54 protein-coding genes and 3 pseudogenes (1 of these 57 cut by a window edge) are annotated in these 57671 nt (G+C 54.0%); 20 read left to right on the top strand and 37 right to left on the bottom strand.

The window, feature by feature from the left end:
• Positions 1-143 precede the first annotated feature (143 nt).
• Positions 144-471, top strand: a pseudogene (locus tag EM595_RS19285) (hypothetical protein).
• A 168-nt stretch (positions 472-639) separates the two neighbouring features.
• Here the strand turns inward: EM595_RS19285 and EM595_RS19280 are convergent.
• From EM595_RS19280 to EM595_RS19275, 4 genes and pseudogenes are all read right to left on the bottom strand, one after another.
• Complete coding sequence (locus tag EM595_RS19280; RefSeq protein WP_231938741.1) at positions 640-1644, bottom strand: YiiG family protein; 1005 nt, start codon at positions 1642-1644, stop codon at positions 640-642.
• Positions 1645-1742: 98 nt separating this feature from the next.
• Positions 1743-2003, bottom strand: a pseudogene (locus tag EM595_RS21565) (M48 family metallopeptidase); the annotation flags it as partial.
• A gap of 529 nt (positions 2004-2532) precedes the next feature.
• A pseudogene (locus EM595_RS21420) lies at positions 2533-2691 on the bottom strand (oxidoreductase); the annotation flags it as partial.
• Between the two features lie 197 nt (positions 2692-2888).
• Positions 2889-3509 carry a TetR/AcrR family transcriptional regulator gene (locus EM595_RS19275; protein ID WP_067436700.1) on the bottom strand — a complete coding sequence of 207 codons (621 nt, stop codon included), beginning with the start codon at positions 3507-3509 and terminating at the stop codon, positions 2889-2891.
• Positions 3510-3680: 171 nt separating this feature from the next.
• On the opposite strand from EM595_RS19275, the gene EM595_RS19270 reads away from it, so the two are divergent.
• Positions 3681-4880 carry an MFS transporter gene (locus tag EM595_RS19270; protein WP_067436697.1) on the top strand — a complete coding sequence of 400 codons (1200 nt, stop codon included), beginning with the start codon at positions 3681-3683 and terminating at the stop codon, positions 4878-4880.
• 267 nt (positions 4881-5147) lie between these two features.
• Here EM595_RS19270 and EM595_RS19265 read toward each other — a convergent pair whose 3' ends face one another.
• Positions 5148-6035: a LysR family transcriptional regulator gene (locus tag EM595_RS19265; RefSeq protein ID WP_034458343.1), complete on the bottom strand. Its 888-nt coding sequence runs from the start codon at positions 6033-6035 to the stop codon at positions 5148-5150.
• A gap of 131 nt (positions 6036-6166) precedes the next feature.
• Here EM595_RS19265 and EM595_RS19260 point away from each other — a divergent pair, with 131 nt between their 5' ends.
• The 5 genes from EM595_RS19260 to EM595_RS19240 all read left to right on the top strand — a co-directional run bounded on the left by EM595_RS19260 (position 6167) and on the right by EM595_RS19240 (position 10068).
• Positions 6167-7147, top strand: coding sequence for an aldo/keto reductase (locus EM595_RS19260; RefSeq protein ID WP_067436694.1), 981 nt, complete (start codon positions 6167-6169; stop codon positions 7145-7147).
• 72 nt (positions 7148-7219) lie between these two features.
• Positions 7220-7993 carry an SDR family oxidoreductase gene (locus EM595_RS19255; protein ID WP_067436691.1) on the top strand — a complete coding sequence of 258 codons (774 nt, stop codon included), beginning with the start codon at positions 7220-7222 and terminating at the stop codon, positions 7991-7993.
• A 10-nt stretch (positions 7994-8003) separates the two neighbouring features.
• Positions 8004-8315, top strand: coding sequence for a putative quinol monooxygenase (locus EM595_RS19250; RefSeq protein ID WP_034458338.1), 312 nt, complete (start codon positions 8004-8006; stop codon positions 8313-8315).
• Between the two features lie 77 nt (positions 8316-8392).
• Positions 8393-9277 (top strand): aldo/keto reductase, encoded by an 885-nt coding sequence (locus EM595_RS19245; protein WP_067436686.1) that lies wholly within the window; start codon positions 8393-8395, stop codon positions 9275-9277.
• A gap of 149 nt (positions 9278-9426) precedes the next feature.
• A complete protein-coding gene (locus EM595_RS19240) occupies positions 9427-10068 on the top strand; it encodes a carboxymuconolactone decarboxylase family protein (protein ID WP_067436684.1) in 642 nt (213 codons plus the stop codon).
• 514 nt (positions 10069-10582) lie between these two features.
• Here the strand turns inward: EM595_RS19240 and EM595_RS19235 are convergent.
• The 5 genes from EM595_RS19235 to EM595_RS19225 form a co-directional block, all read right to left on the bottom strand.
• Positions 10583-11059: a lytic transglycosylase gene (locus EM595_RS19235; RefSeq protein ID WP_067436681.1), complete on the bottom strand. Its 477-nt coding sequence runs from the start codon at positions 11057-11059 to the stop codon at positions 10583-10585.
• A gap of 279 nt (positions 11060-11338) precedes the next feature.
• Positions 11339-11644: a CDI system immunity component gene (locus tag EM595_RS21255; protein WP_071852573.1), complete on the bottom strand. Its 306-nt coding sequence runs from the start codon at positions 11642-11644 to the stop codon at positions 11339-11341.
• Positions 11645-11651: 7 nt separating this feature from the next.
• Positions 11652-11885 (bottom strand): CdiA C-terminal domain-containing protein, encoded by a 234-nt coding sequence (locus EM595_RS21220; protein WP_231938752.1) that lies wholly within the window; start codon positions 11883-11885, stop codon positions 11652-11654.
• A gap of 82 nt (positions 11886-11967) precedes the next feature.
• Positions 11968-12339 (bottom strand): hypothetical protein, encoded by a 372-nt coding sequence (locus EM595_RS19230; RefSeq protein ID WP_067437041.1) that lies wholly within the window; start codon positions 12337-12339, stop codon positions 11968-11970.
• Between the two features lie 506 nt (positions 12340-12845).
• A complete protein-coding gene (locus EM595_RS19225; RefSeq protein ID WP_067436678.1) occupies positions 12846-13529 on the bottom strand; it encodes an O-methyltransferase in 684 nt (227 codons plus the stop codon).
• Positions 13530-13751: 222 nt separating this feature from the next.
• Here EM595_RS19225 and EM595_RS19220 point away from each other — a divergent pair, with 222 nt between their 5' ends.
• Positions 13752-14348, top strand: coding sequence for a glutathione S-transferase family protein (locus EM595_RS19220; protein ID WP_067436675.1), 597 nt, complete (start codon positions 13752-13754; stop codon positions 14346-14348).
• 329 nt (positions 14349-14677) lie between these two features.
• Here EM595_RS19220 and EM595_RS19215 read toward each other — a convergent pair whose 3' ends face one another.
• Positions 14678-14968, bottom strand: a complete 291-nt coding sequence (locus tag EM595_RS19215; protein WP_067436672.1) for an immunity protein CdiI family protein — start codon at positions 14966-14968, stop codon at positions 14678-14680.
• 271 nt (positions 14969-15239) lie between these two features.
• Between EM595_RS19215 and EM595_RS19210 the strand changes: the two genes are divergently transcribed.
• Positions 15240-15860 carry a LysE family translocator gene (locus tag EM595_RS19210; protein ID WP_067436670.1) on the top strand — a complete coding sequence of 207 codons (621 nt, stop codon included), beginning with the start codon at positions 15240-15242 and terminating at the stop codon, positions 15858-15860.
• Positions 15861-15994: 134 nt separating this feature from the next.
• Here EM595_RS19210 and EM595_RS19205 read toward each other — a convergent pair whose 3' ends face one another.
• Positions 15995-16321: an NIPSNAP family containing protein gene (locus EM595_RS19205; protein WP_067436667.1), complete on the bottom strand. Its 327-nt coding sequence runs from the start codon at positions 16319-16321 to the stop codon at positions 15995-15997.
• A gap of 644 nt (positions 16322-16965) precedes the next feature.
• The gene (locus EM595_RS19200; protein WP_067436665.1) at positions 16966-17229 is read right to left on the bottom strand and encodes a DUF2798 domain-containing protein; all 264 of its coding nucleotides are present in this window, start codon (positions 17227-17229) and stop codon (positions 16966-16968) included.
• 128 nt (positions 17230-17357) lie between these two features.
• On the opposite strand from EM595_RS19200, the gene EM595_RS19195 reads away from it, so the two are divergent.
• Complete coding sequence (locus tag EM595_RS19195) at positions 17358-18260, top strand: LysR family transcriptional regulator (protein WP_067436663.1); 903 nt, start codon at positions 17358-17360, stop codon at positions 18258-18260.
• A 51-nt stretch (positions 18261-18311) separates the two neighbouring features.
• Here EM595_RS19195 and EM595_RS19190 read toward each other — a convergent pair whose 3' ends face one another.
• The gene (locus tag EM595_RS19190) at positions 18312-18926 is read right to left on the bottom strand and encodes a TetR/AcrR family transcriptional regulator (RefSeq protein ID WP_082691705.1); all 615 of its coding nucleotides are present in this window, start codon (positions 18924-18926) and stop codon (positions 18312-18314) included.
• Positions 18927-19027: 101 nt separating this feature from the next.
• Between EM595_RS19190 and EM595_RS19185 the strand changes: the two genes are divergently transcribed.
• Positions 19028-20035 carry a Rossmann-fold NAD(P)-binding domain-containing protein gene (locus tag EM595_RS19185; RefSeq protein WP_067436660.1) on the top strand — a complete coding sequence of 336 codons (1008 nt, stop codon included), beginning with the start codon at positions 19028-19030 and terminating at the stop codon, positions 20033-20035.
• Between the two features lie 222 nt (positions 20036-20257).
• Positions 20258-21010: an NAD-dependent epimerase/dehydratase family protein gene (locus EM595_RS19180; protein WP_067436657.1), complete on the top strand. Its 753-nt coding sequence runs from the start codon at positions 20258-20260 to the stop codon at positions 21008-21010.
• A gap of 279 nt (positions 21011-21289) precedes the next feature.
• Here EM595_RS19180 and EM595_RS19175 read toward each other — a convergent pair whose 3' ends face one another.
• From EM595_RS19175 to EM595_RS21415, 4 genes are all read right to left on the bottom strand, one after another.
• Complete coding sequence (locus tag EM595_RS19175) at positions 21290-21757, bottom strand: NUDIX domain-containing protein (protein ID WP_067437035.1); 468 nt, start codon at positions 21755-21757, stop codon at positions 21290-21292.
• A gap of 342 nt (positions 21758-22099) precedes the next feature.
• Positions 22100-22240 (bottom strand): YnfU family zinc-binding protein, encoded by a 141-nt coding sequence (locus tag EM595_RS21560; protein WP_419190159.1) that lies wholly within the window; start codon positions 22238-22240, stop codon positions 22100-22102.
• Between the two features lie 283 nt (positions 22241-22523).
• Positions 22524-31106 (bottom strand): glycoside hydrolase family 94 protein, encoded by an 8583-nt coding sequence (locus EM595_RS19165; protein ID WP_067436650.1) that lies wholly within the window; start codon positions 31104-31106, stop codon positions 22524-22526.
• 157 nt (positions 31107-31263) lie between these two features.
• Positions 31264-31422 (bottom strand): YnfU family zinc-binding protein, encoded by a 159-nt coding sequence (locus tag EM595_RS21415; protein WP_222938540.1) that lies wholly within the window; start codon positions 31420-31422, stop codon positions 31264-31266.
• A gap of 485 nt (positions 31423-31907) precedes the next feature.
• On the opposite strand from EM595_RS21415, the gene mntP reads away from it, so the two are divergent.
• The 3 genes from mntP to EM595_RS19150 are packed head-to-tail and all read left to right on the top strand — an operon-like array spanning position 31908 to position 33773.
• Entirely contained in the window at positions 31908-32480 is a 573-nt protein-coding gene (gene mntP / locus EM595_RS19160) for a manganese efflux pump MntP (protein WP_067436647.1), read from the top strand.
• 43 nt (positions 32481-32523) lie between these two features.
• Positions 32524-32862, top strand: a complete 339-nt coding sequence (locus EM595_RS19155) for a hypothetical protein (protein WP_067436644.1) — start codon at positions 32524-32526, stop codon at positions 32860-32862.
• A 17-nt stretch (positions 32863-32879) separates the two neighbouring features.
• Positions 32880-33773, top strand: a complete 894-nt coding sequence (locus EM595_RS19150) for a LysR family transcriptional regulator (protein WP_067436641.1) — start codon at positions 32880-32882, stop codon at positions 33771-33773.
• Positions 33774-33826: 53 nt separating this feature from the next.
• Here EM595_RS19150 and EM595_RS19145 read toward each other — a convergent pair whose 3' ends face one another.
• From EM595_RS19145 to EM595_RS19110, 9 genes are all read right to left on the bottom strand, one after another.
• A complete protein-coding gene (locus EM595_RS19145) occupies positions 33827-35035 on the bottom strand; it encodes a sugar transporter (protein WP_067436639.1) in 1209 nt (402 codons plus the stop codon).
• Between the two features lie 170 nt (positions 35036-35205).
• The gene (kdpE, locus tag EM595_RS19140) at positions 35206-35880 is read right to left on the bottom strand and encodes a two-component system response regulator KdpE (protein ID WP_067436636.1); all 675 of its coding nucleotides are present in this window, start codon (positions 35878-35880) and stop codon (positions 35206-35208) included.
• On the bottom strand, positions 35877-38540 hold the full coding sequence (kdpD, locus tag EM595_RS19135) for a two-component system sensor histidine kinase KdpD (RefSeq protein ID WP_067436633.1): 2664 nt from the start codon (positions 38538-38540) through the stop codon (positions 35877-35879). Before kdpD ends, kdpE begins: the two co-directional genes overlap by 4 nt.
• A 9-nt stretch (positions 38541-38549) precedes the next feature.
• Positions 38550-39125, bottom strand: a complete 576-nt coding sequence (kdpC, locus tag EM595_RS19130) for a potassium-transporting ATPase subunit KdpC (protein WP_067436630.1) — start codon at positions 39123-39125, stop codon at positions 38550-38552.
• A gap of 11 nt (positions 39126-39136) precedes the next feature.
• Entirely contained in the window at positions 39137-41194 is a 2058-nt protein-coding gene (gene kdpB, locus EM595_RS19125) for a potassium-transporting ATPase subunit KdpB (RefSeq protein ID WP_067436627.1), read from the bottom strand.
• A complete protein-coding gene (gene kdpA / locus EM595_RS19120; protein WP_067436624.1) occupies positions 41194-42873 on the bottom strand; it encodes a potassium-transporting ATPase subunit KdpA in 1680 nt (559 codons plus the stop codon). The genes kdpB and kdpA overlap by 1 nt, the downstream gene beginning before the upstream one ends.
• Positions 42873-42968, bottom strand: a complete 96-nt coding sequence (kdpF, locus tag EM595_RS21555; protein ID WP_071852572.1) for a K(+)-transporting ATPase subunit F — start codon at positions 42966-42968, stop codon at positions 42873-42875. Before kdpF ends, kdpA begins: the two co-directional genes overlap by 1 nt.
• A gap of 174 nt (positions 42969-43142) precedes the next feature.
• Positions 43143-43598 (bottom strand): GNAT family N-acetyltransferase, encoded by a 456-nt coding sequence (locus EM595_RS19115; protein ID WP_067436621.1) that lies wholly within the window; start codon positions 43596-43598, stop codon positions 43143-43145.
• A gap of 306 nt (positions 43599-43904) precedes the next feature.
• Positions 43905-44141 (bottom strand): DUF2171 domain-containing protein, encoded by a 237-nt coding sequence (locus EM595_RS19110; RefSeq protein WP_067436618.1) that lies wholly within the window; start codon positions 44139-44141, stop codon positions 43905-43907.
• Positions 44142-44441: 300 nt separating this feature from the next.
• Between EM595_RS19110 and EM595_RS19105 the strand changes: the two genes are divergently transcribed.
• On the top strand, positions 44442-45566 hold the full coding sequence (locus EM595_RS19105; RefSeq protein WP_067436615.1) for an FUSC family protein: 1125 nt from the start codon (positions 44442-44444) through the stop codon (positions 45564-45566).
• 45 nt (positions 45567-45611) lie between these two features.
• Here EM595_RS19105 and EM595_RS19100 read toward each other — a convergent pair whose 3' ends face one another.
• Positions 45612-45857: a BssS family protein gene (locus EM595_RS19100; RefSeq protein WP_067436612.1), complete on the bottom strand. Its 246-nt coding sequence runs from the start codon at positions 45855-45857 to the stop codon at positions 45612-45614.
• 362 nt (positions 45858-46219) lie between these two features.
• Here EM595_RS19100 and EM595_RS19095 point away from each other — a divergent pair, with 362 nt between their 5' ends.
• Complete coding sequence (locus EM595_RS19095) at positions 46220-46987, top strand: hypothetical protein (protein ID WP_067436610.1); 768 nt, start codon at positions 46220-46222, stop codon at positions 46985-46987.
• Positions 46988-47287: 300 nt separating this feature from the next.
• Here EM595_RS19095 and EM595_RS21410 read toward each other — a convergent pair whose 3' ends face one another.
• Both EM595_RS21410 and EM595_RS19085 read right to left on the bottom strand, forming a co-directional pair.
• On the bottom strand, positions 47288-48277 hold the full coding sequence (locus EM595_RS21410) for a hypothetical protein (RefSeq protein ID WP_071852571.1): 990 nt from the start codon (positions 48275-48277) through the stop codon (positions 47288-47290).
• A 171-nt stretch (positions 48278-48448) separates the two neighbouring features.
• Positions 48449-48706 carry a hypothetical protein gene (locus EM595_RS19085; RefSeq protein WP_067436607.1) on the bottom strand — a complete coding sequence of 86 codons (258 nt, stop codon included), beginning with the start codon at positions 48704-48706 and terminating at the stop codon, positions 48449-48451.
• Positions 48707-49009: 303 nt separating this feature from the next.
• On the opposite strand from EM595_RS19085, the gene EM595_RS19080 reads away from it, so the two are divergent.
• The 3 genes from EM595_RS19080 (at position 49010) to EM595_RS19070 (ending at position 52542) form a co-directional block, all read left to right on the top strand.
• Positions 49010-49873: a glucose 1-dehydrogenase gene (locus EM595_RS19080; protein ID WP_067436604.1), complete on the top strand. Its 864-nt coding sequence runs from the start codon at positions 49010-49012 to the stop codon at positions 49871-49873.
• An 81-nt stretch (positions 49874-49954) separates the two neighbouring features.
• Positions 49955-51022: a class I mannose-6-phosphate isomerase gene (locus EM595_RS19075; protein ID WP_067436601.1), complete on the top strand. Its 1068-nt coding sequence runs from the start codon at positions 49955-49957 to the stop codon at positions 51020-51022.
• Positions 51023-51351: 329 nt separating this feature from the next.
• The gene (locus EM595_RS19070) at positions 51352-52542 is read left to right on the top strand and encodes a CynX/NimT family MFS transporter (protein WP_067436598.1); all 1191 of its coding nucleotides are present in this window, start codon (positions 51352-51354) and stop codon (positions 52540-52542) included.
• A 7-nt stretch (positions 52543-52549) separates the two neighbouring features.
• Here the strand turns inward: EM595_RS19070 and EM595_RS19065 are convergent, their stop codons facing one another.
• The 7 genes in view from EM595_RS19065 to EM595_RS19035 are tightly spaced (at most 19 nt apart) and all read right to left on the bottom strand, a layout consistent with a single transcriptional unit that may run on beyond the window.
• Positions 52550-53479: an ABC transporter substrate-binding protein gene (locus EM595_RS19065; protein WP_157883951.1), complete on the bottom strand. Its 930-nt coding sequence runs from the start codon at positions 53477-53479 to the stop codon at positions 52550-52552.
• 19 nt (positions 53480-53498) lie between these two features.
• Positions 53499-54233: an ABC transporter permease gene (locus EM595_RS19060; RefSeq protein WP_067436593.1), complete on the bottom strand. Its 735-nt coding sequence runs from the start codon at positions 54231-54233 to the stop codon at positions 53499-53501.
• The gene (locus tag EM595_RS19055) at positions 54223-54966 is read right to left on the bottom strand and encodes an ABC transporter ATP-binding protein (RefSeq protein ID WP_067436590.1); all 744 of its coding nucleotides are present in this window, start codon (positions 54964-54966) and stop codon (positions 54223-54225) included. The genes EM595_RS19060 and EM595_RS19055 overlap by 11 nt, the downstream gene beginning before the upstream one ends.
• A gap of 1 nt (position 54967) precedes the next feature.
• Complete coding sequence (locus EM595_RS19050; protein ID WP_067436587.1) at positions 54968-55930, bottom strand: HesA/MoeB/ThiF family protein; 963 nt, start codon at positions 55928-55930, stop codon at positions 54968-54970.
• A 13-nt stretch (positions 55931-55943) separates the two neighbouring features.
• Positions 55944-56702: a thiazole synthase gene (locus EM595_RS19045; RefSeq protein ID WP_067436584.1), complete on the bottom strand. Its 759-nt coding sequence runs from the start codon at positions 56700-56702 to the stop codon at positions 55944-55946.
• Positions 56703-56705: 3 nt separating this feature from the next.
• Complete coding sequence (gene thiS, locus EM595_RS19040) at positions 56706-56906, bottom strand: sulfur carrier protein ThiS (protein ID WP_222938539.1); 201 nt, start codon at positions 56904-56906, stop codon at positions 56706-56708.
• A protein-coding gene (locus tag EM595_RS19035) for an FAD-dependent oxidoreductase (RefSeq protein WP_067436581.1) crosses the window boundary here: on the bottom strand, positions 56903-57671 show its 3' portion. The gene runs 164 nt beyond the window's last position; only the last 769 of its 933 coding nucleotides appear in the window; the start codon falls outside the window, past its right edge; its stop codon occupies positions 56903-56905. Before EM595_RS19035 ends, thiS begins: the two co-directional genes overlap by 4 nt.

Genomic DNA, 57671 nt, shown 5'->3' with positions numbered 1-57671 from the left:
TTGTGCTGCGAGCGAGGAGCAGAAATTTCGCTAATAATCACTGATTATTACCTTCACCTTCAACATAACAATGCGTTCACGAAGCACACTTACTTACATGCCATGTTATGGTTAAAATGCTTTTAAAACATGAGGATATAGAGATTACTGTCACAGCATGGCACGGATGTGTACCGTTCAGGCATGCAGAGGGCTTTGCAAACCATCGGCAAAAACCGGCGTTGAACATGCAGAGGCGACACCCGGGAACCTGGGGGCATATGTACGCCGTGAGACGCAGGGTGAATGGGAACATTTCTTCCTGGCAACTTACTGGAACGATCTCGAGGCAGTGAAAGCATTCGCAGGCGAACAGTACCAGATTGCAGTCACCTATCCGGACGACGAGCAATTTGAGTTGCTATCGATCCGTATGTCTTCCAGCACAACGTGCAGGCAGTTTCCCCTTTGTCGTTATTTGCTGGCCGCTGACGCTTTACTATTGAGAGGCACACTCGATTTAGCAGATTGCTTCAGCTGGAAACCGCTCAATGATGAGAAGATGGGTTTACGCGGCAGGTGGCAACGTCAGTCGGGTTGCACGCAGCAGCCCGACTGACCAGGCTTTCCCCTAAAGGCATGTGGGGCAGGCATCCAGCCTTACAGGCGGTTACCGGCCTCAACCAATTCGTTATAGGATTTTAAAACGCGCATCGGTGAACCCGATACCATCCAGCCCGAATTGCCGCTTCCCTTAAGCAGACTCTGCTCACCCGTGCTGTAAGGTGTTTTATCGCGAATCCGACGCATGCGATCCTTGCAGTCTTTCAGGAAGGTTCCGGCATTATCCTGGAAGATGGACCAGGTTAATGGCTTGCCCGCTTCGCTGGCCGTTGCCTTTTCTGCCTCATCCAGCAACGCACTGTAAGCATCGAGGGCTTTTGTCATGCCGGCCACCTCGGGCGCGGGGGAAGTAAACAGGGTCGCCAGCGGTTTGGCCTGAGTGACTAAAGCCAGACGATAATAGCGACTATGGCGGCCTTCAGACTTCTCAATCTCAATGAGTTGCGCAGCCACAACCGCATTATTTTCTTTTTCCACTTCGGCACCAAACTGGTCGCTGGATTTCATAAAGCGGTTAAACGCCTTCATAAGGGGCTGATGCATCTGCTTGCCTTTCGCGAAGCCGTCATCCTTGTAATCTTCCTGACTGTAATAACGGCTTGCCTGAGAAACCAGCGGCTGCAGCGTCGTTAAATCCGCCAGATACTGTGTGGCTGCGGCATCCAGCGCCGGCAATTTTGGACTGGCCTTTGATGCCTCATTAATGGCCTTGGTGCAGGTTTCCAGTTCGTAAGGAGTGACATCGCCCAGCACATTGACGTTGCGCTCCTTGCCGGTTGGGCCCTTTTCCGCATTCGCCATCCAGCTCACATAGCGCAGAGCACTGTTGCGAACAGAGTCATCGGCAGTGTTGAAGCATCCCACATAGGCGTTTAATTTTGAGGTGAGTTGCGCAGCGCTATCCTCTGCAACGGCCTGGGGTTGACTCTGCGCGGCAGGTTTTGCATCTGCTTTGTCACTGTTGTCGCATGCTGCCAGTGGCAGGACAAGGGCGCTCACCAGCATCCCGGGTAACAAGGTCCTGCTTGCTCTTTTAAACACAATCGCTCCTTCGTTTAGGTTTTTTAAATACAGAGTGGGAATGAATGTCCGCGTCGCCTCCCTCATCACCGGAGATAAGTGAGGCAATAAGTTGCGGGTTACAGGCTCTGCGCCGCCGCGGATTCTTTCGGCAGTAACGCCCGGACGGTTTGATGACGATGCCAGTACAGGCCAGGGGTATTTTTTAAAGGCTTCGATCTCTTTCTTCAGCCCCGGCAGATGAATCTCACTGCGCTTTTCCCCTGCGGGTTCGACAGCACATGCTGCACGTAGAGCTTATCCTGGCCGAATTTACGAATAAGATTGATGTTTTTATCGTTATTCCCCTCCAGCACCTCGCCATTTCTCGGCGACACAATGAACTCTGCTGGCGAAAATTATGATTCGGGGAAATCCTCAGCAGCCGGAGTTTACCGGATGTTCGGACGGCACGGGTGCAGAACAACAACCTCTCATTGATGTTAATCCGCCTGCCCGGCAGTTTGCATAGACACAAGATGTAGCGTTATCCACAGAAACGGTGGATAAGTGGGCCAATCCGGCAGAATTGGTGCTTTACCGAATCCCCGGGGAAGGACGTAAAAAAACCGCCTGGCACATGCCCGGACTCTCTGTATTAGCGGTCCAGGAAAGCAAGCATCACTGGTGTAGCAGGGAAACCGGCGCGTTATGCCCTGGTGTTGGCCGTCCGGTTCCCCTTCATCACTCTATGTGGTATCGGCAGCGCATCAGCGAAGCGCAATATAGAGTGTTTCCAGGTGTAACAGCAGGGCCGGAGGCGCCATCAGACTGACCAAACGTTTTACCGAAGGCATGGCGAAAAACGCAAAAAAACCGCCTGGCGACGGCCCGTCGGCTTTTACCAACCAATAGCTTCCTGCAGCGCAGGATGTCAGTTTCGCCTGCAGCATCGCTTTTCATAACAAGTGATGTCACAGGAAGCATGCTGCGTGAACGTTCCAGCCTCTCTTCATTACGCCCCGTAATAGCTGTAATAGCTACGTAACTACCTCCAGTGACAATACGCTGAGCGCCTGCCAGCCCTATTCCACTTGTACCACCCGTGATCAATATACGTTTACCCTGAAACCTGCCCCTGCTTACTCCCTTTATTTGGCTTTGGACTCAGCATTACCTTGCGTAAAAAAACACTATCCGTTCTCGGTTTCATTACACAACCATGACATTGCTGCTTGAGTGTCCGTTATGAGCGAAAAGCGGACATTAATAACATCTCTTTATCGTCAGTTATCACTCAGCAAACTGTTTGCGTCCCAGGCCTTCATCGCAAAGGATACCGAGGCATTAAGTTCTTTGCCTGTTACGCCATCACGCGCTTCAGTTGACAGGCCTATCTCAAAGCAATGCAAATACATGGCCAGCGCTCGCGCATCGGTGTCTGCGGCCAGTTCGCCCGAATCAATGGCTCTAAGGACGCACTTAAGGAATCCTTCGCGGGTACGGGTGCGTCGTGATTCAAGAATCTGTCTAATATGCTCGTGCCCGGGCGAACAGGTAATAATGGATAACGCGATAAGACAGCCGCTTGGATGCCCCTGTTCTGTCTGCATTTTTGCTGAACGGCGTAACGCCAGTTCAGTAGCCTCACGCGGGTTGAGACTATCGTCCCAGAGGCAATCGTTAACCTGACCATAAGTTGACGAATAGCAATCAACGACTTCTTCAAACAGTGCCTCTTTCGAGCCAAATGCCGCATAAAAGCTCGGTGCCGTTATGCCGTTACCGAGATTTGCTTTGAGCAAGGCAAGCGAAGTGGACTCATAGCCATACTGCCAAAAAAGGTACATTGCCTGACGAATTGCTTCGTCGCGGTCGAATGTGCGTGGACGTCCCATCTTAGCCATATCCTCTCCTCCTCTGGCAAATCATACATATATACTAATCGATACATATATGCTTGACAACCCTCAGGGTGATCTATAGTTTTTAATATACATACCAATTAGTACATATGTGTTTGCAAAATGATTTTGTGAATTTTTCAGCTATTTCAGTAACATTAAAAAGGGTTCATCGTGCACGCTAATACAGAATTTCCGACCGCCATAACATCACGCAGGTTGCCTCTGGCGCCCTTGCTGGCGTTTGCCATGACTGGCTTTATCGCCATCTTGACCGAGACGCTTCCGGCGGGCCTGCTTCCGGCCATCGGCGAGGGGCTTGGCGTTTCACAGGTCATGGCAGGTCAACTGGTGAGCATCTATGCGCTGGGATCGCTGCTTGCAGCGATTCCGCTAACGGTGCTTACCAGTGGATGCCCGCGTAAAAAGGTGTTGTTGCTGGCGGTGGGAACCTTTGTGGTTTTCAATACGATTACGACCATTTCGACCAGTTACTCGCTGACGCTTGCGGCTCGCTTTATGTCCGGCGTGGCGGCTGGCTTGGCATGGGGGATACTGGCTGGCTATGCGCGGCGCCTCGTTCCGGCTGATTTACAGGGCCGCGCACTTGCAATTGCTATGGTCGGCATTCCGGTTGCTCTGTCACTGGGCACTCCGGCAGGAGCATGGCTGGGCGGCATAATGGGGTGGCGAGTGTCGTTTGGTCTGATGGCAGCCTTGGCGGTTATTTTGTTTATCTGGACGTTAGTGGTGGTTCCTGATCTGCCGGGACAACAGGCTGAGCGGCGCTTGCCCGTGTGGAATGTTTTTATGATGCCCGGCGTACGTCCAGTTCTGGCGGTCATCTTTTTATGGATGACTGCCCACAACATCCTTTATACGTTTATAGGGCCGTTCCTGGCGTTGTCAGGCCTGACACCGCGCGTCGGCTTCATCCTGCTTGTTTTCGGCCTTACCGCACTTGTCGGCATCTGGATTACCGGAACGCTGGTTGATCGTCACTTGCGTAAACTCGTTCTGTTCAGCCTCGCGGCGATGGCTGCTGTTGCAGTGGTGCTGGCTGCGGGCATGCAAGAGCAGAGCATTGTCATACTGGCAGTTATCGTGTGGGGATGGTCATTTGGTGGTGCGTCAACCCAGATGCAGACAGCCGCCGCTGATGCGGCCGGCAATCATGTCGATGTTGTTCAGGCGATGGTAACGACCGCATGGAATCTGGCTATCGCCAGCGGCGGCGTTGTCGGGGGCGTGCTGCTCAATAATGCCGGTGCGGCATCCTTTCCATGGGCACTGATGGTCTTTATGGCGATCGCCTTTCTCATTGCTTACATCGGGAAAACGTATGCTTTCAGGCCTGGTGCCAGAAATAAATAAACGAATCAATGGGCTGGATACCCGTAATCATTTCCGGCCTTAATACAGCGGGGGGACTGTAATTTATGACGGGTACTTCCGCTTTTCGCTCACAGCGGACATTTTCCAACTTAGTGGGCAGCTTAGTGCCAATAGCGGACATTACGAACCCGGAATGTTAGCCTGCAATCTGAAACTCAGTGTAGGAGGTGTATTAATCGGATTGTACTTAAGGCTCGATACATATGATTGGCAGAATTTATCCATGCACTAAGGATGAGTCTTAACTCATACCCTTAGAGCGTTTAAAATCAACTTGAATGCAGGAAGAGCCTGCCTTCTACTTGGATAATAAAGATGGTAACCAGGAAATGTGGGTGACCAGTCCTCAAGTACAGGTATTAATTTTCCCTCTCTGATATATTTTTGCACCACATCCTCAGGAGCATACGCCAGCCCGTATCCTGCAAGCGCCGCCGATAACAGTTGAGGCGAAGTATTGAATATCATCTGGCCGGATACCTGAACTTTCAACTCCTGCCCGTCTTTCTCAAACTCCCAGGCGAACAGGCCTCCGTGTGTGGAAAGCCGCAAATTTGCGCAGTTGTGTGAAGTCAGATCTTGTGGCGTTTCTGGCTTAGGATGTCTGGAAAAGTAATCAGGAGAGCCAACAACGATCATGCGAAAATCAGGAGAGATACGCATGGCAATCATATCTTTGGCAATCTGATCCCCGACACGGACTCCCGCATCGAAACGACCGGTCACAATGTCGATCAATCCATAGTCTATGTTGATTTCAAGCGTGATATCCGGGTACTCCCTCAATAACGTTGAAAGCTTTGGCCAGAGTATAGTGGTTGCCGCATGGTCATGAGCGGTGATGCGTATCATGCCTCCTGGCTTCTCGCGCAGCTCTCCCAAAGAGGTAAGCTCGGTCTCAATCCCATCATAGTAGGGAGCAAGATTGGCAAGCAGTCGTTCTCCCGCCTCTGTTGGCACTGCCCCCCGGGTTGTCCGGGTCAGAAGACGTATCCCCAGCCTTTCCTCCAGACCTCGAATGCTATGACTGATTGCTGATTGTGAAACGCCCAGGTGCGCCGCGGCCCGCGTGAAGCTTTTTTCACGCGCTACCGTAATGAAAACAGCAAGATGATTGAAATCCGTATGATTCATTATTAGTTCCACTCATGTCAGTTATCTGATTATGCCACTTCAGTAATGATCAGTCATTCCTTAGAGTAGATGAACACCACCTAATCAAGCCGTGCTTGTGAGGTGTTCAATCCATAAACAGGAGACTCATTATGCAAAAGCGACAATTAGGTAACAGTGGCCTTGAAGTATCGGCAATTGGTCTGGGATGTATGGGACTGACCTTTGGCTACGGGCCTGCTACAGACAAAGCTGAAGCCATCAAACTTATCCGTGCAGCTTATGAGCGCGGCGTAACGCTGTTCGACACTGCAGAAGCGTATGGTCAGATCAATGAAGAAATGGTCGGGGAAGCTGTGGCACCGTTCCGTGACCAGATCGTTATCGCTACAAAATTCGGTTTCAAAGAGGGTAATGCAGCGGCGGGACTCGACAGTCGTCCTGAGCGTATTCGTACTGTCGTTGAACAGTCCCTTAAGCGGCTGAAAACGGATTACATCGATCTCTTTTACCAGCATCGTGTGGATCCAAACGTGCCAATGGAAGATGTCGCCGGAGCTGTACGCGACCTGATTCAAGAAGGAAAGGTGAAATATTTTGGGATGTGTGAGGCGGGCGTAAAAGCTATTCGTGACGCACATGCTGTTCAGCCGCTGTCCGCACTGCAGAGTGAATACTCTTTGTTCACCCGTGAACCTGAAGACGTCATTATCCCGACGCTGGAAGAGCTGGGTATCGGCTTCATTCCTTTTAGCCCGCTGGGTAAAGGCTTTCTTACAGGAAAGATTGATGGTGCAACCACCTTTGCTGAAGGAGATGTCCGAAATAATCTGCCGCGTTTTGCTGACGAAGCCCGTCAGGCCAACCATAACCTTGTCGCCCTGATCGGTAAAGTTGCTGAGCGTAAACAAGCAACCCCGGCACAGATTGCTTTAGCCTGGTTGCTGGCTCAAAAACCATGGATTGCTCCGATCCCCGGCACCACAAAACTTCACCGTCTCGAAGAAAATGTAGGCGGGGCTGCAGTTGAACTCACGGCCGCAGACCTACAGGAAATTGCAGATGTGCTGGCAAAAGTTCCCGTCCAGGGCGAGCGTTATAACGCTGCAATGATGAAGTCCATTAACCGCTGAGCCTTGCTTCATTAACCGGCGACGCCATGTCGCCGGTATCCTCCCCCGTATTCATTCTCAGAGGACATCATCATGACGACCCAATCTCTTAAAGGCCGTATCGCACTGGTCACCGGCGGAACAACCGGCCTGGGTTTCGGTGCAGCGAAGCGATTGATTGAACACGGCGCAACAGTCTATATCACTGGCCGCCGACAGAACGTGCTGGACGAGGCAGTAACCAAACTGGGCAACTCAGCCAGAGCTATATGTGCGGATGTCTCAAGTAAAGAAGACATGCTGCGTGCGGCTGCCACCATTAAAGTCGAACAGGGGCATCTGGATATTTTGTTCGCTAATGCGGGTGGTGGCCACGCCACGCCACTCGAAGAACTGACCGAAGATCAGATCGACAGCGAACTGAGCATAAATGTTAAAGGTGTTGTACTCACTATGCAGAGCATGCTGGACGTGCTTCGTGACGGTTCCTCCGTAGTGCTGAATGCGTCGATTACTGCAGATATGGGGTTACCTGGATTTGCTGTTTATGCCGCGACCAAAGCGGCAGTGCGTTCACTGGCTCGCAGCTGGACCACGGATCTAAAAGGGCGAGATATCCGGGTCAATACCATAAGTCCCGGTGTAGTCCCGACCGAGGGTTACAGCAACGAACAGAAAATGAGTGACAACGATATTGCCTCATATGCTGAGCGAGTTTCCGCAGAAATACCGGCCGGGCGCGTGGGCACCGCGGCAGATATCGCGGATGCGTTGATTTTTCTGGTATCAGACTCGAGTACTTACATCCGTGGCATTGACCTGATAGTCGATGGCGGTATGACCCGTGTTTATGCCGGTAAGAACTGAGGAAATGACGATGCAGAAAATAAAATCGGAAGAACGCCACATCATCTGTGAACTGCGATGTGAACCTGAAAATCGTGAGCGCGTTAAAGAGCTGGTCCTGAAATTTGTTGAGCCTGCACGCCTTGAAGCCGGTTGCCTTTATTACGATTTTTATCAAAAAATCGATGAACCCGACACGTTTTATATTATTGACGGCTGGGTAAACCAGGATGCAGTAACCAGCCATGCGGAAAACCCGCATGTTGCAGAAGTTATGTCATACCTGCAACCGCTGCTGACATTCGGACCTTCTGTCAGTCTCATTACCCGTGTCAGTGACTGATAAGGGTAACCCCTCGCTTTATTATTCATGGCATCACGTATGCTTCCTCTAAGCCACAACGCTAAAAAGGGACTCAAATGAATGGTATAAATCCTTATATTACGTTGAATAATGGTGTGAAAATGCCCGCTCTGGGATTGGGTGTTTATCAGGCCAAACCTGAAGAAACTACCGAGGCGGTGAAGAAGGCACTGGAAACCGGATATCGGCTTATCGATACCGCTGCGGCCTATTTTAATGAACGTGAAGTCGGCGCCGGGATCCGTCGGTCGGACGTAGACCGCGACGATATCTTTATTGAAACTAAATTGTGGATTTCCGACTATGGCTACGATTCTGCTCTTCGCGCCTTTGATGTCAGTCTGAATAAATTAGGCATTGAGCAACTGGACCTCTGGCTGCTTCATCAGCCTCTGGCATCAGAATTTGAAAAGACCATTCAGGCCTATAAGGCGGCTGAAAAGCTGCTGGCCGAGGGGCGCGTGCGTGCCATTGGTGTATCCAACCTCACGCCCACTGAACTCGACAGATTGATTACAGAGACCAGTGTTGTTCCTGCGGTGAATCAGATCCAGGTTCATCCATATTATTCACAGGCGGAATGGCGTGCGGCTAACGACCACTATGGCATTATCACACAATGCTGGTCACCACTGGGTGGGTCTTATACCTACAACAATGCGGAGAAAAATCCTTTCGAAGATAAGGTAATCACTGGCATTGCCAGAAAATATTCGAAGACGCCGGCACAGGTTATTCTTCGATGGCATCTGGATCACGGATATTCCGCCATTCCTAAATCTGTAAAACCCCACCGAATTGTCGAAAACTTCGACGTGTTTGATTTCAGGCTCACGGCTAATGAAATTAAAGTTATTGATGCGCTTGAAACAGGCGTTCGTGGCGGCCCGGATCCCGACTCACTGGATCTGGCAACCTATGGTTTCCAGATCCCTGACTGATGATTTTCCAGTGTAATGACAAAGGTGCGTAAATGCGCCTTTGTCATGGTAGTGGGTGAGCGCTAAACCGCTGCGATGCAGGCGACCATCACACATTAACTTAGCTGATTAAAGGCCGGAAAACTGCTCCGCCTCAAAGGGATCATTCTATGAAAGTTACAGAGCTGACGAGTCGCCAGCAGGCGATCGCTCCAATTTCTGCATTCACTGCGTTGGGCGATAATCATAAACTGAGAGCCGCACTGGAAGCAGGCCTACATGCTGGCCTGACTATTAACGACATAAAAGAAATACTGGTACAGCTTTATGCTTACCTTGGTTTTCCACGTGCGCTTAACGCACTTGGAACCTTTATGACCCTTGTGAATGAACGAAAAGAACAGGGTATAAATGATATTGCAGGTTCCGAAGCCAGCCCGCTGCCTGCTGGCCGATCCCTCCTTGAACTGGGCACATCTGTGCAGACATACCTGATAGGTGTGCCAGCCAAAGGGCCTGTATTCGATTTTGCTCCTGCTATTGATACGTACCTGAAAGAACATCTGTTTGGTGACATTTTTGGACGGGACAACCTCAGTTATGAAGATCGTGAGATTGCCACCCTTGGCGCACTTGCAGGCCTGGAAGGCGTTGAGCCGCAGCTAATGTCCCATTTCAACATTTCTTTAAACATTGGTTTGACTGAAACGCAATTATGGGGGGTGATCGTCGCCCTTGAAAATTCGGCCTGTCCGGTCGTCGCTCAACGTGCAACGTCAGCCCTTGAGAAGGTGCTGGCAGCCAGTAAGTAAAATCTATGCAGCTTCTCTCTGTAGCGCAAAAGCTGCGTAATGGCATGATTATTAAAAAACAGGGAGGCCGATTTGATGGCTTTCGCGACGTGATGTCGTAAGCCCTGACCTAAAGGAATATGGCAATAATCTGGAATGCGGGGCCCATGCCTTTAATGACTTAAAAATAAAGGCATGTCCTGACAAAGTCAGCAGGGCTTTCGATGCAATGTCCGCTTTTGGCACAAAGCGGACATCTGCATAAGGCAATGTCCGCTATGAGCGAAAAGCGGACATTCACAGTTATTCTGCCGAGATGGAGTTTTTGCTAACGTGGTCGCATATTAATTAACAGTGAGCACATCAGCCAGAACGTAAGGCGTCAGGACGGGAGCAAAAAGGGATGCAACTTGACTGCAGAAAGATACAAATAGAGTGCAAAAAAGCGGCGAAAAGGTTATAAAAACACCGGCATAAGGCCGGTGCCAGCTCAACTCACCCCCTAAAAATTTATAATGAAACTCACCTACCTGTTTCATCTGTCAGCTTTTATTACATTTGAGTAACAACCAAATTTGGGGATTTTTTCATAATTCCGAAACGGCTCGAAACTTGATTTGGTCTCTTCAATCTTATAAGGGTTAAATTTTTCTCGCCTAATAAAAAGGCCGCCTTCCTCATTGAAAATGTAGAACTCTCCACCTATGACCTCATCCTTATCTCCGTCAAACTCACGATGAGTCGCCATAGTCAAAAATAAGTTATCCGCATCTGTTACTAGAAATTGATATGTCAGATACTCACGACATTTTTTATCTAAAAATCCGACACCAACCATTCCTTTATCTATGAAGAACTCGACAAAGCAAGATGGCATAGAGTCCGACCCAATAAGAGCTGTATACGACTCACCCGAGAGATGCCTGGAATGTGCCAACGATTGATCCATAAGCTCTATCGCAACCTTTTTCATCCGAAACCAAGACTTACAATAAAAAATAGGTAGCCCCATCAATATACCTTCACATTAGTATCTCTAATTAAAACCCCTGCTTTACTGGCAGCGTCCAAGATGGCTTTTGGAATTATCCCATTCTGCGGAGGAACTTCAAGAATAACAGTGCCCTGCAATACCTTACCGCCCAAAGTTCCACTGGATGGAACTTTCGCAATAGTCGTGCCAGAAGGGTATCTCGTTACAGCCTCACTTATGTAGCTCTTTACTGTCGCCTCTGAAACCTCAGATTACAGCGGCGAGAAGATGGCGCTTTTAAAGGATTCATCACAGGGTCTAGATTAGATCCTCACCATTTAAAAGCGCGATGACGTTATCTGCCCCTAGAGCTTCTCTAACCATATCAGCCATTTCGTCTGTCGATATATCTAACGCTTTGTTATTCACAGTGATAACGAAGTAAGAGCAGGGCACCAACCCACAATAACTTGCAACCTCTCGCTGAATTGGATGAGGTATAAATCCACTTGATAAATAATATTGAGCAGGGAATACACAAGGATATTTTGCTGCAAAAAAATTCAATTTCTCCTGCAATTCAGAGATGTTATATGTTGTATAACATGATATATGTATGGACATAACTCCCTCACTTAATCCTTATAGTATTGCCTGATTTATCAATGATAACAACCTTCTCAAGACCCATAATTGGCCACTTAGTAAGCTGTTGCTGCAATGCAGGGACGGACACTTTTGTGTCACTCATATTAATAACAAAATTTGTTGTTTGCCCAGAGCCAATTTTTTCTTTAACGCCAGACAATATATTCCTAACATTGCTAGAACTAGGAGCGTAGTTATCAAAAACCTCACCTTTTATCCGATAATCAGGATCGTAACGGCCAGAAGAGCAAGTATTCAGGACTCAGATACAAGAACCTCCGTCAACTGGCCGGGGAATATTACTGTTCATTAATCGGGAATGCTGTAACAGGACAAATACCAAGGCGAGTCGAAATCACATACGACTCAAGCCCGTTACATTCAGGAAAAATTCTCAATAATTTCTTCCCCTCAAACTCTAAAACAAGCTCCCCCCCTTCTTCAAGCAAAGCACTTGTTACCTGATTATTTAAATAATCAAAAAGCAGTTCACTGGTGTACACATCCTCACCGTGCCCCTGTTGTTTCTGTCCTTGGAGCTCCCTTATAAAAGGACACTGCACTAGCACTGTTGAACCGTTTCCGAATATCAAAATTTGCGAGCCAATGCCAACAGTTACACCTGTAAGTAATGTTGACTCCAGCTCTGCCAAATCTGCTTCATTAATCATGAATAACCTCTCACCGCTTAGGTGGCATAGTATTTGGCGGCAATGGCACATGTGTTCCCCCTTGTGCCAGTGCCACCGGTTGCTGGATTTATCGGCTGTCCATTTTTTTCAGAAATCCAATAGCCATATTCTAAACCAGGAACAGGAGTCGAACCTGGAGGCATCAGTCGGATAAAGGTGCTCCCGAAAACGCTTGGATCAGTGCCAGGGGGATAATAAATGATGCTTCCAGGAATCCTGCCTGGACGGCTTATCCAGCCCGATAGAATTACTGGCCCTTGAGGCGGATATAAGATCCCGGAGTAAGATGCATTGTGTGAATGATCGGGAGAACATCCGCTTATGGCACAAAACGGACTGACATCAAGCCGATGTCCGCTATGAGCGAGAGGCGGACATTTTGTATATAACTCATAGACACTATGAGTAGCACAGCTTTTATTAATCATTTAAAAATTGTGACTAAAAACTGAAGGTAAGCACATTTTTCGTAATGATAAATATCATCACCGAGCTTTAACGATAGCCATGACGAAACCATCCCATCCTTTTTCACCAACAGTCTGTACTGCTGTTGCTTCAAGGCGCTCATCCTCAGAAATCATGTCGACAAATTCTCGCAGACCTTTAACGTTCGGATCTTCACTACTGGGGTCGATTACACTGCCACCGCGCACAGTGTTATCTCCTACGATAACAGTGCCTTGTTTCGACAGTTTGATAGCCCAGTCAAGATAGTGGGGGTTATTCACTTTATCGGCATCGATAAAAATCAGATCAAAGGGAGCATGAAGCGTGGGTAAGACATCAAGTGCAGCTCCCCTATGCAACGTGACGCGCTCAGCCAGCCCCGCTTTGTTTATATTTTGGCTTGCAACCTCTGCATGATGCTCGCTGAATTCAATTGTCGTTATGCTTCCATGTGGTGGGAGAGCCCTGGCCATCCATATGGTGCTATAACCCCCAAGCGTGCCTATTTCAAGAACACGGACGGCACGCGACATTTGAATGAAAATCGCCAGCATTTTTCCCTGTAAAGCAGAGACATCGTGTGTGGGCAATCCCTGTTCTGTGTTATTGGCAAGAGCGTATTTTAAATCTGCATCTTCAGGGGCGAGCTTTTCAGAAAACCAGGCATCTACCTGGGACCATTTATCAGAATCGCGTGAAGGATAATCTGGAATGCGCATATGAAACTTATTCTCCTTAAAAACCCTATGAAAGTTTAATCGTAATTTGTTACATGGCTCGCCTATACCGATCTTGTTTGAAATTTAAGATTAGCAACATCTGCTCCTGGGACAAAGCGAACCTAACCACGGGGGACGTCTGCTATGATCGAAAAGCGGAAATTTTGACATGAGCTATCCACTTACCTTATAAAATTGTTTTCACAACAAAGGGATGTTGAATTGAAGATCTATACCTACCCCAAAAGCCGATCATTAAGGGTTCTCTGGGCTCTTGAAGAAATGGGAATGAATTACGAGTCCATCAGAGTCGATCTTTTGAACCCTGCTTCTGAGGTTAAATCACCCCATCCACTGGGAAAAGTTCCTTTTTTGACCGATGGTGACGTGTCAATCAGTGAAACCTTAGCAATCTGTATTTACCTGTGTGAACAACATAACAACATCTCTATTTATCCCGCAACCGCCGAAGAAAAATCCTCTGTTAATTCGTGGTTAAGCTTCACGCTATCCGATCTGGAAGCCCCCGTCTGGAGTCTGCTCAAACATATTGTCTTCATTCCCGAAAATCAACGTTCCACGGATTTAATGAATTACCTCAGTAAGGAGGCAGATAAAGTTATCTCTCAGATTCGCTTTAACCCAACTCAAACATGGATTGCGAGTAACAACTTTACACTGGCCGATATTTTTCTTTCTCATACGTTGTTATGGGCAAAGCTGTGCGGATTGGAAATCACCGAAGAGATTGATAGCTACATATTAAGAGCAACGAGTCGCCCCGCTTTCTTAAAGGCTCAGGAAGTAAATAATCGTTAATCAGGTATTGTCATCTCTTAAAGGTGCATTGATGTCCGTTTCTGGCACCAGGCAGACTGACGACAGGCTAACGTCCGCTATGAGCGGAAAGCAGACATGCGCAATTATTATGCAGCAGTTGGAAGTTTGGTTAACGTAGACGCGAATTAATTAACAGGGGCAGGTCATTGCCTGCATATTTATAAGTCACCTATTTTTTTGGGGCGAAGCAGCCCCTGATTGATCCGTTTTTGGAGTGCTGATTGTGACGGGTTCAAAAAATATACCTTGTTCATCGATAGCAACATTGAGTGCTAAAAAATCCAGCTAACAGTGGGCGGGATTTCATGTCAGAATTGATAAACTATGTTGTAGTTGATACCGAGTTCTTCTTGCAACTTTATTGCTAGTTTCCTACCATCTTCAATGAAAATACTTTCCAATATTTTATTGTGAAATCCAGATGAGGCTGGATCGTCCATTTTAAGAGTCAAATCATATCTCGTAGCCCAATCATGCAAGCTTTTCTTTAATTCTAAAGAAATTGGTAGGTCATCAGGAGATATGTCACCAAAATCACCTGGTTGTACTCCCCACAATGGATGACATTGATAGTCAGCCATTATTTTTATTTCTTTCATTTCACTGTACCTCTAAGGTTCGCACCGCTATACATCCATTATTACAATATAATATTTATTACCATTGATTGTCTTTTCATATATTGCCCGACTGACCTGCCCCCAGTTGCTCCACACAAACTGTTGTTAGCTACGTCCGCTTCTGGCACAAAACGGACTGATGTCAGGCTAACGTCCGCTATGAGCGGAAAGCGGACGTTTAAAAACTGATATTTGATAGATTGATTATAGGGAACTAAATGATTAGCATCTGCTCTTTCGGGCAAAGAAAATGACTGTTAACGATTCTCTCTTCGCATTCTCTCTCGCTGCGCTGTTACTTACCCTGACTCCCGGCCTCGATACGGCACTTATTCTGCGCACTGCTTGCGCTGAGGGCGGCAAAAAGGCTTTTCACGTTGCGCTTGGCATTGATGCCGGCTGTTTTATATGGGGTGCGCTGGTCGCGTTAGGTCTTGGTGCTCTTCTGGCGGTTTCAGAGATGGCTTACACTGTGCTCAAAGTTTGTGGTGCGGTCTACCTGAGCTGGCTGGGCTTACAACTACTGATACGTCCCCGATCATCTTTCAGTGATGGTGATGACAACAACGTTTCTCAGGGGAGCTGGTTTATCAGAGGAATACTGGGGAATGTGCTTAATCCCAAAATGGGCATTTTCTATGTCTCTTTTTTGCCGCAGTTCATACCTACCGGTCACTCACCTTTAATATGGACTTTTATCCTTGTCAGCATCCACGTGGCGATTGGGACTATATGGTCAGTCACACTCATTTTATCCACGCATTTTGCGTCAGCCATATTGAAGAAAAGTCGCGTTGTCCGGATTATGGATAGAGCAACAGGGGGCTTATTTTTATGCTTCGCGGCTAAACTTGCTATGAGCACAAGATAGTCTTGGGCTGACTGTAAACGTCCGCTTCTGGCACAAAGCGGACAATGGTGCAGGCCAATGTCTGCTATATGTGAAAAGCGGGCAGACACGTTCACATCTGAGCGATGCACCGTACTTTCTAATAGTTTATCAACTCACTTCCTTAGCCTATCTGTTGCAGTGTCAGTGAGCATCAGTACCGATTTTAAGCTGGTTTGAATCCGTTCAATAATGGCATCACGTGGTCCTGACCTCCACGCATCACTGCAATAAAATGCTCTCTGTGATGCATCCAGATGCTCAGGGTCATCATAGGCTCGGATTAGGTAGTAAGAATCCTCATCATGCGTTGAGTTTCCAAAGGCAATGATGCCAATGCCCGCATCACGATGGAGGGGGATACTTTCCTCAATCATGATTTGATGAAATTCCCGTCCAGTGCCTGCTTTCAAGGTGTACTGCAATAACTCGACTGTTTTCATCAAACTCTCTCAGTTGCTTTAAGTTCGGGAGAGTTAGCAAAAACTCTCCTGGTGCGTTCACGCAGATTTCCTCAGCCTGTTTATGCAGCAGTATGGCCGTTTTTCGGCATCCTGATACCCGGTGCGAATCATGCAAAAACGCCTCTGATAATTTCGGTGCCATTGTTGCTCTATATACCCGCAAATTAATACATTCCGATGTTCATAATGTCTTCTTCTGGCACAAAACGGACCTTCAGGATGAGTTTTACTGCAGGTGTGATTGTTCATTACCCCGCGGCGGATTAGATTCCAGAATGCGGCGCAATTATCTATCGATGTAGGCATTTCACTGCGTTTAGAACCCAGTAATATAACGTCGGTAGAAACATTTCCCCCGGCCAGCGAAGGCGTTTCCTTGCCTTCTGATCTGTAAACCGCTTTCACTGCTCCCTGTCATACGCCCGGCGCTTCAGTTTTCGGCATCCTTCATCGTGATATAGGTCAAGCATCAGGGCGACTGCCTGCCCTCACACATCACATCACATCACATCACATCACACGCGGGGAGTTTGCCACCAGCCGGTATGTTGCCGCAGAAGTCACCTGTTGCGATGCGCGGGACAAACCTTCATCAGGCGCCCGTAGTGCGCATACTGAATGTCTCAGTGACCGTGAACGGTCAACCCTACGAGCCGGATAACAACAGGACGGACAACAAGTATGCAAAAGAAAGCCGCTGGCATGGCGACCTGGTAAGCATTCATCACATTTGTCATGTAATGGGGTCCCACTCCGAATTCGGCTAAGGTGATGACCAGACTCATCAGGAACGCCATGATGATCGCCATATAAAGCGCAAATATGTAGGGTGCCGTGCGCCCAGGAAGGCGGGTTCGCTGGTTTTTCTTTGAGGTAGTATCAGTCATCAGAATATCCTGTTTAACAGAGGTAGATAAAACTGCAGCTAACTTAACAAGCTTATGGTGAAGGCTGTAGAGCGGTTATGCTTTAATCATTATTAAGTAAAAGTGACGAATTCAGTATTGAGGATAATATGGACGTTTTAGGGTTGATTAATACTTTTATCCGCGTCGTGGAGAACGGCAGTATTGCAGCGGCGGCACGCGCTAAAGGTATGAGTCCGGCAGCGGTCAGTCAGAGTCTTTCCCGTCTTGAAGCGCATGTGGGCGTGCGACTGCTATCGCGCACCACCCGCAGCATGACCTTAACTGAAAATGGTCAACGGTATTTCGAGAAAGTCCGTCACATTCCCCATGATATTGAACTCGCCTCTCAGGCGGCTGCAAATGAAACCAAACCGCAGGGACCACTTTGTATTGCGACGACAGCCGCATTTGGGCGGCACGTTCTGGCTCCTCTTATGCCGGCTTTCAAAGCCTCTTTTCCTGATATCGATATTGAACTGATCGGTACCGATCGCAACGTCGATCATCGCCGGGAAGGCGTCGATGTCAGTATCCGCATCGAAGCACAATTGAATGATCAACTGATCGCCAGAAAAATTGCATCGTTACCTTTCATATTCTGCGCGGCGCCTGCTTACCTTGAGCGCGCTGGCACGCCTCAAACACCTGAAGAACTTAGCCAGCACGCTTGCCTGGTTTTTCGCTACCCCACCGACAGACGGTTTTTGCCATGGACTTTTAAGGTCAACGGACAACCTGTCAATGCAAAACTCAATCCCAGTTTTATCAGCGATGACATTGATATTCTTGCACAACTCGCTGTAAACGGAGGCGGCATTGCCCGCCTGGCAAGCTTTGTTGCCCAGCCATTGATCGACAGCGGTCTGCTAAGGTCTTTGTCCTGGTCAGGTCACAGTAGCGAGAGCAATATTGAGTCCCTGCCGATGAATATTTATGCCTGTGTCACCGAACGTTCGGCACTTAATTCAAAAGTCCGGGCATTTATTGAATATGTAGAAGGTGCGATTTAAGACAAGCGCGCTGATGCGCCTGAGATAACACGACTGTGCCAGACGCACCGTTTAGCTTTCGCTGGCCTCCATTAGCCCTTTAATCAGTAAGGCGAAGGCTGTAACGGCTGCTTTTTCTTCAAGTTGCCCACGCGTTAGCGCCACGGATAATGCTTCTCCGGCACCCACCAGGCCAATGCAGCACTGTCGCAACGACTGGGATGTCATGTTTGCATGTGGCGTCAGAACTGACACAAACATTGCAACGCAGTTGTCCAGAAGCTCCTGGAAAACCACCGCCTTCTCTTCGCTCCCCGCCAGCGCCGCACCGACTGCGTGAAACTCATCCGTTTTATCCGCAGCGCAATGAATATAGGCGCTCGCCAGCATCTCTACCGTTTCCTGCTGGCTTCGGGGAGCCGCGCTCATGGCATCAGTAAATGTCCTGATGCGTTCCATATCAATCCATCTGTACAGCTGAATCAGCAACGCTGAACGCGTCGCGAAGTGATCATAAACAACAGGTTTTGAGACGCCTGCGCGCACAGCCAGATGTCCCAGAGTCAGCCTGTCCGCGTTTTCCTGCCGCACGATCAGAAGTGCAGTGTCGAGAAGCTGTTGTCGTCTTTCTGCTTTGGACAGTCTTTGCGCAGGCGACCTGGCAGCAAGGGCATTGTGCTCATTCATGGTATTCATCCTGTTAAACCTACTAAAAGTAGCTTATGTGTAAATACGGTGCTACTGTTCCTACTATTGGTAGCTTATCACGTCAATAAGGAACCACGCTTATGTCATTTCATCCTGTCTTACTGCTGGGCGGCTCCGGCGCTATTGGTCGCCAGACTGCCCGGGCGATGCATAAAACCTATCCCGACTTCCCTTTGCTGATCGGTGGCCGTGACCTTTCCAGAGCACAGAGCGCAGCGGCAAAAATAGGAGGCGCGGAGGGAGTAGAGATCGACACCTCTTGCCCCAATCTGGGTCTCGGCGATCGAGAGGTCAGTGCGGTGGTTGTTCTCTATAAGGACCATTCGCTTGCCACACTGCGCTTTGCTCAGTCACGCGGCGTCCCGCATCTGAGCATATCTTCCGGCGTGTTTGAGATTGCTCCGGAAATCGCAAGCTTTATGACTGCCCCGGGAGCCTCGGCAGTGGTGCTGGGCTATGAATGGCTGGTAGGAGCCACGACGGTTCCGGCGCTTCATCTGAGCAAGACATTCAGTCAGGTAGATGAAATTCGTATCGGTGCCCTGGTGGATGAGCAGGATGTTGGAGGCCCTGCCGTTGCCGCTGATTTCGAGCATCTGCATCACCTGCTGCCCGCCGCACTTACCCGCCGCGCCGGCGTCTATATCTGGCGCGAAGGCGATGATGCCAGGACCACATTCCTGGCGGTTGACGGCACCGAAATCGACGCCACCGGTTTCTCCTCGATCGACGTGGCTGGACTGGCAACCGCTACAGGCGCGCACACCGTTCAGTTTGATCTGGGCATGGGTATCAGTTCAAGTCGGCGCGAAGGCGGAACATTCTCGACCGAAATCATTATCGATATTTCAGGCCTTGATCACTCTGGAAAGGCGCTTCATACGCGGAGTGCAGTCGTTCATCCGGGTGGGGCAGCGCCTCTGACAGGCATGGGGATTGCCCTGCTTCTGGAACGACTGATCGGAATGGATGGAAAGCCACCGGTTGCGCCGGGCCTCTATTTTCCTTATCAGATTCTGGATGCGGCCCACTACTTGACGCGGCTTGAGGAAGAGAACGGGCAGCTTCTGCAACTGCCGCTGCGATAGCGTGAAAGGATGAAGAAACGGGCTGACACTCGTTCAGCCCGTTTTTACACGCTATACGCTAAAATCTGCCTGTTTCTTAACAAGAACGTCGTCAAGGTGCGCAACACAGACAGCACTGACCCGCATGATTAATTGCGACAGGCACCTGAGACAGGCATTTTCAGGCCGGTATGATAGGGCTTTACTGCACCGATAATGGCTTCAGACAAGGATCCCGATACTATGGCTGTTAAAAAAATCCTTCTTACCGGCGCCAGCGGCCGTATTGGACGAACCTGTTTTAAGGCAATGCGCAAAACCTATGACTTTATCCTCACCGATCTACATAAGCCGGATGATGAGATCGGTTCGCCGCATCAATTTTTTCAGGCAGACCTTTCCGTGCCGGGTGCAGCAGAAAAGCTGTTGGCCGAATCGGAACCCGACGCGATAGTTCATCTGGCAGGCATTCCCGACCCCGATGCTACCTTTGAGCAGTTGTTGCCGGCCAACATTCTCTCCACCACATGGCTGCTTCAGGCAGCGGCAGCCTCATCCTGTCGCCGCTTTGTATTTGCCAGCAGTGCCCAGACAATTGAAGGTTATCCGGTTGATGTACAAATACATCCGGGCCTGGCGGTAGCGCCAGCTAATCTGTACGGCGTAACGAAATGTTATGGCGAGGCGCTGTGTTCCTTTTATGCCACTCAGCATGGACTTTCCTGTGTCGCGCTCAGAATCGGCGCTTTTGAACCTAAAGACGTAAATGCGCTTAAATCCGCCCGCGATTACAGCGCCTGGCTCAGCCCTGAGGATGCAGTGAAACTGATAACCCGCGCGATAGAAGCTGAAAACGTTACCTTTTTTATCGGCTATGGCATTTCAGATAACCGGTTCAAACGCTTTGATTTGTCACGCACCCGGGAAGTGCTGGGATACCAGCCAACTGATGATGCCTTTCGGGAATATAAACCGGGGCCGGTTCTGTTCGAATAGCAAACCTTGCATAAAGAAGTTTTTATTCATAAAACCGCCGCACGCCCTGCAAACAGGCTGCCGACAGCATAGCGCTTAGCCTGTCACTTTCCCTGCCACGCACCATTCATGTCTGGTGCAAAGCCGGGTTGCTGCAGAACCGGGCGTTAACCCGAAAAAAGCCTCATATAAACGCTTGATTCGAACCTGAGAGGCTATGTCTGTGTCGGTTACTGACTCGGACAGATGCCCTTCATCGAAATACCGACAAGGTATGAAAAGCAGACGTTAGCACCGAGATTACGTCCCCTGAATGGTGATATCACGCAGGTTAAACGCTTTTGCAGCAATCCTGGTCACATGATCGGCCAGCACGCCATTGACATTAAGAATGCCCTCTCTAAAAGGCACCCAGCAGCAGTCAGCCGCGTCATCTCCAGCCTGAAGCTCGCCTTCCAGGTAATGGCATAACAGTGCAATCAGCACAAAGTGATGATGATGGCCAGCCGGGTCACAACCAATCACTTCAACTACATCGATGAGTGGTCCGACTCTCGCCGTTACGCCCGTCTCTTCCATTAGTTCACGCAGAGCAGCGTCATGTAATGTTTCGCCAGGCTCTACGGAACCACCAGGATAACCCCAGGTACCTTTCTGGGGTTCTTTGCTACGCTGAACGAGAATGACCTCTTTGCCACGAAGTGTGATGGCAATGACAGCCAAACCAGGTTTAGCCAGGGTTATAGGCTGAAGGGCATTCTTCGCCATCAGAGGCAAGAGGGATGAACAGGTAGTCACAGAACCTCCGGTTTTCAACAAACCCAGCAATCAGGGTTACAGGTAAGATGGCAAATTCACAGGATTTGAGCCGTGCGTTTAGCCAAAATAAGGCCAGGTAACGTGATGACTCACACCGGCGTCAGATAAAATCATCGGTTTATCGTGGTGCGCAGCACTCTCTCTTGCAAAGCAAGTCACTAATAACTAACTCGAAATCCAGTTGCAAAAACAGATGGCGATGCTCAGCGTGAATGAACAGCGTCACCATGGGTTTTGCCTTAGCGTTACCCTTCTCTTCCGCAGGATTGCGTTTACCTGCACTGCAATTAATCAGTCTGGCTTTATAAACATTGATTTGCAGTGTGGGCAGAGCAAGGTCTGCTTTTTACCTATTTTTTTTATCGACTGCTGCGACTCTTTTTGGCATACCGGACAGGTGGATAAAGAGGTTATTTCGGTGATTTGATCCATAATTCGATTGAAAAAGGACATCATATTTGGCCTTAAAAATGAATGAGATCTACACTACCACCTCTGGTTGTTTTTTATACAGATAATAAGCATTCATCATCTTATCGTAAAATATCAGACGGCCGGGTTCACTGATTGCCATCCGGTCATATGAGCAGTGTCCGCTATAAGCAAATAGCGGACACTGCTTCACGACACTGTTTTTGCACACCGCGATCAACATCAAGTCGCATGCTGTCATGCAGACGTTTTAATTCTGCTTTATGGCAAACGCCTTCTTCTTTTAACGCTGAATAATATCAACCCTGTGATGTTGCCCGTCATTCAGTAAAAAAATTCTGTCGTCCGGCAACTGAATGCCATCCAGGGTGACCTGATATTCACTTTCACTACGGGAAATCGTGATGTGATACGGGCTCTGTCCATGTTGATAGGTAATGCTAAATGAAGGCCAGTCATCGGGTAACTGCGAACGGATAATAAGCGTGTCGCCGTGACGTTTTATCCCGAGCAACTCTTCCGTTACCAGCCGATAGGCCCAGCCCGCAGAACCGGTGTACCAGCTCCATCCAGCCCGCCCGGTATGGGGAGGAACGCTGTACACATCCGCACTCATGACATAAGGCTCAGCTTTGTACGTGCTCACACCGTCACCCTGTTGCGTATGATTTATGGGGTTGATCATGGACCACAGTTGCCAGGCCCGCGCTTTGTCCCCCATACGGGCAAATGCCATGACCGCCCAGATTGCACCATGCGTGTACTGCCCGCCGTTCTCTCTCACACCCGGCAGATAGCCCTGTATGTAACCCGGGTTGGGGCCGTGACCATCAAACGGAGGCGTTAACAGCTTGATCAGTCCCGCATCGTTATCCACCAGATAGCTGTCCAGTGACCGCATCGCCTGGGCGCTGCGTGCAGGATCAGCCGCACCGGACAACACGGACCAGCTTTGAGCAATCGCATCTATCCGACACTCCTGCGACGCCTGTGATCCCAGCGGCGCACCATGGTCAAAATATCCGCGCAGATACCACTCACCATCCCATGCCGACGCTTCAATATCTTTTTGCAGGCGCAATGCTGCTGAATGGCATAACGCTGCCACCTGTTCGTTCTGGCGCCGTTCTGCCAGTGCCGCGAAACGTTGTAAAATGTCGTAGAGGAAAAATCCGAGCCAGACGCTTTCACCTTTGCCTTCGATACCGACCAGATTCATCCCATCATTCCAGTCACCAGCGCCCATCAGTGGCAGGCCATGCTGGCCGACGTGTAAACCCCGTTCAACGGCTTTTACGCAGTGCTGCCACAACGTCTCTTCGAGGGGGCTGACAACCGGGGTATCGTACACCGACTCTTCGCCGGGCTTCAGCGGACGGCCTTCAAGGTAGGGAATGCGCTGTTCCAGTATCCCGATATCATCCGTTACATCTACATAGTGACAAACCGCGAGCGGGAGCCACAGGTAATCATCCGAACACCGGGTGCGCACACCATTGCCGTGCGGAGGATGCCACCAGTGCTGAACATCCCCTTCAATAAACTGACGTGAGGCACACAGCACGATCTGGCTGCGCAGTCGCTCCGGTGCAACCTGGCTTAACGCCAGCGAATCCTGCAGCTGGTCGCGGAAACCAAATGCCCCGCCGGATTGATAATATCCACTGCGCGCCATAATACGGCAGGCTAATGTCTGATACAGCAGCCAGCCGTTCACCAGCAAATCAACCCGACTATCGGGTGTTTGCACCACGACTTTATCAAGAACCTTGTGCCAGAATTGATGAACCTGATCCAGCGCCTGGCGCGCGTTATCCTCGTTCAGAAAATGGGCCAGCGTCTCCTGAGACTGTGCCAGATTGCCCGCTACACCGAGAACAAAAACAAAGGTTTTCTGGTCACCATCGATAAGGGTGGTTGTCGACTGGATCGCGGCACAGGGATCAAGAGCGGCCCCCGTTTTGCCCGAGAGTCTGCGCCGTTTCATGGCGGCTGGGGCATGCAGTGAACCATTGCGCCCGATAAACTCGCGACGGTCACCCGTTACCGTACTCAGGGGATCATTGACGGCAAAAAAAGCGGTGCGGTCACCGCCGTTAGCGCCGTAAAAGTTATTAGCCATGACCGCGCTTCCGCCAGGTAACGTGTGCGAATGCGTAATAATATGCGCGGCAGAATGCGTGCGTGTAGCCCCAAGTGTCCACTCCACGTAGCCGGTAACAGCTAATTTACGTGTGCGGCCCGAATGGTTACTGAGCTTCAGGATCGCAAGCTTAACCGGGGCCTTTTCGGCCACCAGTATCGTCAGTTCGCTGTCTACCCCACTTTCACGGTGGGCGAACACGCTGTAACCAAAACCATGGCGGGTGAGATAATCGCCCTGTCCGCGCACGGGCAAGGTCATCGGTGACCAGCACGCGCCGCTCTCTTCATCGCGCAGATAAAACGCTTCGCCGCTTCGGTCACTCACCGGATCGTTTTCCCAGGGCGTTAAGCGGTATTCATGCGCATTTTCAAACCAGCTGTAAGCCTGCCCAGCCTCTGAAATTACGCTGCCAAAACTCTCGTTGGCCAGCACATTTGACCAGGGCGCTGGCGTCGGTTCGTTTTCTTTTAAGAGGATCTGATACTCACGGCCATCCTGAGAAAATCCGCCGTATCCGTTGAAATGACGTAGCAGTCCAGTGTCCGGTATCCAGTCCGTATGCTGATTATTCCCTGCTGGCGTCTCCGGCACAAAAGGTCTGCCGAGTTGCTTTGTCGCGCGAATACGCTGGTTAAGTTGCTCTTTGATGCCGTCAGCACGATCGTCCAGACTCAGGCAGGCCACGCTGATCAGCAGCTGCTTGTCCTCGGCGGACAGATGCTCGCCGTTTCGTACAAAAATCCCCCCGGGTTTATCCAGCAGGCTGGCTTCTGAGCCTGCATAGATTAGATCCATAATCTGCGTCTGCAGCACCTGCTGGTAGCCGCCAGGACTGTTGTTCAGAATGACCAGATCCACCTCCAGCCCTTTCAGTCGCCAGTAGCGATGCGCCTGGATCAGTGTGGTCACTGAGTCAATTCTTTCCTCACTGGTGATGCTGAGTAGAACAATCGGCAAATCGCCTGAAATACCCCAGCCCCACAGGCCAGACTGACCGCGCTGGTTACGGATGATCGCCTGTTCGTCACCGCGTAATTCCTGACAGGGATACAGCACCGCGCTGGCGAGGCGGTTAAATAAGGTTGCATCGTCTTCACTGGCATTCATCTGCCGTAACACCACCAGACTGTGGGACCAGGCCAGTTCAAAAACGCGATCGGCGATAGGATGATCGCGATATTTTTCCATCAACGCGAGGCTCTGCTGACGGCTTTCGCTGATGCCATAAACGATATCGATGGTGACCGGCTGCCCAGGCTGGAGCCTGATCACGTGACGTATCGACATGATTGGATCCAACACGGCCCCGAAGGTATTACTAAGCAATCCGCTTGTGCTGACTGCCTGAGCATTAGCAGGGCTTCTTCCACGGCCAAGAAATTTGGCCCTGTCGGTTTCAAACGATACATTGCCGGCATCATCGCCATGTACCACCATCATATGAAACAGGTACGGGCTTTGCTCATCCGGCGAGCGTGAACGTCGGTGACACAGGATGGCATCACGCGCGGGATCGGTTTCAGTCTGGATAAACAGGTTACTGAACGCCGGATGCGCCTGATCGCTGGCGTCCGGCGCCAGCACCACTTCGGCATAGGTCGTCAATTCTAACGTGCGCGGTACGCGGCCACGATGTACCAGAGTGACTCGACGTAGCTCAATGTCATCTTCCGGCGAGACCACAACCTGGGTTTTCACGCTAATCGAGCCGAGTGCCCGTCTGAATTCAGCGCCGGCATCGGTAAAGATAATTTCATCGCTGACGTCCGCGCTACCGCCCGTGGGTTGCCAGGTATTGCTCCATACCTCGTCGGTAAGCGGATCGCGGATATAGCAGAATGTTCCCCAGTTATCACGGGTGGCATCACTGCGCCAGCGCGTAAGCGCGATGTTTTTCCAGCGACTGTAACCCCCACCGCCGGGGGTTATCATCAGATGGTACTGTCCGTTGGACAGTAATTGTATTTCGGGCGTTGGACTGCCCACACCGGTAAAAATCCGCGGTTCAAAGCGTACCGGTTTAACCCGCCCCTCCTGGGACTCAAAATGACGGCGCGGACTATAGAGATCCACCGCATCGGGCACACGCTCCTGTAACAGCAGGCTGGCCGACCTGAAAGCGGGACTCGCCATGAATCGTGTGGTCATTGGCGCATCAAGCAGCAGATGCCCCAGTGCCTGGAAGGCCATGCCCTGATGGTGAGCCATCCACGACTGCACAATCAAAAAAAGCTGGCCGGTTGCCAGGCGCGATGGCGTATAGTCCAGCGCTTCATAAAAACCATATTCGCCGCGCGCGCCGTTCTTCTCCAGCCTGGACAGATTTTCGCAGGCCTTCTGCGGAGCAACCAACAGCGCCAGCAGCGTGGCATACGGGGCAACAACCATATCGTCGGCGAGTCCGCGCCGGAGCCCAAGACCGGGTACACCAAATGCCTGATACTGATAATTGTGCTGAACATCAAACGCATGATAGCCAGACTCGGACACGCCCCATGGCACGCCACGCTCCTTGCCCCAGTCTATCTGCCGTATCACCGCGGATTTACTCATCTTATCCAGCAGGCTGCCGTGCCATGTCGGCATCACCAGATTCGGCATCAGATATTCAAACATTGAACCGCTCCATGACATCAAGGCGGTTTCACGATCTATGGTGGTAAACAGCCTGCCGAGTGCATACCAGCTTTTGAGCGGCAGCTGGTTCGTTGCAATAGCGACAAAACTGGTGAGACGGATTTCGGAGGGTAGAAGATCGTAGTGGCTTTTATCCAGCGTGTTGGTATCGCAGTTGTAACCCACACTCAGCATACTGGTGGCAGTATTGTAGAGAAAAGCAAAATCCATTCGTGCATGGTCTGCCAACCGCTGTTCAAGCTCACTGATAATGTCCAGTCGTAGCCGGGCCTGCGTTATCACCGCTGTAGGCAGAGGCACGTCCGCAATGGATATCGCGCTTGCCAGCTCATTCAACGTAGGCAATGACGGTGCATGATACGTCGCGGGTAACCAGCCAAGCAGCGTCGACCATTCATCGCAAAGCTGTTGAAGTTGACTGTGCAGATGCGCCGTCCAGCGCGCAACAACACTGTTCTCCTGATGACTCCGTTGAGTCAGATCGTCGCAATGCACCTGCATTTTGCTGAATTCGCTGAACAGCTGCCCGGAAGGTAATGATGCTGTGCTTAGACATTGTATGCGTAGCAGTCGCAGACTTGCTGGCGCGTTGTAGCCCCAGCATCTCTCCAGAATACCAAGGGTATCATTCAGCCCCTCCACGATGAGTTGATGGTTGAGTACGGGCTGACGGCGCATCGCTGACAGTCCTTCACGCAGCGTCAGTAAATGACCGGCCATATTGCCGCTGTCGACGCTGGAAACATAGCGTGGGCTAAGCGGAGCCAGCGTGCGAGTGTCATACCAGTTATATAAATGCCCCCGGTAGTGCTCCATATTATCCAGCGAGTCCAGCGTCTGCGTGATGCGCTGCAATACCTTCCCGCCAGGAAGGTAGCCAAAGTCCCAGGCCGTGAGGTTAGCCAGCAGAGAAAGTCCGATATTGGTGGGAGAAGTGCGATGTGCAATTTTCGGCTCCGGGATTTCCTGATAATTATCAGGAGGAAGCCAGTTTTCCTTTGCCGTGGCGAATGTCTCAAAAAAAGCCCATATTTCCCGGCTGGTCTGACGCAAAAGTTGTTTCTGTTGCGGGCTGGGCAGAAAAATCTTCCGTGCTGGTGGACGGCTCAGCCAACTCAGCAGCAGCGGAGCGAGGCACCACGACAGGCCGATAAGCAGTGCGATAGTCAGCCATTGTGGCGCAAAAACCAGGGTCAGTATGATGAGGGCCGCGCCACAAGCGACGTTCATCCACATAGCCCGATAAAAACGAAAAACTGAAAGCGAGCTGGGGAAGCTGTCCGCATTGTGGCTGGCCCACTGGGTCAGATTGCGCTGGCTAATGGCAAGGCGCCAGAGCGTTACCGCGATGGCGTACAACGAATAGCCCGCCTCATGCGGCAGTAAAACAAAATTCAGCCCAATCCGGGATAGTCGCTTTATCGCGCCCGCCAGCACCAGCACCAGGTGCTGTCTCAGGGGACGCCGCAGCGGCTTATTGATAAGATCGACAGTGATACCTAAGCCGGCAGGCAGCAGCCAGATCAGGGCCATGATACCCAGCCAGTACCACGTATTGGGCACCCACAGCAGCGCGCTAAACAGCAGCACCAGTAAAGAGGGAGCGACCAGGCTGCGGCGCAAATTATCAAACAGCTTCCATCGGGACAATGCGGACAACGGATTTTTATCCTGCGTGCCATCGGCTTTTCTGACATGCAGCTTAAGCCAGTTAAGCAGTTGCCAGTCGCCGCGGATCCAGCGCGTGCGGCGCGCAACATCGGATAAATAGTTGTTTGGGTACTGCTCGTAAAGTAAGACCTCGCTCAACAGCCCGGAGCGGGCATAACATCCCTCAAGCAGATCGTGACTGAGAACCAGATTTTCCGGGCAGGTGTTGATGGTGGCCTGCACAAAGATATCGATGTCATAAATCCCCTTCCCGACGAAAGAACCTTCTTCAAAAAGATCCTGATAGATATCGGAAGACATCATCGAATAAGGATTATTACCCGGCACGCTACTGCGCATAGCAGCATACCTACCTTGTCCGTCCCGAGGCATCTCCTCTGCCAGCCCCGGTTGTAAAATACCGTAGCCTTTGACGACCCTCTGACGTACCGGATCATATTCTGGCTTGTTCAGCGGATGCGCCATCGTTGCTACCAGTTTATGCGCAGTGTCACGCGGCAGGAGCGTGTCACTGTCCAGCGTGATGACATACTTGATGAACCCCGGTAAAGCAGTCGCGGGCATGTCTGCAACGCTGGAAAACTGTGCGTCAGGATGGCGTAACCAGCTGTTCAGCAACGCCAGCTTGCCTCGCTTGCGTTCATAACCCATCCAGATCCCCTGCGAAGCGTTCCATTCAGGCGATCGGTGTAACAAATAAAAACGCTGTCGCTGGCAGGGATAGCGCCGGTTAAGCATGTGTGTTTCTGACATCGCCTGGCTAAACAGCGCGCGTTGTTCTTCCGTATTTTCAGTTGTTGAGTCAGCGAAATCGGTAACAAGCGCGAAACAGAGATTGTCATCCTGATTGCCCAGCCAGCACACCTCAAGACTGGTAAGAAGTTTGCTGAAACTTTCGCGGCTCGTCAGCATGCAGGGGATCGCAACCAGGGTCGAAGAAGCCACCGGGATGCCGTCGGAAAAATCCATTCTCGGCAGCGGCCGGGGAACGCGAAAACGGGTCGTCGCGTCGCTCAGCATATCGCTAACCAGCTGACTCAGCGCAATAATCAGGGGCAAGGCCAGCAGTAACAACCACCAGGCCATTCCCAGGTTTGCCGTTTTAAATAATATTGCAGCCGTTGCCGCCGTGGTCAAAAGGCTCATGCTTCCCAGCCAGGACAACAGGGGAAATCTGTTGAAATTGTGCCGTAAACGTTTAAGCCCGGAGGTATTTACTGACAGATGACGTTCCAGCTGGCGTCGCCCTTCACCCACCAGATAATAACCAATATGGTGTTGTGGCCTGTCAGGTTCTGTTTTGCCTGACAGCGCCAGTGTGCGATTTGCCACTTCCGGCTCACTGCACTTACTCTCCCTGGCCAGAATCTCAATCACATGACGATAATGATCGCGGGTATCAAAATGCATATGGGCGTAAATGTCTGCAGGATCACGACGTAACGTCTGCTCCACCACACTAATGCTCTCGGCAAAGTCGGCCCAGTTGGTTTCACTGATCAAGCGTAAACCGGCAATACTGTTGCTGACGGAGAGCTGGCTGGCCGCAAGCTGCTGGTTAAAGCGATGTATCAGCGCCTGGGTAGTGAGGCTCTGTTCGGCAAGCCGTTGTTCAACCCAGCTAAGGGGCAATGCCAGCGCGTTCCCATGTCCGTGCAACCGACGAACCAGTTCAGCAACAAAGGCACTGCTCAATGGCGGACGAGCACGCGCCATGTCGGCAATGACCATAATTAAGTCGGCTGGCGCGGTTTCCGCGCATTCGGTCATCCGGGTTATCCACATATCAGCAAGGCTGCGTTCTTGCTGAGCCTGCATCACCTCAATACTGACCCGACGGAGATTTTCAATAAGCGCCAGACGCAGCATACCGGGTAACGCCCAGACTTCCCCTAACGTCAGTGGCGTCACCTGCTGGTAGGCAGTAATGTAGCCGGTCAGGCTGGCGACATCCCATCGCCCGTCGCCATGTACAACGGCCTCCGTGGCGATAGCATAGATACGCGGACAAAGGTGCGGCGCGGTGAGTGAGGGAAGTCCCTTGCCAAAGCTGGGCGGCAAATGCTGACGTACGTTACGGATTTGTTCTTCAATCAGGTAGTAGTTGTCCAGTAACCACTCGCCTGCGGGCATGATGCTCGATTTTTTACCCGCGTTAAGCGCGTAACAATTTTGAGTAAGTACGGCTTCATTGTCACTTAGCCGCTTGAGCAGGTAGTACGGCATTTTTTCGGGCGACAATTTGTGCGTATGCGCCAGTTTTTGGCCGTAGCGCTCAAGCTGTGGCGTTGAGAACAGATCGGGAGGCGGCGTGTTTTCCCCCGTGGTGTCACTGGATGAAAACGCAGCGCATTCGGGCACTTTTGTCAGGGTACGGAAGGGGCGAAACCATGCCAGAGGATTCATTTTCATAGTGTTGCTCTAATGCGACGTTAACGCGCAGGAGCAGTTGAGAAATCAGTTCAGAAACGTTCTCTCAGGATGTGCATAAGGCATCAGGGATTTATCAGCTGCTGGTCCAGGTATTCACTGCAGAAATGGTGGAGAGGGCTAGCCGCCAAATTCTGGGCTAACGTGGTGAGACAAACAGGGTTTTACACCCCGGACACAGCATTGCCTGTTTCAGGCGCACTTTTGAGGCTGGCTGGGATGATCGTAAGCCACAGGTAGGACAGATAACCGTAGACGAACCACTCATGAGCTTCCTTGCGTAACCGAGAAGAGACATGGTGAACAACCTTTCAGGGAGTGAATCTCATACTAGCATGAATGATTAAATTTCAATCAATCTGTTTATTATTACTTAACTGACTGTGACCTGGTGAAAGAAACCACAGTGCTCACTAAAAGAGCAATAAAAATTTTAAGCCTGTGAACAGGGGTTTTATTTATCAACCCTGTGAGGGATTTACGTGAGTCACTACGGATGCAATGCGGGACAGTTGATATCGAGTAACGGATGCAAGAGCAGCAACATGGTTAAAGGGTGCCAGCACTTTGCCGCTAATCGGGGATACGCGTATGGATTTTTCCTGCGTGAAGGCAAGGTAATTGTCTATATTCCAGGCGGCAATATAGACAAGGCTATAAAACTTAGCAACTGTTATAATTGACTGATAAATAACGCTTTTTTTAAAAGGCGATCTGTGGCAGGATACGCGCTCTTTTGAGATGTCCGGCAGCATGCTGTGACAACAGCGACGGACCTGTCTGATGGATTATTTTGCGGTATTGATTCTGGCGTTTGGTATGTCGATGGATGCGTTTGCCGCCGCAATCGGCAAAGGCGCCGCGCTGCTTCGCCCTTCAGCGAAAGAGGTGATACGCACCGCGCTGATCTTCGGCTGCATTGAAGCGCTGACGCCGATTATCGGCTGGGGCATTGGCCTCGCCGCCAGCCGATTTATCATGAGCTGGGACCACTGGGTCGCCTTTGGCCTGCTGCTGCTGCTCGGTTTACGCATGATTCATGAAGGCGTACGCAAAGAAAATTGCGATGAGAGCGAGGTGCCGCGCCGACACAGCTTCTGGGTGCTGGTCACTACCGCCATCGCCACCAGCCTCGATGCGATGGCAGTGGGCGTTGGGCTGGCTTTCCTCAACGTCAATATCATCGCTACCGCGCTGACCATTGGCGCCACCACCACGGTGATGGCCGCCAGCGGCATGCTGTTGGGTCGCTATCTTGGCCGGGCGATCGGCAAATGGGCTGAGATCCTCGGTGGCGTGGTGTTAATCGGCATCGGCAGCTCTATTCTCATCGAACACCTCGGCCTGCTGCGCTAACGCGCCGCGGGCGGAGCCACTCATTTCTGCCAGACTGAATGTTATGACCTCAACTAAAATTTTGATTATCGCCGTGCTGTGTACGGTTATTGCCGCTGTCGCCTGGTGGCTGACGCCTCATTACAGTGAACAGGACAAGGCATATTACGTCTCGGTGTTCTGTACCGTTCGCCACGATGACAGCAGCCGCTTTGAACACGACATGCGCGCGGTGATTGAAGGCGGTAACTCCGATTACGCCCTGAAGAAAACCACTTATAACCCGTCGCTTGGTGACCGCATCGCTGCCAGCTGGCAGGCCCTGCCGCCTGCGGATAAACAGGCCGCCGGACAGGGTAATGGCCGCTGTCAGCAGATTATGACAGCGCAGCTGGCACACTGACCATCGGGAGCAGCCGCATGCTGAAAGAGAATTTTAACGATCTCTGGTATCTCATCGTGGTTGCCCGTGAACGCAGCTTTACCCGCGCCGCTGCCAAACTGGGCGTATCGCAGTCGGCGCTGAGCCATGCGATACGCGGTCTCGAAGAGCGGCTTGGCGTGCGATTGCTCACCCGTACCACACGCAGCGTTGCGCCGACCGATGCCGGAGAAACCCTGATTGCCAGTATCGGCCCGCGCTTTGATCAGATTGAAACCGATCTGGTGGCGCTAACCGACCGCCGCGATCGGGTCGCCGGCACCCTGCGCATTACCGCCGGTGAACACGCCTTATCCTCTACCCTCTGGCCGCTGCTTAAGCCCTTTCTCAAAGCCTGGCCCGACGTCAACATTGAGCTGACCACCGACAACACGCTCACCGACATCGTTAACGATCGCTTTGACGCAGGCGTCAGGCTGGGCGATCAAATTGCCCGTGATATGGTCGCTGTGCGCATCGGCCCGGACTGGCGCATGGTGGTGGTTGGCGCGCCCGACTATTTTGCCGTCCAGGGTAAACCTGAAACGCCTACGGATCTGCAGCAGCATCGCTGCATCAACATGCGGCTGCCTACACATGGCGGCGTCTATCCGTGGGAATTTTCCCGCGATGACCAGCAGATTCGCATACGGGTGGAAGGCCAGCTGATCTTCAACAACCTCAATGCGCGCGTGGAAGCGGCCATCGCTGGTTTAGGCTTAGCCTATGTGCCCGAAGATTGCGTCAGCGAGGCGGTCGCCACAGGCACGCTGGTAAAGGTGCTGGACGCATGGTGCGAGCCGTTTAGCGGCTATCATCTCTATTATCCCAGCCGAAAACAGCACACCGCCGCTTTTGCGCGCCTGCTCGATGCCGTGCGCTGGCAGCCATAAAAAAAGGGCTACCGGCCGCAGCCGATAACCCTTTTCCCTGCGCCAGCGCGCAATCAGACTTCTGTCACTACCACGTCAGGCTTGGCTGGCGTTGGCGAAACTGCCCACCAGCGACGCATCATAAAGGCGACCCACAACAGCGCAGCCAGCGCCGGAACGGCACCCGCATAGCCAATGGACGCCATCGAGCTGGTGGTGCTGATTTTGTTACCCAGCAGCGCACCGGCGCCGATACCGATATTAAAGATGCCGGAGAATAGCGCCATCGCCACATCGGTAGCGTCATGCGCCAGGCGCAGCACTTTCATCTGCATGCTCATGCCAATCATCATAAACGCCATGCCCCACAGCATCGCCAACATCACCATAGTGCTCTGGCTGGCGGCTGCCGAACGCAGCAGCATCAGGCTGACAAACAGCATGCCGATAGCGGTAACCAGCACCAGCGACAGTTTGTTCTCACCGTATTTGCTGAAGATCAGGCTGCCCACAATGCCCGAAGCGCCCAATACCAGCAGCAGCAGCGTGGCAAAACCTTCGCTCAGGTGTGCGACATTCACGACAAACGGCTCAATGTAAGTGAAGGCGGTAAAGTGCGCCGCCACCACGGTAACCGCCAGCACGTACAGACCCAGCAACGCCGGGCGACGCAGAATTGACGGCAGGCTTTTCAGCGAGCCACCGTGCTCTGCCACCACACGCGGCATGGTTTTCACGATCAGCCAGAGCAGCATAAAGGCCGCCGCGCCGATGATCAGGAAGGTGGTGCGCCAGCCGAAGCTCTGACCGATAATACGGCCCAGCGGCAGGCCGAGCACCGAGGCCAGCGCAGTAGCGGTAGCCAGCAGGCTCAGCGCTTTTGCCTGACAGCCCGCCGGTGCCAGCCGTGCCGCTAACGACGCGGTGATCGACCAGAACAGCGCATGCGACAGCGCGACGCCAGCGCGGCTTATCAGCAGCACATCAAAGTTCCACGCGAAGTAAGAGAGCAGATGGCTGGCCGAGAACACCGTAAAGATGCCAATCAGCAACGCCCGACGGTCGATGCGGCTGGTCATCAGCATCAGCGGCAGTGACATCAACGCCACAATCCAGGCGTAAACCGTCATCAGCATACCGGCCTGAGAAGTGGCCATGTCAAAGCTGCCGCCTATATCAGAAAGCAACCCCACCGGAATGTATTCCGTGGTGTTAAAGATAAACGCGGCGACAGCCAGAGTGAAAACACGAGACCATGCGGTTTTGCGAGAAACTGAATTCATATATCACCCGCGAAGCTGGTTGCGAAAAAAATGAAGCGCCAGATTCTAAAGCCGGATGAGTTGAATGCAACCGAAGTGTGATATTCATCGCATTTTTCGACAATTTAAGTTGTTTTTTTAGACAACTTAGTCATTAAGGTAAACTATTGGTCTGCTAATGGCGGCAATGTTCACTGTACAAAGCGATAGCCCACACCGTTTTCGGTGATGAAATGCTGTGGCTGAGCAGAGCTGTTTTCCAGCTTTTGCCGTAAGTGCCCCATATAAATACGCAGATACTGGCTGTTATGGTCGGCGTTGGGGCCCCAAATCTGCCGCAGGATATGTTTTTGCGTAAGGACTTTACCGGGGTTGGTGATCATCAGCGCCAGCAGACGGAATTCAGTTGGTGTCAGATGCACTAGTTCGCCCGCGCGGGTGACCAGCGAGGTAGTGAGATTAACGCTGATGTCACCGAAGGCGATCTCCTGTGGTTTGTCGGTTTCATGACGTCGCAGCGCCACGCGCACGCGCGCCTGCAGTTCACCCATGCCAAACGGTTTACAGAGAAAGTCGTCAGCGCCGGCATCCAGCGCCTGAATCTTATCGTCCTCGTCGGTGCGGGCAGAGAGCACGATAATCGGCCGATCGCTCCACAGGCGGAACTGCCGAATAAACGACATGCCGTCGCCATCGGGCAATCCGAGATCGAGGATCACCAAATCGGGACGACGCGCCGCCGCGGTGGTTAACCCGTGCGCCAGCGTATCCGCTTCATAAACTTTGGTCTCACCCTCTTTTTCCAGCGCCTGGCGCAAAAATCGGCAAATTTGTTTTTCGTCATCGATCACCAGCAACGTTTTCATACCCTTTCCTCTTCCGGGTGCAGCGCCGTTTCAGACGATGATAACGGCAATCTCACTGAAAAACAGGCGCCGCCCTGCGGTCGATTGGTGACGCTGATTTCACCCTGATGCATGCCGACGATGGCGCGACAAATTGCCAGGCCGATACCGACGCCAGGAATCGAGGATTCGCTGTTGCCGCGGGTAAATTTGTCAAACACCAGCTGCTCCATGCCGACCGGCACACCCGGTCCGCTGTCCCAAAAATTCAGGATCAGCGTCTGGCCATCGACCTTCGCCTCAATGCCAATGTCGGCATCGGGTCCGCTGTACTTTACCGCGTTCTCCAGCAGATTCACAAACACCCGCTCCAGCAGTGGCCCGTCGGCGCGAAACAGCACCATCTCTTCCGGCAGCTGGAGCTGCACCTGACGATCGCCGAGCATTGATGCCTGCGAACGCAGCGTGCTGCCGATGATCTCATCCAGCGCCAGCCAATCCATGCGCAGGTGAAATCCATCCGCCTCAATGCGCGCCATATCGAGAATATTGTTCACCAGCCGGATAGTGCTCAACGTCTGCTGACGAATGGCATCGGCCTGCGGCGCATAGGGTGAGTGATCGGTGGCGAGATCGAGCATTAAGATCTCCGCCTGGCTGAACAGTACGGTCAGCGGCGTGCGTAAATCGTGTGAAAGCGCGGCGAGCAGCGAATTGCGCAGCTCTTCCCTTTCCACCAGCAGCCGCGAATGCTGTTCACGGCGCGTCAGTTCCAGCCGGTCCAGCGCGCCGGCGATCAGCACGACAAACGTTTCCAGCAGGCGTTGCTGTTCGGGAATGAGCAGCGAGCCGCCTTCGGTTTCAGCGATCAGCAATCCCAGCGTTTCGCCGGAGGCGATCAGCGGCACGATGGTATAGGGCACGCCGGGCAAGGTGTCGGTGCCTGCGCCTGCGATCTGCCCGTTATGCGAACTCCACTGCAGAAAGGCGGGCTCCGGCAGCGTGTTGAGCTGCTTCTGTTCTGGTGCGATAAAGTTGCCCTGCTTATCCGGCAGCCAGATTTCGCAACGTGCCACCAGCGCGGCGCTGACCACCGGCTGGCACACCGCCGGAATATCCTGCGGCACGCGTACACGGCTAAGCTCACGCGCCATCTCATACAGATAACGGGCGCGCTTTTCACGATAACGCGCCACCCGCGCCTGATAGCGCATGCCCGCGGTGAGATTGCCGGTGATCACGCCCACGGTCAGCATGACCGCAAAAGTCACCAGATATTGCGAGTCAGTGACCGCAAACGAGCCGGTCGGCGCGATGAATACCAGATCGAAGGCGACGATGTTGAGCAGCGCGGCGACCACCGACGGCAGACGGCCAAAGGTCATGGCGATCAGCACCACGCCCAGTAAATAGATCATCACGAAGTTGATTGGCGAGAAGCCCGGCAGCAGCCACTGACAGCCGACGGTGATCAACGCACAGAGCGCCGCAGCGGCCAGCGATCCGCGTAGCTGACGCTGCCATTTACTGCGCACCGGCACCGCTTTCAGCGGACCCACCGCCGCGGCGTCATCCATCGCCACGATCAGCAGATCGAGTTCCGGCCCATGCTGACTGAGGCGCTGGGTAAAATCTTTGCTGAGACGCCAGCGACGTTTCGGCGCACGGCCAAGAATCACCTTGCCGAGATTGTGTTCACGGGCGTAACGCACCACCGCATCCGCTTCGTCACTGTCGGAAAGCGTGGCGGTTTGTGCGCCCATGCTCTGCGCCAGTTGTAAGGTCGCCAGCACGGCACGACGGCGCGCCTGTCCCTGATGATATAAAGAAGGCGTTTCCACGGTGATGGCATGCCATTCGCAACCCAGCCGCGTGGCCAGCCGCGCGGCAACGCGCACCAGCTTTTCGCTGCCGCGACGGCCGCTCAGGCAGAGCAAAATGGCATCGTGGGTATGCCATACTTTCTCTTCATGACGCTGACCATCGCGCCAGCTGCGGATCTGATCGTCCACCCGTTCGGCGGTGCGTCGCAGCGCCAGCTCACGCAGCGCAAACAGATTGCCCTTGCGGAAAAAGTTTTCGATGGCGCGCTCGGCGCGATCGCCAACGTAAACCTTGCCCTCTTTCAGCCGTTGCAGCAGATCGTCCGGTGGCAGATCGACCAGTACAATGTCCGCGGCTGAATCAAAAAAAGGATCGGGCACGGTTTCCCGTACCCGAATGCCAGTGACGCCGCTGACCACATCATTCAGGCTTTCCAGATGCTGCACGTTGACCGTGGTCAGCACGTCGATACCGGCGTCGAGCAGCTCTTCAATGTCCTGCCAACGCTTGGGATGGCGTGCGCCGCGCGGATTGGAATAGGCCAGTTCGTCCATTAACAGCACCGCCGGATGGCGCGCCAGCGCGGCATCGAGATCGAAGGCGGTGCTGCTGCCGCGGCGCGGTAAATATTCCAGCCCTTCCAGCAGTGCGGCGGTTTCCTGGCGGTTATGGGTTTCCACCACGCCAATCAACACATCCAGCCCCTGCGCCCGCAGCCGCCGCGCCTCCTGCAACATCGCCCAGGTTTTGCCCACGCCCGCGCAGGCGCCGAAATAGATTTTCAGCTTTCCCCGGCGAGCGCTGTCCGCCTGCGCCAGCAGCAGATCGGGATCGGGACGCAGCGGTTCATCAACCATCGTTATTCCTTAATGCTTATCCAGGGCGTCCAGCGCCATATTAAGTTGCAGCACGTTAACCACCGGCTCGCCGATAAAGCGCATCAACGGCTGCGTGGTGGATTGCGCGATCAGTCGTGCCACCACGTCGGTCGGCAGCTGGCGCGCCTGCGCCACACGCGGCAGTTGCCACTGCGCCGCTGCCGGTGAAATGTCGGGATCGAGGCCGCTGGCCGACGCGGTAATCAGATCGGTAGGGATGGCACCGGTGGCCTGCGGATTAGCGGCACGCAGCGCGCTGACCCGCTGACGAATCGCCTCATCCAGCGCCGGATTACTCGCGGCGAGGTTGCTGCCCGATGAGGCCAGCGCATTATACGGCTTTTCCCCGGCTGCCGATGGGCGACCGTGAAAATAGTCCGCGCGCGTGAAATCCTGCCCAATCAGCCGCGAGCCGCGTGCTTCTCCCTGCTGGATCAGCAGCGATCCCTGCGCCGCATTTTGAAACCACAGGTTGCCCAGCAGCGTGGTGAGCAGCGGATAGGCGACGCCGGTGAGCAGCGTTAGCAGTACGAAAACAGAAACCGCAGGACGTAAAGCATTCATCATCGTTTTCCTCAGCCCAGACCGGCAACGGTCAGCAGCATATCAATCAGTTTGATACCGATAAACGGCACCACCAGGCCACCGGCGCCATACAGCCACAGGTTGCGACGCAGCAGCGCCGCGGCTGACATTGGGCGATAACTGACGCCTTTTAGCGCCAGCGGAATCAGCAGCACGATGATCAGCGCGTTGAAAATCACCGCCGACATGATGGCGGAATCGGGCGAATGTAAGCGCATCACGTTCAGCATATTGAGCTGCGGATAGGTCACCGCAAAAGCCGCCGGAATAATGGCAAAGTATTTCGCCACGTCGTTGGCAATACTGAAGGTGGTCAGCGATCCGCGTGTCATCAGCATCTGTTTACCGATGTGCACCACTTCCAGCAGCTTGGTGGGGTTCGAATCGAGATCCACCATGTTGCCCGCTTCCTTGGCCGCCTGCGTACCGGAGTTCATCGCCACCGCCACGTCGGCCTGCGCCAGCGCCGGTGCATCGTTGGTGCCGTCGCCGGTCATCGCCACCATGCGCCCTTCCGCCTGATATTGACGAATCAGCGCCAGCTTGGCTTCCGGCGTCGCTTCTGACAGAAAATCATCCACGCCCGCTTCGGCGGCAATCGCCGCGGCGGTGAGCGCGTTATCGCCGGTGACCATCACCGTTTTGATGCCCATTTTGCGCAGCTCAGCAAAGCGCTCTTTGATACCGCCTTTAACGATATCTTTCAGCGCGACCACGCCGAGCACCTGATTGCCTTCGGCTACCACCAACGGGGTTTCGCCCTTACGGGCCACCGCTTCCACCGTGGCCTCAACGTTGGCCGGGAACTGGCCGCCGTTGCTTTCAATGTGGCGACGAATAGCGTCCGCCGCCCCTTTGCGCAACGAGGTTTCGCCCATGTTGACGCCGCTCATGCGGCTCTGCGCCGAGAAGGGAATAAAGGTGGCGGCCAGGCTGCTGAGATCGCGTTCACGCAGGTTAAATTTCTGCTTGGCGAGAATCACGATGCTGCGTCCTTCCGGCGTTTCATCCGCCAGCGAGGCCAGCTGCGCGGCGCTGGCAAGTTGCTGCTCCTGCACGCCGTCAGCCGGTAAAAAGGCGCTGGCCTGACGGTTACCGAGCGTGATGGTGCCGGTTTTATCCATCAGCAGGATATCGACGTCGCCCGCCGCTTCCACCGCTCGTCCGCTGGTGGCGATCACGTTAGCACTCAGCATGCGGCTCATACCGGCGATGCCGATGGCCGACAGCAGCGCACCAATGGTGGTAGGAATCAGACAGACCAGCAGCGCCACCAGCACCGTGACGCTGACCGGTCTGCCGCCCCAGGCGGAAAACGGATAGAGCGTAGCGGTAGCCAACAGAAACACGATGGTGAGCGAAATCAGCAAAATGGTCAGCGCCATTTCGTTGGGCGTCTTCCGGCGGCTGGCGCCTTCCACCATAGCGATCATGCGGTCCAGAAAGGTTTCGCCCGGGTTGACGCTACAGCAGATCACCAGCCAGTCAGAGAGAATGCGCGTGCCGCCGGTGACGGAGGCAAAATCGCCGCCCGCCTCACGGATCACCGGCGCGGACTCACCGGTGATGGCACTTTCATCCACCGAGGCGCCGCCCGCCAGCACTTCGCCGTCGCACGGAATGATGTCGCCCGCGCTGACCAGCACAAAGTCGCCTTTGCGCAGGCTGTCGGCCGCAACCTGCTGCTGCGCCGCATTGACGTCCGCCGAGGCGAGTTTTTTCGCCCAGCTGGTTTTCTTGATGCCTTTCAGGCTTTCCGCCTGCGCCTTGCTGCGCCCTTCCGCCAGCGCTTCCGCAAAGTTGGCGAACAGCACGGTGAACCAGAGCCACAGGCTGATTGCCGCGGTAAAGGCCACCGGCTGCTGGTGCGCGGCTAAATTGATCGCCAGTAAGGTGGTGAGCACGCTGCCCAGCCAGACCACAAACATTACCGGATTACGGTACTGCGCCCGCGGATTGAGCTTAAGGAATGAGGCGGTAACCGCCGTGCGCCAGATGGCGTTTCGCTGTTGTGCAGGGAGCGAATGCCCACGCTGTGACTTCTCCATCAGTTCATACCCCGGAGTTGCAAATGTTCAATAACCGGACCGAGCGCCAGCGAAGGCACAAAGGTCAACGCGCCAACCAGCATCACGGTGCCGACAATCAGGCCAACAAACAGCGGACCGTGGGTCGGCAAGGTGCCAGGTGTCGCAGGCTGAATCTTTTTGTTGGCTAGCGATCCCGCAATCACCATCAGCGGAATAAAAGGGGCAAAACGACCGACCAACATCGCCATGCCGAGCAGCAGATTCCAGAACGGCGTATTGGCAGATAAACCGGCAAAGGCGCTGCCGTTGTTGTTGGCGGCGGATGACAGTGCATACAGCACTTCACTGAAGCCGTGGGCACCCGGATTGAGCATGCCTGCGCGGCCCGCGTCGGTCATCATCGCCAGCGCCGTGCCGAGCAACACCAGCGACGGCGTGATCAGGATATAGATTGCCGCCATCTTCATTTCCGGTACGCCGATTTTTTTACCCAGGTATTCCGGCGTGCGACCAATCATCAGCCCGGCGATAAACACCGCCAGCAGCACGTTCATCAGCATGCCGTACAGCCCGGACCCGACGCCGCCAAACACCACTTCGCCCAGCTGCATTAACCACAGCGGCACCATGCCGCCCAGCGCGGTAAAGGAGTCGTGCATGGCGTTGACTGCGCCGCAGGATGCGGCCGTGGTCACCACGGCATACAGCGCCGAGTTCAGAATGCCGAAGCGGCTCTCTTTGCCTTCCCAGTTCATGGCGCTGTCACCGCCTAACGCAGTCAGATGCAGGTTGCCGTTGACCTCCGCCAGCATCACCAGCAGCGCGGCAGCGACAAACAGCAGCGTCATCGCCCACAGCACGGTATGGCCCTGACGACGATCGCGCACCACGTTGCCAAAGGTAAAACAGAGCGCGGCCGGAATGAGGAAAATTGCCAGCATCTGCACGAAGTTGGTCAGCGCCGTGGGGTTTTCAAACGGATGAGCGGAGTTAACGTTAAACAACCCGCCGCCGTTGGTGCCCAGCAGCTTGATCGCTTCCTGCGAGGCCACCGGCCCCATCGGTAAGGTTTGCTGTGCGCCTTCCAGCGTATGCACGGTAATAAACGGCAGCAGATTTTGAATCACGCCCTGCTGCATAAAAAACAGCGCCAGCAGCAGAGAGAGCGGCAGCAGCACGCCCAGCGTAATGCGCAGCAGGTCGCGCCAGGCGTTGCCTAAATCCTGTGTGCTGTGGCGGGTAAAGCCGCGCATCAGGGCAAAGACCACCGCCATGCCGGTTGCCGCTGAAAGGAAGTTCTGCACCGTCAGGCCAACCATGCTGCTGAAGTAGCTGATGGTTGATTCACCGGCATAAGATTGCCAGTTAGTGTTACTGACGAAGCTGATCGCGGTGTTCAGCGCCAGGTGCCAGGATAAGCCCGGAAACCCCTGCGGGTTAAGCGGCAGCATGCCCTGCAGCAGCAGCACCGCAAACAGAAACAGCACGCCCAGCAGGTTAAACAGCAAAATGGCGAGCAGATATTGCCGCCAGTTCATCTCATCCTGGCGCACGCCACAGATTCGCCATAGCGCGCTTTCCAGCTTGCCACCCGGACGATCCAGCACCATTGCGGTCATCATGCGTCCCAGCGGCTGCGCTAACAGCAGCAGCACCGCCAGGAAGCAGGCCAGTAGTAAAAACGCTTGTGCGGCCATCAGAACTCCTCCGCTCTGAACAGGGCGTAAAACAAGTAGGCCAGTAATATGAACACCAGCGCGATGCCAGCCAGTAATGCTGTACTCACGGTCATTCTCCGAATTAATTAGCGTCGGAGTGAGTCTACGGAAGGGGCTATATATTTGTTGTAAAGATACAAACGGCAGATATAAAGAAAATATAAAAATGCGTGGAGAACAGCCGGATAGAGGAGAAAAAACGGACATCCTCCGCGCGCCATTGCGGCGGCGCGGAGGTGATAACACGATCAGATCAGCGATTTGGACATATTAAAACCGGTCACCGCAAAGCCCGCTTTTTCGTACAGGTGTTTGGCGGCACCATTCTGCGTGGCCACGCGCAGGCCGATCTCAGTAATGCCTTCCACCATCAGCACGTTGCCCAGCAGCTCCAGCGCCTCGGCGCCCAGTCCTTGATCGCGCCATTGCGGATAGATATAAAAATCGCTGATCCAGACGGTCTGACCGCTGACCACCAGCCAGAGATAGCCCAGCGTATCCTCTGCAGGCGACGCAATGCACAGCAGACGGTTTTGCGGCGTGTTAACGCCCTGCTCCAGCGTCAGATCGATCGAAGAGGTCGCGCGGGTTAGCGCATCATCTTCGGAGCAGCCGCGCGATGAGGCGATATCATCGGCATATTCTTTAATGAAAATCTCACGGTAAGCGGGAAACTCGTCTGCGGTCATGGGCCGAAGGATCATGGTTAATATTCTCTGTCAGAAAAAGGAAGATAACGCGGTGTGGCATCTTTTATAGAGTGTGCTCAACGGGTTGTCCAACCGTGGGGATTATATTTACGCTGCCAGATTCATTATCAGAATTATCCCTCACCGAGGTCTGAGGGGAAAACGCGTCGCTGTGACAGAAAATAAAGTGAAGGTCAGCAGAAATAAGAGACTGGAATAGAGGAAAAGGATTAGCGTTATTACTGTTTCACGCAATATATAAAAAAACAGACCTGCCGGTTATCGTGGCAGATCTGCGTTATTTTTCAAACGTAAAAGCAATTACGCGCTTTTCCAGTGGCTTTCCACTTCGTCTTTATTTTTGGAGAGAATGACTTTGTTATCATCAATCTCTTTTACCCAAGCCAGCGGAATAATATGGTGCTTTCCGCCTGCTTCCGGATCGTTTTTCACCAGCTTGATGCTCTCTTCGCCATCAAGATGATCAACAACGCCAACGTGTTCGCCATTGACGTCCACAACCTGAGCATGATCCAGAATTTTGCTTTTATCTACCATAATTTCCTCCTGTTAATGACCTGAATTAAGTTAGTTAATAAACGCCAAAATTGCCAACTTCGCAGCGTAATGACAACAGAAGTTACATTTAGAATTATGTTACGTGCCAGCGATAACGCTATAAAAGCGTTATTATCCTGATGAGAAGGTTGATGATTTTAATTAAAACGGGCATGAACGTGGCGTTAAATAGCAGCGCCTCTGCCGACCCAATGGATAAAGGTAAGCGCGTCTGATTTATCGCGCGGGCAAGCCGGTAAATGACACGGAGAAAATGATGAAAACACGCAGGTTTGAACGGTGAAACGATTAACCGTCACCCACTTCCCCTCAACGCTAAAACATGATGCCTGGCTTGGCCTGTGCTGTTTACCGGCGCTGATGCTGATTTTCTTTGTCGGCTATTATCTGGACCGGATGCAAACAGCAAGCATCGTCGCCAGTGGCGCCATTACCCTTGCCTACGGTGCCAATAAAACCTGGGAATCGTCGTCATTGTTGCTGTTGCTGGCAACGGCGGTGGGCGTCACGGTATCGACCTGGCTTGGCAGCCTGGCGGGCAATGTGATGCCGCTCTATATCTTCGGCTCGATGCTTTACGCCGGGCTCTACGCCATGCTGGCATCGATTCAGAGTGGATTGTGGTGGGCGTTGTTGCAATGCGCGATCGCCTGGCTGGTAGCCGGTTATTTTGCCGGTTCCCCTCTCCATGCTGCTGAGCGTGCCGCGCTGGTCGGTATCGGTGGCCTGCTGCAAATTGTCTGCCTGGTGCTGCTGTTCAGTAAAATCCGCTTTCAGTTGCAGGACGTCACGCGCCACAACTGGGCAGATATTTTTCAGCACGCCAGGCAGCGCTATCGGCAAAAAATCCATATTGGCTGGAGCGTGTTTTTCGCCATGGCGGCGATGGGAATCGCCCTCTGGATGGTAGAGCGTCATGCGGTGGGCAACGGCTACTGGGCGGGCATGACGCTGCTGCTCTGCTTACGCAACGATTTTCGTCAGTCGGTACGCCGCGTGCCGGCCCGCATTCTCGGTACGCTGCTCGGCAGCCTGACCGCCACGCTGTTGCTGACGTTCCTGCATACACCGCTGATGTTAGCCACTGGCCTGACGGTGGCTGGCTATGTGGCCTTTACCGCCTCCTACACGCTGTCAACGCGTTCTTACTTTATTTTCACTTTTCTGGTCACAGTAACGGTGATCTTTTTGATGTCCAGCCTTGGCCTGCCGCAGCATAACGTGGCGATCAACCGGGTGATTTCCACCACCACCGGCGGGCTGTTTGCGCTCTGTGCCATTGTGCTGGCGCGAATGATGACCGATTTTCACGTAATGAAAAAACTTCGTCAGCGCGCGGCGCGTTTACCGGATGCTGCACGATCTTTTCGTCGCAGAGATACAGGGAACAGAGAGGAGCGTTAATCTGATATGCCGGATAGCAGGGCTGTGCAGAGAGAGCAAGAAAGGCTAATGGCGTTTCGGGGCGACGTAATCGGGATCTTCAATGTAAGCCAGATGCTGATTCAGGCTGGCGATCAATTTACGGGTCATACCGGCGGTGAGGCCAAAAAACACCGATTCCTGGGGATCGGTGCCCGGCAACGCCTGCGCTTCGGTGTAACTGAACTGCAGTACGATCGCGGGATGCCCGCTCAATGGTCCAATGTGCCATCCGGTTATCGGATAAAATACGAGTTCTTCAAACTTAGTCACATGATAGCCTTACAATGTTGGCGTGTTACCTTACTGTAGTTGGCATTAATAGTGAGGTGAGATAATCGTCCCATCGCTAGCAATCGCTGATCGGTTTGCGGGTTTGTTGCCTTTAAGCAGTTTTATCAACTGCTTTAATTAAATTTGTCAGCCATTCACTCTGCATAAGCTTTTTTACCCCGATTGCACTGTTAGTGTGCAAAATTCAGGTTGTTGTTTCTGATGGCTTTTCCGCTTAACTTTGCCTTTTCAACTATTGTAAACAGCATGTTTAACTGTATCTTTCCACAGGTATAATCTTCATAATGTCTGTTCATCCCCGGCGAAAGCTGGCGGCCTTTCCCCTCCTGCGAGGGCATAGAATGACTCTTCACACAACTGACAGCGTTTGCGCCATAACAGGTTCTCAGCCGGCTAATCTTCGCCGCTGGTACCGCAGTGGTCTCATCACGCGCAGTGATATACAGCAAGGCTGGAACGACGTTCAGCTTGGCGAGATTCAAAGCATGATGCAGCTCACCGCATCAGGTGCGACTCAAAACGAAATCAGCCAGGCGCATCTGGAAGCGCGGGCGGTGAATACCGCAGGCTGGATTGGTCGCAAAGGCGATCTGATTTGGCAACTGGAATACGGCTCCGATCGCGCACTCTATCGTGAGCTGCGCACGCTGGCGGACAGCTTCAGTGGCGATGACTTTATCAACAGCCTGATGCGACCATTGAGCCGCTGGCTGCATGATGATAAGCGCTGCGGTGCCGATCGCCGTCTTGCACGCTTTCATCAATGCGTCATGAAACGCGCCAGCCTGAACATGCGTCACTCCGCGCGTAACAAGGCGACGCCGTTGCTGCTGGAAGCGCTGAGCGTGGCCGATGAAACAGAGATTTGGCTGGAAGCGATTCGTTTGGGTGGTCAGGGATTCAGCGTAGATATTTCGAGTGATGTGCTCAATACCTCGTCGCAGGCGCGCATCGGCTACGAACATCATATGTTGTGGTGCGGCGCCGGTATCAGCGAAGCATCGCATCAGCATTATCACGATGACAAAGTAGCTGGCAAACCGGTCATGCTGTGTGGCCCGGATCGCTCCATCACCAAACAAGCAAAACGCCCTTTACGCTCCGCCTGATTCGCCTCGCTATTGCACTCTTCTTGCACCGTTGTACCCAGGCCTGCTGTTCAGGCCGGGTGGCGGTGATGTTGCTTCCGATCGGATAACGCCCGCTTTTTACGCTGGCAGATAACCTGTGCAGCATTCGACATAAGGCAAATTCCTAAAGCGTCGGCATTGCGAGCGCGCGCCCGGTTTGCTCAGGCAAGCCTGTTAAGGTTGGCCTGCCGAAGCGCGGAGCCGTACCCTTCCTCCTGTGAAAGAGTCAGGTGCCCGCTTCTCGCTTCGGCAACTCCCCTTCTTCTGTCTGCTTAACCCTTACTTCGTTATTGATCCCGCATCAGTTTCCGTCGAGGACGTATCCGTTGTGCTCTTTTCTGCGCCCGGTGCTTCAATCACCGCAGGCTGCTGAGCGGCAGCCGGAGCCTGCGTTGTCGCCGGAGCCTGCGTCGTCGTCGGAGCCTGCGTCGTCGTCGGAGCCTGCGTCGTCGTCGGAGCCTGCGTCGTCGCTGGCGTCTGCGTTGTCGCTGGCGTCTGCGTTGTCGCTGGCGTCTGCGTTGTCGTCGGCGTCTGCGTCGTCGCTGGCGTCTGCGTCGTCGCCGGCGTCTGCGTCGTCGCTGGCGTCTGCGTCGTCGCTGGCGTCTGCGTTGTCGCCGGCGTCTGCGTTGTCGCTGGCGTCTGCGTTGTCGCTGGCGTCTGCGTTGTCGCCGGAGTCTGCGTTGTCGCCGGAGTCTGCGTTGTTGCTGGCGCCGGAGTTTGCGTCGTCGCTGGCGTGCCGTTTTCAGGTGTCACCTTTTCAGCGCCAGGCGCTTCAATTACCGCGGGTGCAGTCGGGATAGCAGGCAGCGCAGGCACTTTCGCAGCTTCCGGTGCTGGCGCGGCAACTGGTGCGGTCTCTACCGGCTTTTTCTTTTCTACCGGCGTTGGCGAGCCTTCGGCAAAACCGGGTTTGGTGCGCGTCACCGAGTAGGCAATATTGCGGATCTGCTGCTCTGATGTGGTGACTTCAATCGGCGCGATGGTCACACGGCCCATGCCCAGCAGGGTTTGCACATAACCGCCAACGCGATGCTTGCCCGCCGGAACAAAGAATTTTTGCTTCTCTTCGCCGGTCAGCACGCCTGCGTTTTTGCCGTCGATGGTGACAAACACCACCGAGCCATCATCCGCGCGGGTGAAGATATGCGATACGTTGATTTGGGTAGGGCCGGAAGCGAACTCGTTAGGCGCATCGGCCGTGGAGTGTTTAGCACAGCCGGTGAGGAATAGTGTGGCGCACAGCGCCCCAGAAATAAAACGATAACCCATTATAACTTTCTGACCTCTGATAGTAATAAGCGCGCTAGTGTAGCCTGCCGGAACAGGTGATGACAGCCTCACGCCTGGTGAGTTCATGCTGTTTCATCCGCCTGCATCCAAAATCAGATTACACCTTAGTTACGCACCCGTTTTCCTTTCAGACATTCAGGCTTGGGTCATTTAGCGACACTGGTTGGTGCAGGCCTGCACACACATTTGCGCCTCGGTGCTACAGCCGCCGCCCTCTTTGTTTTTGCAATGCGTCCGGGAGACATAGCAATCCTGCTGGCAGCGCGACAGGTCGCATTTGGCGGCCGCTGGCGTCAACTGCACCATGGTCGGTGAGGATTGGGGCTGCCACGGCGTGGTGGTTGGCTGCGCAACCACGCTGACGCTAAGGCAGGCACCGATCAGGCAAAGCAGTAATGAACGTTTCATGATGACGCTTCCAGTAGGGTAACTGTGATCAGTATGGCTGCAGATGTCATTCACGTCCTGTTCATCGTCCAGCCATCCGAGTATCAATCTGTAAAAATACGCTAAAACAACCGCTTGCCGCTTCGCCTGTGGTTCAACTTTCAGGCAAACGCGCAGCCAAAGGCGGCAACCGCGAGCATTCTCAACTACGCTTTTTTTCATTGTCCATTACGGACCGACAGGTTAATTTTCCGGCGACACACTCTGCTGCTGTTGCCATCACTCAACCATTAACGGCACTCAAGCCGTTCAGGAGGAGACGCTATGTCAGATATTCATCGTCCACAGCCCCCACAACCTGAGCAACAGCAAAGCTGGCCTGGCGACACCGCCAGCATGACACCGCAACCCGATCACGGTGAAAACAGCTATAAAGGTTCCGGCCGCCTGAAAGGCAAAAAAGCCATTATCACCGGCGGCGATTCCGGTATTGGTCGCGCCGTTGCCATTGCCTATGCCCGCGAAGGCGCCGATGTGCTGATCGCCTATCTGGATGAACACGATGATGCCAAAGAGACCGCGCGCTTGATCGAAGCGGCGGGTCAAAAAGCGGTGCTGGTTGCCGGTGATATTACCGAAGCGGCGCAGTGTCAGGCGATTGTCGATAAGGCGGTAGAGACGTTTGGCGAGATCAATATCGTGGTCAACAATGCCGCCTTCCAGATGACGCGCGATTCACTGGATGAGATCAGTGATGAAGAGTTTGATCGCACCATGAAAACCAATCTCTACGCCATGTTCCGCATCTCGAAAGCTGCGGTGCCGCACATGCCTGCTGGCAGTGCATTTATTCACACCGCATCGATCAATGCCGATCAGCCAAAACCCAAACTGATCGCCTATTCGGCAACCAAAGCGGCGATCATTAACTTTTCTGGCAGTCTGGCGGCACTGCTGGCCGAGAAAGGCATTCGCTCTAACGCGGTGGCCCCTGGCCCAATCTGGACTCCGCTGATCCCGACCACTATGCCAACCGAGCAGGTCAAGAATTTCGGCAGCGAAGTACCTCTGCAACGTGCCGGTCAGCCAGCGGAACTGGCGTCGAGCTATGTCATGCTGGCCAGCGATGAAGCGAGCTATATCTCCGGCGCCACTATCGCCGTCACCGGCGGCGTCGCCTTTATCTGATATTCTCCGGAATCATCCTGCCTGCGCATCTGCGGCTAATATCCGCCGCAGATGCGCAGGCGACTGCTAAGGAGCCCTGTAATGAAAGCCCATCCTGTACAACTGACTCTGCCGATGGCATTTCATATTTTCGGCGGCAGTCTGATCGAAAAAAAACTCGGCAAAGCGGACCTGCCCAATCGGCGTATCGCAGAAACCTGGGAAGTCAGTGACGTTGATGGTATGAACGCGTCGGTGAAAAATGGCGCGCTGGCCGGTAAAACCCTGCGCGAGTTGACCCTCAGTGAACCCGATGCGCTGGTCGCGCCCGGCTGGCGTGGCCCGCAGTTTCCGCTGCTCACTAAATTTATTGATGGCTCCGGCATGCTGCCGGTGCATCTGCACGCCAATGATGACGCGGCACAGCGTCTTGAACAGCAGCCAAACGGCAAGACGGAAGCCTGGCATATCTTGTGGGCAGCGCCGGGAGCAACCTGCCTGGCGGGCATCAAACCCGGCATCAGCCGTGAACGTATTCGCGAAGCGCTGCTGGCTGAAGAGTACGACAGCATCATGCAGCGCCTGCCGGTCAACGCGGGTGATACGTTTTATATTCCCGGCGGCATGCTGCATTCGTTTGGTCCCGACACGCTGATTTATGAGATTGAGCAAACCTCCAATATTCAGCAGCACGCAATGCCGTGGCGCATGGAGGACGGCAGTAAAATTTCACCCGCCGAGCGTGAGAAAAACATTGATGCGCTGATGCAGCAGTTACGCCCGGAGTTGCAGGTGGAGCCGCAACCGGGGTTGTTGCTGGAAGAGAGCGAGGCGCTGACGCGGCGGCTGCTTTGTGCTGGCCCCTATTTTGCGCTGGAGCGCACGAGCTTCACCGAACGCTACCATTACGCTTTTAACAGCGTGCGCATTGTTTCCAACCTCGGCGCGCCGCTGCATATCGAAATGGGTGATGAGCGCTGGCCGCTGGATCGCGCCGCTACCTGCGTACTGCCCGCCTCGCTGGGTGAAATCACCTTCAGCGGCGAGGGCGAACTGCTGATCGGCTATCTGCCGGATCTGCAGCATGAGGTTATCGCACCGCTGGAGGCTCAAGGCTACGATCGGCAGGCCATTTCGCGGCTGGGCGATGTCTGGGATGAAAAAAGATAGGCCGTGCGCGCAGCGAAGCAACAGATTGCTGAAATCCACTACAGACAGAGTAATGCGCAGCCCGCTGCGCCGCAGGCTGTTGGCACGGAACGGCGCTTGTGCTGATTTACCTACGTCAGGACTCGCGGATGCGCGCAAGGCGACAGCCGCGCAAAAAAAGAGTCGGTTGTCCGCGCAAGCGGCTCACTGGCATACGTTGCCACTTTACCCGATGGCCTTCCCTGGCTATGATTGCGCACAGACATCAGGGCGCCTGCCCTTTTGCGTAAGCGTTAACGTCAACCAACGCATTAATCAGCAGATTTTCTGCTCATTGTGCGATCGCGATTATGTCTCTTTCTTCTGTTAACACTACCGCTGGCTCCCGTTCCTTACTGTTTGTGGTGCTGCTCACCGCGGCCAATTTGCGTACGCCGATCACCGCCACCGGCCCGATTCTCGATAATATCTGCCAGACCTTCGGGCTCAGCGCCGCGCAGGCAGGGCTACTCAATTTTATCCCGCTGATGATGTTTGCCGCGCTGGCGCCGATCTCGGCGTGGGCCGGAAACCGCTTTGGACTGGAGAAAACCTTGTGGGCGGCGCTGTGGTTGATTGGCATCGGCTCGGGCTTGCGCATTATCGGCAATGAGAGCGGCTTATGGTGCGGCACGCTGGTGCTCAGTGGCGGTATTGCCGCCGCCAATGTGCTGCTGCCGCCGTTGATTAAGCGCGATGCGCAGCAGCATACGGCAAAATATATTGGCCTGTATGCGTCGACCATGGCGATCACCGCCAGCATCGCCTCAGGGGTCGCGGCGCCGCTGGCGGCGTTCAGCGAAGGCGGCTGGACATTATCGCTGGCGGTCTGGCTGCTGCCGGTGATCGTGGCGCTGTTCGCCTGGCGCCCGCTGCTGGCGCGGGCCGCCGTTCCGCGCGCGCAGGCATCCGCGCCCACCCCTGCGGGGCTATCGCCGTGGCGTTCATGGCTTGGCTGGCAGGTTTCGCTGTTCATGGGATTGCAATCGCTGGTGTTTTACACCCTGATCGCCTGGTTCACGCCGTATGCGCAGTCCAATGGTTTTAGCCAGGTCAGCGCCGGATGGCTGCTGTTTCTCTATCAGATTGTGGCGGTGGCCGCTAACCTTGCCTGCATGAGCGCCATCAGGCGCTTGCGCGATCAGCGTCTGCTGGGCTTTATCGCCTCGCTGGCAATTTTTAGCGGTGTTGCTGGCCTGTTGCTGTTCCCCGCACTGGCCGCGCTGTGGCTGATCGTCGCCGGTCTTGGCGCGGGCGCGTCAATGGTGCTGTCGCTTTCGCTGTTTTCGCTGCGCACCGCTCATCCGCATCAGGCCTCACATCTTTCTGGCATGGCGCAGTGCGTCGGCTACAGCCTCGCCGCGCTGGGACCGCTGTTTTTCGGTATGCTGCATCAGCAATTGCACAGTTGGTCACTGCCGCTGCTGGCGCTGGTGGGCATGAGCCTGCTGCAAATGATGCTGGCGCCGCTGGTGGGCGCCAGTCGTCAGATCGGCAGCTAGCCCGATGTTACGGCGCCGCGAGTGAATATCGGGAAAGCGGCGCCACCTGCGTGATCAGCTTGTTGGCCAGCATGTAATCGGCAAAGCGTTGATAACGTGTGGCATCAAACGCGCCCGCATCGCTGGCAAAATAAGGTAATGTCGCCAGCCACGCCTGATGGTTTAACGGCGTGTTTAGCTCAGGATAGGCTTTGATAAAGGCGAACCATACCTGCTGCGGATGCGCGCGTAACCAGGCGACACCGGCATTTAACCCTCGCAAAAATGCAGGAATGCGTTTGTCACTGGCCGCGGTTTTTTGATTCGCTAAAATAATCAGCTCATCCCACGCGGGTACGCCGTGTTCCTCGGGCTTGAACGTTATCGGCGTGACACCTTTATCCTGCAATTCCAGCTGCTCATAGTTGCGATAAATGGTCATTGCGCCATCGATGCGCTTGCTCAGCAATGCGCTCACGGCAGACATATTCAGGTTAACCAGCTTCACGGAATCGGGGTTGACGCCTGCCGAGGTGAGCATGGTGCGAACGGTTACATCCTCAAAACCCGGAATGGCGTAGCCCAGCGTTTTACCGGCGAAGTCGCTCAGCGAATGAATATGGCTGTCCAGCGTGGTCAGGGTGTTTAACGGCTGATTAATCAGCGTGCCAACCCTGATGACCGGCACCGCTTTCTCCACCAGCGTATAGAGCTGCGGCTGATAGCTCAGCGCCAGATCTGCCTGGCCCGCCGCCAACAACAGCGGCACGGCGGCGGAATCCGCTGGCGCAATCATCTCAACATCCAGCCCTTCGCGCGCAAAAGCCCCGCTTTGCCTGGCGGCAAAAATGGCGGCGTGGTTGGGATTAACAAACCAGTCGAGCAAGAGGCGCACGCGTTCTGCGGCACTCACCGACAGCGAACAACCCAACAGCAGAGCAACGGCAAAAAAGCGCATAGTTTTCAAGGTGACATCCTCAGGATTGCCAGAGATATTTACGCCGCAACAGCGTCACAATAGCTGAGAGCAACAGTGTGATCATTAACAGCAGGGTTAGCGCAGCAAAGCTCAACGCCGTTTCCAGCCGCGCATTGGACTGCATCATCAAATAGCCCAATCCTTCGCTGGCGCCGACCCATTCCCCCATTACTACGCCAATCGGCGCGAGTATCATCGCCATGTGCAGCCCGGTAAAAAAACCGGGCAGTGCGGCGGGCCAGTAGAGATGGCGGAAACGGTAAAACCGTGATGGCGACAGGGTTTGCGCCAGCTCCAGCCAGCCCGGCGGCGTACGACACAATCCTTCGAACAGCGACAAGCAAAGTGGAAAAAACAGGATCAGCGCTGCCACCGCGACCTTGGAAGCGATGCCGTAGCCAAGCCACAGCACCAGCAGCGGCGCGAGGGCAAAGATCGGAATCGCCTGGCTGGCGGTAATGAGCGGAAAAAGCAGCCGCCGCAGACGCTGACTGCTGGCCATCGCAATGGCCGCCAGCGTGCCGCTGCCGATGCCCACCAACAGGGCCAGCAGAATTTCAGTCAGCGTATAAAACAGATGATGTGCCAGCAGCGCCCGATGCTGCACCAGCGCGACCAGCACCGCCTGCGGCGCAGGCAGCAGAAACGTCGGAACGCCAGCCGCGCGGGCAGCCTGCCAGGCGCAGCCAATCACCACCAGCAGCCAGAGCAGGCTGTAAAATTTATCTCTCATCGCGGCTTAACCGGCTGAACAGCCTGCCCTGCTGATGCAGCACGCCCGCATCACTGACCTCGCGCGGCGGCGCGGCCTCTGGCGCACCAAAAGGTTCGTAGCGCAGCGGATTGCCGGTGAGCACGCCAATATCATCCGCCATACGGCACGCCTCCAGCGGATCGTGGGTGACCAGCAGTACGGTTTTATCCCTGAGCAGGTTGGCGGTAAGCGTTTGCAGGCTGAGCTTGGTTAGCACATCGAGCGTGGCAAAAGGCTCGTCCATTAACACCACCGGACGCTGTGGATAGAGAGTGCGCGCCAGTGCTACCCGTTGCCGCATGCCGCCCGACAGCGCAGCGGGTTTTGCCTCGGCCAGTCCGCCCAGACCAACCTGTTCCAACAGCTCATCGGCCCGGCCACCGTCTGCTTTTTCTCCGTTGAGACGGGCCGCAAGCATCACGTTTTCTCGTGCGGTAAGCCAGGGATAGAGTAAATCCTGTTGTCCCATCCAGCTGATCCTGCCGGGCAGCGGCAAGCCATCGCTGCTCGTCACGTCACCGGCCGCGGGCAGTAGCAGGCCGGCGATCAATCTCAGCAGCGTGCTTTTACCACTGCCGCTGCGGCCCAGCAGCGCGGTGGTTTTGCCACCGCGCAACGATAACGAGAGCTGCTGACAGACCGGCTGGTTGCCCCAGCTAAACGACAGCGCATTCACCGTAATGGCCGGTGCGGAAACGACTGGATTGCGCATCTCAGTAATTCGCCGCCAGCAGCGCGAGTCGGAAGAGACCACGCTGCTGTAGCTGTTGCGCCGCCTGTCCTGCACGCAAACCGCTGGCGCAGACCAGCACGATGCGCCGATCGGCTGGCGGTTGCCAGCCAGCTATATCCGCAGGTGGGATGCGCTGGGCATGCGCGCTAACGCTGTGCGGTGCTTCGCTGCTGCTGCGCAGATCGACCACACAATCATCGTCGCACAGCAGCTGACGATCGATGAAAGGAAGAAGATTGACAGGCTCTTCTGCGCCATCAAAGCGGAAGCTATTAAAGTGCCAGCGGCTAAAGTCGCATTGGGTCACGCTACCCAGCGGCGAAGGCTGATGCGCCAGCAGCACGCTCAACGCCATCTGCGCCTGAATCGCGCCCAGCGCGGCGACCGCGGGTCCCATCACGCCTGCGGTATTACAGTTTGCCGCCGTGCTCGGCAGCTGAGGAAACAGCGCGCGATAGCCAGGCGCGCCGCCGCAAAAGCCGCCAACATAACCCTGACGGCCCAGCACTGAGGCGCTGATCAGCGGCAGCGCAAGGCGCTGGCAGGCATCCGACAGTAGCCAAGTTGTGGCAAAGTTGTCGGCGGCGTCGATCACCAAATCAACCTGCTCAAGCGCGCGATCTACGCCGCTGGCGGTGAGCATCGCAGTATGCGCCTCAACCCGGCAATCGGGGTTAAGCCGCGCCAGCGCCTGCTGTGCACAGTGAACCTTTAGCGCGCCGATATCCTGCATGCCGAACAGCGTTTGACGATGCAGATTGTGCAGCGCCACCCGATCGCCATCGTAAATATGCAGTGTGCCGACGCCCGCGCCTGCCAGCAGAGGCAGCAGCGTGGCGCTCAGTCCACCGGCGCCGATTACCGCGACACGCGCCTGCGCCAGACGTTGCTGCCCCACGTCGCCGACTTCCGGCAGCATGGTTTGACGTTGATAACGATCCATTTTTCCTCGCTTGTTAACTGAACTCGGCCAGGCCAAAGATCGGCGTGGAGGCCGCGGCCATGTCGCGCTGCTCCATTAATCCTGCGGCGTAAGCCTGTTCTCCGGCGCGAATAGCGGCGGCAAACGCCGCGGCCATCCTTACCGGATCTCGTGCTTTCGCTACCGCGGTATTAAGCAGAATGCCATCAAAGCCCATCTCCATCGCCTGCGCGGCCTGGCTTGGCGCGCCGATGCCCGCATCCACGATCAGTGGAATGCCTTTGAACCACGCGCGCATGGCGCGCAGTCCGTGCGGATTACGCAATCCCTGCCCTGAGCCAATCGGTGCCCCCCAGGGCATCAGCAGCTCACAACCCGCCTCAATCAGCTTGTCGCCGACGATCAGATCCTCAGTGGTATAGGGAAACACCTGAAAGCCCTCGGCACAGAGAATGCGAGCGGCTTCAACCAGCGCAAAAGGATCGGGCTGCAGCGTGTCGGCATGGCCGATTACCTCCAGCTTGATCCAACGCGTGTTAAACAGCTCGCGCGCCATGTGTGCGGTGGTTACCGCTTCTTTCACCGTATGGCAGCCTGCGGTATTGGGCAGCACGCGCTTATTGAGCTGCGTCAGCAGATCGCGGAATGCTGCGCCTTCGCTGCCTTCACGGCGCAGGCTGACGGTGATTATGTCGCTTTCTGCGGCGGTAATGGCCTGCTGGAGCACGTCGGGTGAAGGATAACCGGCGGTGCCGATCAGGAAGCGTGACTGCGGCGTAAAGTCATAGAACATGGTTCAGCCTCCCTGCATCGGCGACAGCACTTCCAGCCGCATGCCGTCGCCAAGTGGCTGCGTTTCATAATGCGTGCGCGGCACAAACTCGCCGTCAATCGCGCTGGCCACGCAGGCGGGATCGAGCTGCTGTTCGTGCAACAGTGCCGCCAGCGTGCTGCTGCGGGTGGTGATGGTGCGCCCATTGAGGATGAGGGTGATCATGAATGCGACTCCTGTTTCAGTTGTTGCATCAGTTTTTCGGCCATGACTGGCGCCAGCAAAAAGCCGTGACGATACATGCCGTTGAGATAGAACCTGCCGTCCTGATAATGAATTTCAGGCACGTTATTGCTGAAGGCGGGACGCAGACCTGTGCCGCTTTCCAGCACGCGCGCTTCGGCCAGCGCTGGGTGAATCGTCCAGGCGGCGCTGAGCAATTCCATCATGGCGCGAGCGCTGATCGGGCTGCTGTCGTGGCTTTCGACCATGGTTGCGCCGAGCATGAAACGGCCCTCGTCACGCGGCACCAGATAACAGGGGAAACGGGGATGTAACAGGCGGATTGGCCGGGTAAATTGCACGTCGCGGCTCTGCAGGATCAACATTTCACCGCGTACGGCACGCAGCGAGAGCAAGGCTTGCGCGGCGTGAATGCCCCGGCAGTCGATGACCTTGCCAACCGGCTGCCCGCGGTGAAAATCTACGCCGCGCTGCGTCAGGGTTTCACGCAGCTGTTGCATCGCCTGCCGCGGATCGAGGTGCGCTTCATCAGCAAAAAACAAGCCGCGGGCAAAACGATTTTCCAGCTGCGGTTCCAGCGTGGCCGGTTCCACCCACTGATGAGCCTGCGTCATATCGGCGAAACGGATAAGCTCCTGGCGATCGCGCGGAGCAGCGAGCACCAACGTGCCATGATGCGTAACGCCGCTGACCCGCTGAGCCCACCAGCCCGCCGCGCGCTGGCCCCATTCGGTCACCTGCGCAGGC

Origin of the sequence: Duffyella gerundensis (assembly GCF_001517405.1) — a bacterium.
Lineage (GTDB): Bacteria > Pseudomonadota > Gammaproteobacteria > Enterobacterales > Enterobacteriaceae > Duffyella > Duffyella gerundensis.
The sequence above is the reverse complement of the archived record's forward strand: the minus strand, read 5'-3'. Positions and strand labels throughout refer to the sequence as shown.

Excerpts from the sequence above, each read along its gene's own strand:
- EM595_RS19275 (WP_067436700.1), bottom strand. The coding sequence starts at position 3,509 with ATGGCTAAGATGGGACGTCCACGCACATTCGACCGCGACGAAGCAATT.
- EM595_RS19265 (WP_034458343.1), bottom strand. The coding sequence starts at position 6,035 with ATGAATCATACGGATTTCAATCATCTTGCTGTTTTCATTACGGTAGCG.
- EM595_RS19260 (WP_067436694.1), top strand. The coding sequence starts at position 6,167 with ATGCAAAAGCGACAATTAGGTAACAGTGGCCTTGAAGTATCGGCAATT.
- EM595_RS19255 (WP_067436691.1), top strand. The coding sequence starts at position 7,220 with ATGACGACCCAATCTCTTAAAGGCCGTATCGCACTGGTCACCGGCGGA.
- EM595_RS19250 (WP_034458338.1), top strand. The coding sequence starts at position 8,004 with ATGCAGAAAATAAAATCGGAAGAACGCCACATCATCTGTGAACTGCGA.
- EM595_RS19245 (WP_067436686.1), top strand. The coding sequence starts at position 8,393 with ATGAATGGTATAAATCCTTATATTACGTTGAATAATGGTGTGAAAATG.
- EM595_RS19240 (WP_067436684.1), top strand. The coding sequence starts at position 9,427 with ATGAAAGTTACAGAGCTGACGAGTCGCCAGCAGGCGATCGCTCCAATT.
- EM595_RS19235 (WP_067436681.1), bottom strand. The coding sequence starts at position 11,059 with ATGGGGCTACCTATTTTTTATTGTAAGTCTTGGTTTCGGATGAAAAAG.
- EM595_RS21255 (WP_071852573.1), bottom strand. The coding sequence starts at position 11,644 with ATGTCCATACATATATCATGTTATACAACATATAACATCTCTGAATTG.
- EM595_RS19230 (WP_067437041.1), bottom strand. The coding sequence starts at position 12,339 with ATGATTAATGAAGCAGATTTGGCAGAGCTGGAGTCAACATTACTTACA.
- EM595_RS19225 (WP_067436678.1), bottom strand. The coding sequence starts at position 13,529 with ATGCGCATTCCAGATTATCCTTCACGCGATTCTGATAAATGGTCCCAG.
- EM595_RS19215 (WP_067436672.1), bottom strand. The coding sequence starts at position 14,968 with ATGAAAGAAATAAAAATAATGGCTGACTATCAATGTCATCCATTGTGG.
- EM595_RS19210 (WP_067436670.1), top strand. The coding sequence starts at position 15,240 with ATGACTGTTAACGATTCTCTCTTCGCATTCTCTCTCGCTGCGCTGTTA.
- EM595_RS19205 (WP_067436667.1), bottom strand. The coding sequence starts at position 16,321 with ATGAAAACAGTCGAGTTATTGCAGTACACCTTGAAAGCAGGCACTGGA.
- EM595_RS19200 (WP_067436665.1), bottom strand. The coding sequence starts at position 17,229 with ATGACTGATACTACCTCAAAGAAAAACCAGCGAACCCGCCTTCCTGGG.
- EM595_RS19195 (WP_067436663.1), top strand. The coding sequence starts at position 17,358 with ATGGACGTTTTAGGGTTGATTAATACTTTTATCCGCGTCGTGGAGAAC.
- EM595_RS19190 (WP_082691705.1), bottom strand. The coding sequence starts at position 18,926 with ATGAATGAGCACAATGCCCTTGCTGCCAGGTCGCCTGCGCAAAGACTG.
- EM595_RS19185 (WP_067436660.1), top strand. The coding sequence starts at position 19,028 with ATGTCATTTCATCCTGTCTTACTGCTGGGCGGCTCCGGCGCTATTGGT.
- EM595_RS19180 (WP_067436657.1), top strand. The coding sequence starts at position 20,258 with ATGGCTGTTAAAAAAATCCTTCTTACCGGCGCCAGCGGCCGTATTGGA.
- EM595_RS19175 (WP_067437035.1), bottom strand. The coding sequence starts at position 21,757 with ATGGCGAAGAATGCCCTTCAGCCTATAACCCTGGCTAAACCTGGTTTG.
- EM595_RS21560 (WP_419190159.1), bottom strand. The coding sequence starts at position 22,240 with ATGGATCAAATCACCGAAATAACCTCTTTATCCACCTGTCCGGTATGC.
- EM595_RS19165 (WP_067436650.1), bottom strand. The coding sequence starts at position 31,106 with ATGAAAATGAATCCTCTGGCATGGTTTCGCCCCTTCCGTACCCTGACA.
- EM595_RS21415 (WP_222938540.1), bottom strand. The coding sequence starts at position 31,422 with ATGTCTCTTCTCGGTTACGCAAGGAAGCTCATGAGTGGTTCGTCTACG.
- mntP (WP_067436647.1), top strand. The coding sequence starts at position 31,908 with ATGGATTATTTTGCGGTATTGATTCTGGCGTTTGGTATGTCGATGGAT.
- EM595_RS19155 (WP_067436644.1), top strand. The coding sequence starts at position 32,524 with ATGACCTCAACTAAAATTTTGATTATCGCCGTGCTGTGTACGGTTATT.
- EM595_RS19150 (WP_067436641.1), top strand. The coding sequence starts at position 32,880 with ATGCTGAAAGAGAATTTTAACGATCTCTGGTATCTCATCGTGGTTGCC.
- EM595_RS19145 (WP_067436639.1), bottom strand. The coding sequence starts at position 35,035 with ATGAATTCAGTTTCTCGCAAAACCGCATGGTCTCGTGTTTTCACTCTG.
- kdpE (WP_067436636.1), bottom strand. The coding sequence starts at position 35,880 with ATGAAAACGTTGCTGGTGATCGATGACGAAAAACAAATTTGCCGATTT.
- kdpD (WP_067436633.1), bottom strand. The coding sequence starts at position 38,540 with ATGGTTGATGAACCGCTGCGTCCCGATCCCGATCTGCTGCTGGCGCAG.
- kdpC (WP_067436630.1), bottom strand. The coding sequence starts at position 39,125 with ATGAATGCTTTACGTCCTGCGGTTTCTGTTTTCGTACTGCTAACGCTG.
- kdpB (WP_067436627.1), bottom strand. The coding sequence starts at position 41,194 with ATGGAGAAGTCACAGCGTGGGCATTCGCTCCCTGCACAACAGCGAAAC.
- kdpA (WP_067436624.1), bottom strand. The coding sequence starts at position 42,873 with ATGGCCGCACAAGCGTTTTTACTACTGGCCTGCTTCCTGGCGGTGCTG.
- kdpF (WP_071852572.1), bottom strand. The coding sequence starts at position 42,968 with ATGACCGTGAGTACAGCATTACTGGCTGGCATCGCGCTGGTGTTCATA.
- EM595_RS19115 (WP_067436621.1), bottom strand. The coding sequence starts at position 43,598 with ATGATCCTTCGGCCCATGACCGCAGACGAGTTTCCCGCTTACCGTGAG.
- EM595_RS19110 (WP_067436618.1), bottom strand. The coding sequence starts at position 44,141 with ATGGTAGATAAAAGCAAAATTCTGGATCATGCTCAGGTTGTGGACGTC.
- EM595_RS19095 (WP_067436610.1), top strand. The coding sequence starts at position 46,220 with ATGACTCTTCACACAACTGACAGCGTTTGCGCCATAACAGGTTCTCAG.
- EM595_RS21410 (WP_071852571.1), bottom strand. The coding sequence starts at position 48,277 with ATGGGTTATCGTTTTATTTCTGGGGCGCTGTGCGCCACACTATTCCTC.
- EM595_RS19085 (WP_067436607.1), bottom strand. The coding sequence starts at position 48,706 with ATGAAACGTTCATTACTGCTTTGCCTGATCGGTGCCTGCCTTAGCGTC.
- EM595_RS19080 (WP_067436604.1), top strand. The coding sequence starts at position 49,010 with ATGTCAGATATTCATCGTCCACAGCCCCCACAACCTGAGCAACAGCAA.
- EM595_RS19075 (WP_067436601.1), top strand. The coding sequence starts at position 49,955 with ATGAAAGCCCATCCTGTACAACTGACTCTGCCGATGGCATTTCATATT.
- EM595_RS19070 (WP_067436598.1), top strand. The coding sequence starts at position 51,352 with ATGTCTCTTTCTTCTGTTAACACTACCGCTGGCTCCCGTTCCTTACTG.
- EM595_RS19065 (WP_157883951.1), bottom strand. The coding sequence starts at position 53,479 with ATGCGCTTTTTTGCCGTTGCTCTGCTGTTGGGTTGTTCGCTGTCGGTG.
- EM595_RS19060 (WP_067436593.1), bottom strand. The coding sequence starts at position 54,233 with ATGAGAGATAAATTTTACAGCCTGCTCTGGCTGCTGGTGGTGATTGGC.
- EM595_RS19055 (WP_067436590.1), bottom strand. The coding sequence starts at position 54,966 with ATGCGCAATCCAGTCGTTTCCGCACCGGCCATTACGGTGAATGCGCTG.
- EM595_RS19050 (WP_067436587.1), bottom strand. The coding sequence starts at position 55,930 with ATGGATCGTTATCAACGTCAAACCATGCTGCCGGAAGTCGGCGACGTG.
- EM595_RS19045 (WP_067436584.1), bottom strand. The coding sequence starts at position 56,702 with ATGTTCTATGACTTTACGCCGCAGTCACGCTTCCTGATCGGCACCGCC.
- thiS (WP_222938539.1), bottom strand. The coding sequence starts at position 56,906 with ATGATCACCCTCATCCTCAATGGGCGCACCATCACCACCCGCAGCAGC.